This is a genomic window from Aequorivita capsosiphonis DSM 23843 (genome assembly GCF_000429125.1).
In the GTDB taxonomy this organism is placed as follows: Bacteria; Bacteroidota; Bacteroidia; order Flavobacteriales; family Flavobacteriaceae; genus Aequorivita; species Aequorivita capsosiphonis.
On the sequence record NZ_AUBG01000020.1, the window covers coordinates 1 to 57,671 of the forward strand.

Here is a 57,671-nt window from a genome sequence, read left to right on the forward strand (position 1 = left end):
TTTGAAGTTGGAAGTTATGCACATGCCATCCGGTTGGAACGAAAAATAAAGAGCCTGAAGAGCAGAAAATATATTATGAACCTTTCGAAATATCCGGAACTAAGGGAAAAGATCCTCAATGAGACCAAGAGCATCTGACTCTCCCGAAAGCTTTCGGGACAGGGGGTCCATGGTTCGAGCCCATCTGAAAATCAAATATTTAAGACATAATACTTATAATTAGCCTTAAGAAGCATTTTAAAACCGTAAGTTTTTTGGCGAGAAGTTTATACTGAGCGAAGTCGAAGTGAGCCCATAGCTTGGCCCGAATTTCCTCGGGATGGGACCATTTTTTCTTAAAAAACTTCGGAAAAAACCATTGTAGTTTATGCTAAAAGAACATTTTTTGTAGAATTAATAAGATATTAGCAGGCAATGAGTTATTTTTTATTGAAGAATAAAAAATTTTATTACTTTAGACGCATAAATACGATTTCAAATCGTTAAACCATATAAATGGCACCATTATTTTTTAACCTTATCCTTTTGGTTTTGCAAGATTCCAAAAATCTACCGGCTCCAAATAATAATCCGCCGCCGCCAAATCCGCAGTTGCCCATAGATGATCATATTTGGATACTTTTAGTTGCAGGTCTTGTATTCGGTATCTATATGGTCTATAAAAGAAACAAAGCTACAAATAAGGCTTCATAAGATTTTTTACGTATTTACCTATAATATCAAACTCTAGGTTTACTTCATTCCCAACTTCAATTCCTTTAAAATTTGTATTTTCAAAAGTGTAGGGAATAATGGCCACGCTAAAAGCTCCCTTTTTAGAGTTGACAACGGTTAAACTAACACCATTTACTGTTATGGAACCTTTTTCAACAGTACTGAATTCTTCATATTTGTATTCAAAAGTAAAGCTCCAACTGCCGTCTGCCTCTTCAATATTGCTACATGTTGCAACGCCATCAACATGGCCTTGAACAATATGACCGTCTAGGCGATCGCCCATTTTCATTGCTCTTTCTAGATTAATTAAAGCTCCTTCTTTTAAAGAATTTAAACTTGTTTTATCCAAAGTTTCCTTGATTGCCGTAACAACATAGGCATTTTCTTTTAGTTCCACCACAGTCAAGCAGACGCCGTTGTGAGATACACTTTGGTCTATTTTAAGTTCTGGAGCCAAAGTGCTTTTTATTTCTATATGGAGGTTTTCACCTTCTTTTGTAAGATGGGATATTTTGCCAAGGCTTTCAATAATTCCTGTAAACATTGCTCTATTTAATTAATACCCTTTTTTAGTATATTTTGAAAAGGTTTCTTCAATTATGCCTTTATAATAGCTAGTCGGACTACTGGAATAGTTTAGAAAATCTGCATTCTATCCTTTAAGAAAGGAGGAAAAGAAGAAAGACTTCGGCTTAATAATGGAAAATTTTAATCAAAATGCACCTTGGGTTCGTTACATTTGTAGTGCAAAAATAACAATTTAAAAATGAGCAGAGCGGATAAAATAGTGGTCGGTATTTCAATAGGTGATATTAACGGAATTGGCAGTGAAATAATTCTGAAAACTTTCGAGGACACCCGTATGTTGGAATTTTGTACGCCAGTTATTTTTGCTTCGGTAAAGTTGATGTCATTCTTCAAAAAACATTTTGAAACAGATATTAATTTCCACGGAATAGATAAAATTGAAGATCTTGTTCCGAAAAAAATAAATGTATTGAATGTTTGGAAGGAACATGTTGATGTTGCTTTTGGCGAAGAAACTAAAACTGGCGGTGAATATGCCATAAAATCATTAAAGGCTGCAGTTACAGCTTTAAAGGAAAATAAAATTCAGGTCTTGGTTACCGCGCCAATCAACAAGTCTAATATTCAATCAGAAACTTTTAATTTCCCAGGTCATACAGATTATTTGGCGCAGGAACTGGAAGGAGATAGTTTGATGCTTTTAATTTCTGAGAATCTCCGCGTTGGGCTGTTAACAGATCACGTACCCGTAAAAGATGTGGTAAAAAATATAACCCGCGAACGCATAGACAAAAAAATAATTACTATTCATCATACACTCATTGAGGATTTTGGAATAGAGAAACCAAAAATTGCCGTTTTGGGAATTAATCCACACAATGGAGATAATGGCGTAATTGGCGATGAAGATGATACACTTCTGCGTCCTGCGCTCGATAATATTCGCAAAAACGGGAAATTAGTGTTTGGTCCGTACGCGGCAGACAGTTTTTTTGGGTCTGGTAATTATAAAAACTTTGATGCTGTTATTGCATCCTATCACGACCAAGGTTTAGTCCCTTTTAAAACCTTGGCTTTTGGAAAAGGTGTGAATTTTACTGCTGGGCTTAACCGCATAAGAACCTCACCAGACCACGGAACAGCCTTCGATTTGGCTGGAAAAAATGAAGCTAATTTTGAATCTTTTCGCGAAGCGGTTTTTAGTGCCGTTTCCATTTATGAAACCCGAGAAGAATACAAGGAAATCTCCAAGAATCCACTAGAAATAAGTAAGAAAAGAGCCTACTCAAAAAAGAAATAGAAAAACTAATTTGCTATTAGATTATTTTTTTATCTTTGCACCCGCCTTATCCGTAAGGTTAAGGTCTTAAATAGGTGTGGAAATGAAGGATTTGAAAGAGTTTACAATCCCTTTCGTAGGGTTGAAATTAGGAAAACACCAGTTTAACTTTGAATTAAAAAAAGCGTTCTTTGAGCATTTTGAGTATGACGAATTTAATGACGCTGCCATTAATATCGATGTATTGCTGGAAAAAATGAGCACATTATTAGAGTTCACATTAACATTTAATGGAACTGTAAATGTTGCTTGCGACACAACAAATGAACCCTATGATCAAGAGATCTCGGGTGAATATACTTTTGTGGTGAAGTTTGGTGATGACTACAATGACGAAAATGAAGATTTACTCATTTTGCCTCACGGAAGTTACGAAGTGAACATTCAGCAATTCATTTATGAATCTATTGTATTGGCTATGCCTTCACGAAAAGTTCATCCCGGTATTGAAGACGGTACATTAGAAAGTGATATACTCGATAAACTTGAAGAATTAAGTCTGAAAGCGATAGATGAAGAAGAAACGCCTGAAGACGACGATATTGATCCCCGATGGGATTCATTAAAAAAACTATTAACGGATAAATAATAAATAGCAATGGCACATCCAAAGAGAAAAATCTCGAAAACAAGAAGAGATAAGAGAAGAACGCATTACAAAGCTACTGCCCCAACACTTGCAATAGATCCAACAACAGGAGAGTCACATCTTTTCCATAGAGCCCATTGGCACGAAGGAAAAATGTACTACCGTGGTCAAGTTGTGATTGATGCAACTGAGCAAGCCGAAGCATAACCTTACATATTATAAAAGCAACTCTCACAGAGATGTGAGGGTTTTTTTGTTTTTTAACTTTGCAAAAAGTCAGAAACAACCTAATTAGTGCCGAATTTCAAGTAAAATTTAGTAATTTTCACTCTTTTTAGAAGAATTTTTGTCTTTTAAGTGAAATCTAATACAGCTTTATGAATACTATAACGGCAGCTATTACCGCTGTAGGAGGCTACGTTCCAGATTACGTTCTCTCCAACAAAGTCTTGGAAACCATGGTTGATACCAATGATGATTGGATCACCAGCAGAACGGGAATTAAGGAGCGGAGAATTTTAAAGGATAAAGATAAAGGCACTTCCTATCTTGCCATTCAAGCGGCAAAAGACCTTCTTCAAAAAAGCAACACAGATCCTGCTGAAATTGATTTGGTGATCATGGCAACTGCTACACCAGACATGCCTGTTGCTGCAACAGGAGTATATGTTGCCACGCAAATTGGTGCCATAAACGCATTCTCTTATGATCTAGTCGCAGCCTGTTCCAGTTTTCTTTTTGGAATGTCAACGGCAGCTAGATATATAGAATCTGGAAAATATAAAAAAGTACTTCTTATTGGCGCAGATAAAATGTCGTCGATCATTGATTATACGGACAGAACCACTTGCATCATTTTTGGTGATGGAGCTGGTGCGGCGTTATTTGAACCCAATACAGAAGGATACGGAGTTAAAGATGAGTATCTTCGTTCTGATGGAATAGGAAGACCATTCTTAAAAATAGATGCAGGAGGCTCTTTGCTTCCCCCTACGTCAGAAACAGTAAACAATAGGCAACATTATGTTTTCCAAGAAGGAAAAACGGTCTTTAAATTTGCCGTTTCTAATATGGCAGATGTTTGCGAAAAAGTAATGCAGAAAAATAACCTAACTAGTGAAGAAGTGGACTGGCTCGTGCCACATCAAGCAAACAAACGCATTATTGATGCTGCTTCCTCACGAATGAATCTTCCAGATGAAAAGGTAATGATGAACATTCACAAGTACGGGAATACAACTTCTGCGACCTTGCCGCTCTGTTTATATGATTACGAAAAACAACTCAAAAAAGGAGATAACTTGATTTTTGCTTCCTTCGGTGGAGGCTTTACTTGGGGTGCCGTTTATGTGAAATGGGCCTACGACTCAAAATAATTTATACCAACACAAAAGACTAAACTTTATACTATGGATTTTAAGGACATTCAAAACTTGATCAAATTTGTGGCAAAAAGCGGTGCCAGCGAAGTAAAATTGGAAACTGACGATATAAAAATTACCATCAAGACAGGTTCTGATGATAGTAAAGGTGAAACTACTTATATCCAGCAGATTCCAAATATGCAAGCACAACCACAAATGCAGACACAGCCACAACAACCTGTTGCCACTGGAACGCCAGAAGCAAAACAGGAAGAAGCAGATTCAAAATTAATTACAATCAAATCGCCAATTATTGGTACGTTTTATAGAAAACCTTCTCCAGACAAGCCGGTTTTCGTTGAAGTAGGAACCACTATAAATACAGGTGATGTACTTTGCGTAATTGAAGCGATGAAACTTTTCAACGAAATTGAAAGTGAAGTTTCAGGAAAAATAGTGAAGGTATTGGTTGACGATTCTTCTCCAGTAGAATTTGACCAACCTTTATTTTTAGTAGATCCATCGTAATTACAAACTTCAAATTCCAAAATGCAAATTCCAAAATTTTGGAGTCTGGAGTTTGGAATTTGTTATTTAAGGAAAAGTTATGTTTAAAAAGATATTGATTGCAAATAGGGGCGAAATAGCACTGCGCATTATCCGCACCTGCCGCGAGATGGGTATTAAATCTGTTGCGGTATATTCTACTGCCGATGAAGAAAGTCTTCACGTTCGCTTTGCAGATGAAGCAGTTTGTATTGGCCCGCCAGCCAGTAATTTGAGTTACCTTAAAATGTCTAACATTATTGCAGCGGCCGAAATAACCAATGCAGACGCAATTCACCCAGGCTATGGGTTCCTTTCGGAAAACGCGAAGTTTTCAAAAATCTGTCAGGAACACAACATAAAATTTATTGGCGCCTCACCAGAAATGATTGAGCGCATGGGCGATAAAGCCTCGGCAAAAGCTACCATGAAGGCTGCTGGCGTACCAACCGTTCCCGGAAGTGAAGGAATTATAGAATCTTTCGAAAAATGTGAAAAGATTGCTGAAGAGACGGGTTATCCGGTCATGCTAAAAGCCACCGCTGGTGGTGGTGGTAAGGGAATGCGCGCGGTTTACAAAAAGGAAGAGCTTAAAAAAGCTTGGGACAGTGCCCGTCAAGAGGCTTCTGCTTCTTTTGGAAACGATGCCATGTATATGGAGAAACTCATAGAAGAGCCACGCCATATTGAAATACAGATTGTGGGTGATAGTACTGGAAAGGCTTGCCATTTAAGTGAACGCGATTGCTCAATACAGCGTCGTCACCAAAAACTTACCGAGGAAACGCCAAGTCCATTTATGACGAAGAAACTTCGTACCGATATGGGTAACGCTGCCGTAAAAGCGGCCGAATACATTAAATATGAGGGAGCTGGAACCATAGAATTTTTGGTGGATAAACACCGTAATTTCTATTTTATGGAGATGAACACACGTATTCAGGTGGAGCACCCAATTACCGAACAGGTAATGAATTACGATTTGATCCGTGAGCAAATATTGGTTGCCGCAGGTATCCCAATTTCTGGTAAAAACTATACGCCACAACTACACGCTATAGAATGTAGAATCAACGCGGAAGATCCATATAATGACTTCCGTCCTTCACCAGGTAAGATCACGGTGCTACACGCTCCAGGAGGTCATGGCGTGCGTTTAGATACACATGTTTATGCTGGTTATACTATTGTGCCGAATTACGATTCCATGATAGCCAAGCTTATAACAACTGCACAAACACGTGAAGAGGCAATTAGCAAAATGAAACGCGCTTTGGACGAGTTCGTGATTGAGGGTATAAAAACCACTATTCCATTTCACCGTCAATTGATGGATGAACCGGATTATGTAGCTGGAAATTATACGACTGCATTTATGGATACGTTTAAAATGAACGAACCAGAGGAAGAGTAAACTTCAAATCCCAAAAAATTAAAGCACCAAATTCCAAAAAAGCTATCTTTGGAATTTGGTGCTTTTTTAATTTGGATTTTTTTTTACTATGAATCTCTCCTATTGGGAACATAAAACGTGGTTATCAAACATCGATTTCGCTATAATTGGTAGTGGAATAGTGGGGCTGAATTGTGCTTTATCACTTCGGAAAAAACATCCAAGAAGTAAAATTGTTATTTTTGAACGTGGCCTGCTTCCCAGTGGTGCCAGTACTAAAAATGCAGGATTTGCTTGCTTCGGAAGTATTTCAGAAATATTGGACGATCTAAAAAATCATACCGAAGCCGAAGTTGTTCAACTTGTTAAAAAGAGAGTTGAAGGTTTACAATTATTGCGAAATACGCTCGGTGATAAACAATTGGACTACCAAGAACACGGTGGATACGAACTATTTACAAAGTCCGATAACGAACTTTTTGAATCGTGCAGTGATAGTATCGGAAATGTAAACAATCTGCTATATCCAATATTTAATTCTGAAGTGTTTTCAGTAAAAGAGAATCATTTCGGTTTTAAAAATATTCAACCTAAACTGATTTACAGCAAGTTTGAGGGTCAAATCGATACCGGAAAAATGATGTTGGGACTTATTAAAAGGGCTTCCGACGAGAATATTTTGATATTGAATTCTTCTGAAATAAGTAATATATCAGACAATGGTGAAACGGTTTCGCTTCAGATTAATTCTTTCCAACCCGGCGGACAGGCACAAGAGGTTTCGGTTAAAAAAGTTTTTATCGCGACCAATGGGTTCGCGAAGCAATTTTTAAAGGAAGATGTAAAGCCAGCCAGAGCGCAAGTTTTGATAACTAAACCGATTAATAATCTAAAAATTAAAGGGACTTTTCATTTAGATAAAGGTTATTATTACTTCAGAAACATCAACAATAGAATCCTTCTTGGCGGCGGAAGAAACCTTGATTTTAAAACCGAAGAAACCACAAAGATGCAACTGACGGAACTTATTCAAAATAAGTTGGAGCAATTACTTAAAACCGTAATTTTACCTGGTCAATCTTTTGAAATTGACCAACGTTGGAGTGGAATTATGGGAATTGGAACGCAGAAAAAACCAATTATTAAAGCGGTTTCGAAAAACGTGTTTTGTGGAGTTAGATTGGGTGGAATGGGCGTAGCAATTGGTAGTTCTATAGGGCAGCAACTTTCTGAATTTGACTAAAACTCTGTGCACTTTGAGTCTCTGTGGTTTTTTCACCACGAAGACACGGAGAACACAGAGGAAATAAAAATCTATGATCAAAAAACTATTCAAATTTATTTTTAAGCTTTTCCTCTGGTTCATCGGGCTTTCTGTGCTTTGGGTGTTATTATATAAATTTGTTCCCGTTCCTTACACGCCATTAATGGCAATTCGCTCCTTGGAAGGAGACAAGAATTATGAAACCCGCCACGATTGGGTGCCAATTGAGGATATTTCACCTTATCTTCAACTAGCTGTAATCTCTGCCGAAGACCAAACTTTTCTTAGCCACAGCGGTTTTGATAGAAAAGCGATTGAAAAGGCGATAAAATATAATGAAAAGGGAAAAAAGGTTCGTGGAGGCAGTACCATTTCGCAACAGACGGCCAAGAATGTCTTTCTCTGGCCACAAAGAAGTTGGTTTCGGAAAGGTATGGAAGTCTATTTTACATTTCTTATAGAAACCTTATGGAGTAAAGAACGTATTTTGGAGGTGTATTTAAACAGCATAGAAATGGGCGATGGGGTATTTGGTGCTGAAGCAGCTTCGCAGTATTGGTTTCACAAATCTGCAAAGAATTTGCGTATTGAAAATGCTGCTGCAATTGCAGCTATTTTGCCAAGCCCGATACGCTACAGTGCAAATCCACCCGGGTCTTACGTTGCAAGACGTACGCAATGGATTATGAAACAAATGCTTTATTACGGACCGTTTACATTAGAAAAACAAGAGAATAAAGGAGATAAAAAGAAAGTGAAATGACTGTAGTAGGACTTAAAGCTCAATTGGTAGAACACTGCGATAGCCAGGTGGATGACCGTTATAAAAAAATAAGACGGACTATTGCCGGTATTGAGGAATCTTTGTTCGAAGAATCTAAAAGTAGCGTTGGGGACAAACATGAAACGGCACGCGCCATGCTTCAGATTGACCGGGAAAATGCGGGGAGACAATTGCATGAAATTGAAAAAGTAGCACAGCTTCTCAACAAGATTGATATAAAAGCTAAATCAGATTATGTACGCTTGGGCAGTTTGGTTTATACCGATAAATTTATATACTTCATTAGTATTTCTATAGGTACAGTTTCCGTAGAAAATACCGATTATCTCTGTGTAGCTCTAAACTCTCCTGTTGGATTACTTATTTCAGGAAAGAAGGAAGGGGATGAATTTGTACTAAATGGGATTCTGTATAAAATCAAGATCGTGAAGTAACATTGATCCACTCTTTTTCAGGTGTTGTTGCGTTCAGTATATCCAGTTCCATAAAAATGGCGATATGATTAGCAACCTTAAAAGCATCATCCACATCATCACTCACATATGCTTCAATATGTTGATTTCGGTTATAAAATAAATTAATTTTAAAAACTTCAAACCCCAGATTCGCTTCTGCTGCTATCACACGGGCGCGACTATTTTTAATTGTCTTGAAAACAGAGAGGTATTCTATTTCAGGCAAATTTTTCCATAAGCCAAAATTTACTTCAAAAATGGAATATACGTTGCGGTATCTCTTTTTTTCCAAATCCAATTCGAAACCCTCTCGCAATGAGAGTTTGAGCGCGGCACCCAACAAAATAAGTCCAAACAGCGTTCCTTCGAAAAATAGATATACAGAAAGTAAAGATAGAAGTATAGCAAAAATTATTTTCACCTTTGCTACTGGCTGAAGATGGCGGATATTATGAGACATAGACCTAGTTTTAAGTCTCAAATATAAAATTATAAATTCAGACTTGGTTTAGAATTGCGTTTCTCTTAAAACCTTTGGCATCTTTTCACTCATTGCCAGTAACCATTTCAATTGTTCGCGAACTAGATGTGCTTCTTCTAATTTTGAAACATATTCGTCGGTTTTTTGCGCTTTTTCATCTTCCGAGAACCTGATATTCTTCCCAAAAACAGCATCAAATATATCTTCAGAATTACCAACTTCTTCCTTTATTTCTGAATTGATTTCGTTATTCAAAATTGATTCTGCCATAGAAAGATTTTGAACTATTCTTGAGGCAATTAAGTTGAAGTTTTCAGAAGCGGGCGTAGTCGGATTGTTTATAATGTATGTACTCAATGAGGCCAAAGACGATAAAAAAGTATGGTTTAACATCGCAATTTCATAAAACTTATCTAGATTTTTTTGTCTTGATTTTGGTTCCTGCGTCATTCGTTGGAATGCTGCACTGAGGTCTGACATTTCTAAAAAAGCCTTTTTTCTTGCTACTTTATATTCGTCGGATACTTCGCCTTTTTTATTATAAAAATCGATAATGACCTCTAAATAAACCCGGTTAGCTTTTACTGTTTCTACAAGGGTATTTTGCATGCTTTGTACCTCCCAAGCGGGCCAAAGCAGCAAATTAGCGAATGTAGCCAATCCGGCACCAATAAGGGTATCGGTAACACGAAATTGAATTACACTAAAAATATCTGGTCGTATAAGTGCATAAATAAAAACCACACTCAGGGTGATAAAAGTGGCCGAGGCCTTATAATTTCGCTGCACCATCGAAAATGCAATCACTAAAGATGTAATTGCTAAAATACCATAAACCGTGGTGTTTTGGGTGAGTAAAACAATTCCCACAGCTATCACCCCGCCAATAAGAGTGCCAATAGTTCTTTCTTTTGAACGCGTTTTGGTCAGGCCAAAAGTGGGTCGCATAATCACTATTAATGTAAGTAAAATCCAATATGGATTTTGAACTTCGAAAAGCATTCCCACGCCGTAGCCAATCATCGTCATGGTTGCCAAGCGCAGCGAATGCCTAAAAATATTGGAGTGTAGGTTGAAATTTTCTACTAAGACTTCTAAATCATAATTCTGTTTGGTCAAATATCTTTTGGCAACTTCACTTTTAATAAAAGAAATTTTTTGACGATCCGGATTGCTGAGTAACCATTCAATTTTTTCAATCTTTTTTACCTGCTGCTTTTGATATTTATAGAGATTCCGAAGCATCAATAAGTCTTCGTCATATATTTCTTCTGAAGTAAATATATCTTCCCTCACTTTTTCCAGGTATATTTCAATTGTTGTGCTTTCCGGAAGTCTTTTGAGATTTGAGAGATGAACCGAAATAGTATTTAACCTATCGCTCATTGCGAAAAGTAAATCTTGAAAATCTTTTAATTCTTCCGGTTTCTTTTCAAAAAGTATATCTGTTTTAGAATAATTTACTGGATGCGCCATGGCCAATTCAAGCATATCTACCAACTGCGCAAAAATCAGCATTCGCTTTCCTTCATACTCAGATTTTCCAGAACCTGTTCTACTAGAAATTAAAATATCTCGTAAGGTTTCATGGGTTGCGGTAAGAGATGTCTGCGTATTTAAAAGACTTTTTAGAAGTTCTGTTCTATCTTTATTTTCTACCAGTTCGCCACGCGTTCGCAAATAATCTGCGGTAAGTCTAAGTGTTTTTGAAAGATAGTATTCCGTAGGTGCCTTCGGAAAAATAAAATGCCGAAGTAATGACAACGCTGCATACCAAAGTCCACCAAGCCCAATGAGCAGCATGCGTTCATAGGGTTGCAATCCACCAGAAACCTTTGAAAAACTAAGTACCAAGGCTAAAAGTCCCGAAAAACTGATTAGGGAAGCCCGAAACCCATAGATGGAGATATAGGAAATGAAAAACATTAAACCCCCTAGAATTGGAAACAGAAGCCACAAAGAAAGATGTAAATAACTGCCAATAAAGCTAACCAGCATGGCCAGTAAAGTGGCGAAGAGAATCCCTGTTATTTTATTTCGAATGCTGCCGCTAACATCGCTAGGTGAAGCAAGCATGGCGCCAATGGTAATCGTGATTCCAATTTGAAGTTCGTCTAATTTAATGCCGACCAATATGGGTATGGTGAGCGCAATTCCTAATAGAATAGCCTTAGAGAAATCGGTACTATTAAAGTATTCCGAAAGATCTTTAAGGGTTTCTTTGACTATGTTTTGAGAAGTTTTCAATCAGTTTTTTTCACTTGCGGCAAAGGTATTGACTACGCTCCGTAAGTTCGTTAATCTTTTCAGAAAAGAAAATTTGTTATTGTTTTATTAAATATATTATAGGCTGGCGTTATTAAATTTTAAACTTTTAAATTTATATGAATGGTAATTATGGTCCACTGAATTCTGAATTGAGAAAATCATTGTGTTGATTTTTTATTGACATATATCCTAATTCATCCATAAATTAAATCAATTTCTAATGAATAAAATAATTTTACTGAAAAATCGTCCCACGGGAAAACCAACATTAAGTGATTTTGAATTTTCTGAAGAAGAAAGGCCGAAAGCAAAAGAAGGGGAGCTATTGTTGAAAGCAAAATACGTGTCTGTAGATCCGTATTTACGTGGTAGAATGCGTGATGAAAAATCGTATATAGAGCCTTTTAAAGTTGGTGAGCCTTTGGAGTCTGGTATTATCGCTGAAGTTGTTGAATCTAATAACAGGAACTTTAAAAGAGGTGAATTTGTAAATGGAACGTTGAAATGGAAACAATTTCAAACTTCAAATGGGAATGGTTTAAATAAAGTAGATCGCGAAAAAGCGCCTTTAAAAGCCTATTTGGGTGTTTTGGGACTGACCGGAATTACTGCTTATTTAGGTCTTGACAAGATAGGAAAACTGAAAAAAGGAGAAACACTTTTGGTTTCTGGAGCTGCAGGTGCTGTGGGAAGTGTTGCGGGACAAATAGGGAAAATAAAAGGGTGTACCGTAATTGGAATTGCCGGGACTGATGAAAAGACCGATCGTATTCAAGAGAAATTTGGCTTTGATGGCACAATCAATTATAAAACCTCCAAAGATATGAAGACGGCCATAAAAGAAGCTTGCCCCAATGGTGTAGATGTTTATTATGATAATGTTGGTGGAGAGACCTTGGATGCTGCTTTGGCGAATATGAACAAATTTGGAAGAGTAATAAACTGTGGTGCTATTTCACTTTATAACGAAACCAAAACACCAACCGGGCCTCGTGTTGAAAGCACACTTATTAAAAATAGTATTTTAATGCAAGGTTTTACGGTGCGAGATTATATTAAGGATTTTGGTCCTGCCCAAAACCAATTGGCCAAGTGGATGGAAGCAGATAAAATTAGCTATTTGGAAACCGTTGTCGAAGGTTTTGATAACATTCCGCAGGCATTTATTGACTTATTCGAAGGCAAAAACAAAGGAAAAATGATTGTGATAGTTTAGCCTCGTAAAATGATACAACTACATTAAAGGCGAAAACAAGCCAGCTAATTTTTCCAGAAGCTGAGTGAATTTGGAACGTGCTCTCCAGTTTTCAACATCTATTATAGTGGCATCTTTTAGATCTTCATAAAATGCTTGACTCAGTTCCTGTGCTATTGCTTCGTCATATACCAGGGCGTTTACTTCAAAATTAAGATCAAAACTGCGAATGTCCATATTTGCGGTTCCCACCATTGCAAGTTGTTGATCTGCCACCATTGTTTTAGCGTGTACAAATCCTTTTTGATAACGGTATATTTCTACTCCAGCATCCAAAAGTCGGCTGTAATAAGAGCGTACGGCATAATTTACTAATAATGAATCTGAAATACCGGGCACCAATAACTTGACTTTTGTCCCGCTGGATGCCGCTATTACCAAGTTTTCTAAAATGCCTTCTCCAGGAATAAAATAGGGGGTAGTAATAAGTAATTCCTTCTTGGCTAGACTTATGGCCTGTACTAAAGTTTGTTGAATTAAAGGCGTATCAGAATCAGGCCCACTGGCAGCAATTTGAACAATTTTATCTGAATTTGATTGATACGCTTCCTTTACTTCAGGGAAATATCTGGTTTCTGGCGCCAATTGCTCCCCAGCGCAATAGTTCCAATCTCCCATAAAAATATATTGTAAGGTAGAAACCGAGGGCCCCTGAATCCTTAAATGCGTATCGCGCCAAAACAATGCATTTTTTTCTTCAGAGTTGTTTATATACTTATCACTGACGTTGATGCCTCCTACAAACCCCAAAATGCCATCTATAACGATAATCTTTCTGTGGTTGCGATAATTCAATCTATTGGCCAAGGCGATGAGCTTTATCTTATAAAATGGAAATACAGCCACGCCGGCAGCTTTTAGTCTGGGCACTTGTTTTTTTCGTATTTCTCTACTTCCAAAGTCATCATACATAAAACGAACCGTTACACCTTCTTTTGCTTTTTCAATCAGCAAGTCTATTATTTGACACCCAATAGCATCGGCTTCATAAATATAATATTCAATATGAATGTGATTCTTGGCATTTTTAAGCGCTTCTAGAACTTTTGGAAATTTGTTTTCTCCATTTAGCAATAAGGTCACATCGTTACCTTGTGTAATCGGACTTGAAGTTTGGGAAAGGATTAAATTAGCGAGTTTTTTAAAGGTATTGACTGATTCGGATCTAGTAGTGAAAATGGTTTGAGACATCTCTAGAATCCTTTTTCGCATAGCCAACTCCATTTCGAGATTGTTGAATACCTTTTTACTGTACATTTTCCGCTTGCGGTAATTGATGCCAACGGAGAAATAGATAATCATGCCTACAAAAGGCAAAAAGATAACGGCAAGTAGATAGGCAAGGGTTTTGGTTGTGCTTTGGGTGTCATAGACAACCCTTGCGCAAACTAGGATAATGAGAATTATATATAAAATTTCAGCGAGGAGGATCCAGTTCATTTGTTGTATTGTTGAAGGAAGTGTCGTCTAAATTTAAGACTTTTAAACTTAGAAGGAATCCGAAATTAGGTTTTCTATTTTTTAAGAAGTCAATTTAGTAGAATATGCAAGACTCAAAACCTTGTTGGTTTCGAGTGGTTCACCATGCTGAAAATAAATCTCCTGATTGTTCCAAATACCCTGAATCAAGTAATGACTCCCTTTAAAGTAACATTTCTGAACCTTTATTTCCAATTTGCTTTTTGCTTCAGAAATTTTAAGTTGATGTGGAAAAAAAATACCATTTTCTGAAGTTTTTTTTTCTGAAAATAGATTCTTCGGAAGTAAATTCGCTTCACCGAAAAAACCAGCCTGATATTCGGTTGAAACATTTTTGTAGATAAATTCAGGAGTTCCTCTCATTGCTACCGAACCATCTTTCAGCATTATAATTTGATCAGAAAAAGCCAAAGCCTCTTCGCTGTCGTGGGTTGCGGTAATACAACTGATTTTTTTCTCCTTTAGATAACTGAAAATTTTTCGCTGTAGTTTATTTTTTCTGAAAGTATCAATATTGCTGAAAGGCTCGTCTAAAAGAAGGATTTTAGGTTCGTTTGCTAAAGCTTTTGCCAAAGCTACGCGTTGCTTTTGTCCGCCGCTGAGGTGTTTGACTAATGTATTTTTAAAATCTTCTATTTCAACTACTTTCAGCAGTTCTTCTATTTTTTGGGCATCCTTTTCTTCTTCAAGTCCAGAAAGATGCGATCCCAAGTTTTCTGCAACGGTAGTAAAGGGCATAATATTGAACTCCTGGGCGACAAGCTTCATAAAAGGTTCTCCAGGAATAAGTGCTTTTGTAGGACCGAGGAGTTTATTTTCGTTGTAAAAGATGCTTCCATTTTCTAAATGAAGCAAGCCGTAAACAAGATGTAGAAGAGTAGATTTTCCGCAGCCGCTTTCACCGAGAATACTAAGATGCTCACCAGGTTTTAAATTGAAGGCAACATCTTTTAAAATGGTTTTTTCGGAGTAGGAAAAGGAATCGATTTCAACTTTTAGCATCACAAAAAATTACTTCGCTAATATTCCTTCATTTTCTAAAACAGGGATTTCTGTTACTTTCTCTTCAGAAATGCTGTTGGGCTCAAAAATAAATTTTCTTTCGAAGAGTTTATTTGCTGCAAAAAAAGTGACTAAATATTCGTTGGTAAATTCTATAACGTCAGCGGTGATAAATTCAATTTTTTTTGAAGTTTTTGGCGCTAAATCGCCCATATCGTGTCTTAAGGTTGATGTTTTTCTGTCCTCACTATTTCCTCGTGACATTACTAGAACCATGGAAATTTCATCTTCGCGATTGTTCACTACATAAATATTCCATTGTTGGCCTGTAAATTCTTTATCCCATTCCATTACGGCAACAATATGCACGTTTTCTACTTTGGGTATTTCAATATCTTTTCGCATAGTTAATCTTCAATTTTCCACATAATCCAAACTGCCAAAAGCGCAATGGCTGCGACACCAAGCAAAATGGAGCCAATAATTATTTTGATTGCTGCAATAATAAAAGTTAGATAAGCAACAGCTAAACCTACAATAACGAGAAGGGCAATAACAAGATATTTTTTCATAATACATTTTTATTCATGAATATTAGGCTTTTGTTTAAGACCTACAAGGCCTCCATCGTCGGTAATACACTTCGACAAGCTCAGAACGCTGCCTTGCAGGAATTCCCCTTTGGGGGCTAGGGGGTTTATAGTACACTCTTAAACTGTTCCAAAAAGCGAACATCATTTTCGCTGAACATCCTGATATCTGGAATTTGGTGTAACAACATCGCAATACGATCAATACCCACACCAAAAGCAAAACCAGAATATTCTTCCGGATCGATGCCACAATTTGTAAGTACGTTTGGATCTACCATCCCGCAACCACCAATTTCTAGCCACCCTGTTCCTTTTGTGATTCTATGATCTGCTTCGGTTTCTAATCCCCAATAAACATCAACTTCGGCACTTGGTTCTGTAAATGGAAAATAGGAGGGACGTAGGCGGATTTCAGATTTTCCGAACATCTCTGTGGTAAAATACTGCAAAGTTTGTTTCAAATCTGCAAAGCTTACGCCTTTATCTACATACAATCCTTCTACTTGATGAAAAAAGCAATGAGAACGGGACGAAATAGCTTCATTTCTATAAACACGACCTGGGGAAATGGTACGGATAGGCGGTTTGTTATTTTCCATATAACGAACCTGCACAGATGATGTATGCGTACGAAGCAAAACATCTGGGTTTGTTTGAATAAAAAACGTATCCTGCATATCGCGAGCCGGATGGTATTCTGGAAGGTTTAATGCGGTAAAATTATGCCAATCGTCCTCCATTTCTGGTCCTTCGGAAACGTTGAAGCCAATACGTAAAAAGATGTCGATAATTTTATTTTTTACGATGGAAATAGGATGACGCGATCCCAACGGAATCACTTCTCCCGGACGGGAAAGATCACCATAAACACCTTTGGTTTCGGCACTGTTTTCAATAGCTTCCTTAAGAGAATCTACTTTTTCCTGCGCAGTGTTTTTAAGGGTGTTTATTACCTGCCCAAATTCCTTTTTTTGGTCGTTCGGAACGTTTTTAAAGTCGGCGAAAAAGCCATTTAAAATTCCTTTTTTACCTAAATATTTTATGCGGAAGCTTTCTATTTCTTCTTTATTGGTTGAAGAAAAAGCTTCAACTTCGGCAATGTGTTTTTTTACTGTTTCTATCATTTCAGATATCTATTTTATGATAATACTAGTCTTTCTGATGGTTTATTATCAATTTCAATTCAGCCTTACTTGGTAGTACGGTTTTATATTTACTTGCAAAAATATGTTCATTTTTCTCAGGAAGCGTATATTTTACCACAGATTCACTCTTATCCTTGCAAAGTACGATTCCGATTGTTTTATTTTCTTCCTCCAATTTAATTTCTCGGTCATAGTAGTTCACGTACATTTGCATCTGGCCGAGATCTTGATGCTTTAATTCCCCGATTTTTAAATCTATTAGCACGAAGCATTTTAGAATACGGTTATAAAATACCAAATCAATTCTGAAATGTGATTCATCAAAAGAAATTCTTTTTTGTCTAGCCACAAATGTAAATCCATTACCCAGTTCTAGCAAAAAATGTTCAAGTTTATCGATAATTTCTTGTTCTAACTGACTTTCTGAATATTGAGAATATTCTGGAAGACCGAGAAATTCCAAGATGTAAGGATCTTTAATAGCGTCTCTGGGTTGTTCGAGAATCAGTCCTTTTTCTGAAAGTTCCTTAACCTTGTCTTTATTTCTACTTAGTACAAGACGAGTATAAAGTGCTGAATCGAATTGACGTTGCAATTCTCTTACACTCCAATTGTTTTTTTGGGATTCAATTTCGTAGAATTTTCGCTCATTTTCATCATCAATTCGCATTAGTTTTAAGTAGTGAGACCAGCTTAGAATAAATTTGCTTTTTGTGAATTCCCGAGACGTTGTTTCGGAATTTGCTTTTGAAGAAATCCGAGACAGTGTTTCGGATTTTTCAGATATGTCAGACAGTGTCTGCCGTTTTTCTTTTGGTTCAGATTTCGACAACAGTGTTGACGATTTTCCATAAGCCAAATAAAAGCGTCTCATGTTTTCAAGGTTGTCGACCGAAAATCCTTTACCAAACTCCCTTGTAAGGACTTTAGATAATCCTTTTAAGAGTTCTTTACCATATTCAGCACGTTCTTCTCCACCCTGTTCTTCTTCGACTAACATCTTACCTATCTCAAAGTAAGTGCGCACCATCGTTTGGTTAACAGTACGAACTACCTGACTTCTTGCTGATTGTAATAAATCAACAATTTGTGAATAGAATTTGATATTTGCAGGTTTGTTGGTCATTGTTTAGCAAATGAGCTAAATGTTTAAAATAGAATCTAATTAATCACCTTCTTCTCCACAAAATACTGCACAATAGCTTCCTTCATCAAAACGCTCTGTTCCCCAGCCTTTAAGGGAGGCAATTGTTCTAAAATAGTGTAGTGTGGCCATCCTTGTTCGTCAACATAATCAAACTCGTAATATCCATAGGGCTCTAAAACCCTGCAAATGGCGATGTGCATCAAGTTTAATTTTTCGTCTTTCTTGAATTTTCTGTGTAATTGACCTAGTTCCTGTAAACCGATTAAATAGATAATTGCATCCAAATCTAATGTGTCACCATCAGCAAAACGGTTGCTCAGTAGTTTTACCACTGCTTCCCACTGTATTTTTAATTGTTCGTCGCGTGCCATTTTTCATAAATATATTAGTCTGCAAAGATACTGGTTTAAAATTCCAAATAACAACAGGTGAAATTCCAAATAATAAAACCGAATTCCAGAAAAACGTTAGATATCCAAATCAGAAGCTTGGAATTTAGTGCTTGAAATTTTGAATTTCATATATTTATCAAAATTTTACAAATATGAACACTATTGATATTGTTATAGGGATCATTCTCATAATCGCATTTTTCTTGGGTTTGAGGAAAGGACTTTTACAATCGCTCGCTTCGTTAATTGGTTTGGTTGTTGGCGTTTATTGCGCGATGTATTTTTCGGGTTATGTAAGAGTTTACATTGAAAATTGGTTTACTTGGAGTGAAGATCTGACCAGTATTGCTTCGTTTTTAATAACTTTTTTCTTGATAATGTTGCTATTCAGTATATTGGGTAGAATCTTGACCAAAGTAGCCGACTTTGCGATGATGGGTATTATCAATAAACTTTTTGGTGGTGTTTTTAACGCGTTGAAATTTGCCTTTTTGATTAGCGTGGTTTTTATGTTTGTAAATGCATCAGAAGATTACAGAATCCTTTCACCCGAACAAAGGGCGGATTCAATTTTATATGCCCCAGTTGCCTCCTTAGCGCCTGCTATTCTTCCTGCAATAATGCAAGAGGTTGATGATTTAAACATTGACCTTCCAGAAATAAATACGCCTACAGAAAGGGCTAAAGACAGTATAGAGTAACAAAATTTAAAGCTGTTTTAGATCGGTAGCTGGAATCCAACCATCTTTTCCGTCCGCTAACGTGATGCGATACCAATTACCATCTTGCGCTGAGATTTGAACCTTGGTGCCTTCGTGAAGTGTAAATGCAACACTACTTCCCATAGATGGCTCGGTTTTTACTTCAATTTCGCTGGCAAAAATAATAGCGGGTTGTTTTTTTGTGAAATCGCCATAAGTTATAAATGCCATAGTTAAGGAAGCAACCAAGAATATCCCAACAAACATAGAACCTGCGAAAAGTAATCGTTTTCTTCTTTCAATAATGGAGAAGTAGTATAACAGAAATAAAATCACGAAAAATATTGAGAAAGCGACTGCCATAATAGCCCAACCATTAAAGGTGAAAACACTAGCAATGCTTTTATACCATTTTGAAAAAACAGTTTTTGGCAGCGGTTCTATAGCATCTATTCGCGCGTTTTCGGCAAAGGCGAGATTGTTTTTTATGTCTTCATCATTGGGTGAAAGTTGTAGCGCTTTTTCGTAATAATAAACACTGGGACCAATATGGTTCAATTTGTATTGCGCATTTCCTAAGTTGAAATAAAGCGCGGCAGAATGCTCGTCTCTATCCAAAATCTGCATCCAAGCATTGATTGCTTGCTGGTATTTTCCGTTTTTATAAAGTTCCTTTCCTTGGTCGAAAAGCTCTGTGTTTTGAGCAAAACCTGAGAAAGAGATTAGTAAAATTAATATGTACAGCAACTTTTTCATAGTCATCTCCTTTTACTGTATTTGTTTATCAATATTCGAAATCACTTCTACTGCCTTTGTGTAATCGTGTTGTACACTAGCTTCGGAAGAAGAGGCATAACGGGCGAATTCACAGTTTTTAAGCAAATTGATGAAGTTTTCTACCACAGATTCTTCTACATTTCGCTCCAGCAACATTTTTGAGATAAGGCTCTTTTCCATTTCCGAAGTTTCAATATTCAATTGCGCTTTTAGATAATTGTGAAGTGCGCGTTCCAAAGATTCGTAAAAGACAACTGGGTTTGAAATATTCCGTTTTGCTTCAGAAAGGAATTTTTTAGCAAGTTTGTTGGCTCTACGCAGTTTATTTCCTTCCACATCATTCAATCGTGTTTTGCGTTTTTTCCCAGCGAGAATAAACAGCGGAATCAATAAAAACGGTCCACCCAAAAGTGACCAGAAAAGAGCCGATTGGAAGAAGGCTTCCTGAGCGATTGGCTTCAGATTGGGATCCAGTTTTATATATTTGAAATTATCTTTTGAAAGTACTACCTGCTTCTTCCCGTCATTTCCAGAGGTGGTAGCTGTAGCAGCGGTAGAAACTGGTCCATTTTCAACATCAATAGTAAACTCTTTGGAAGTGATAGTTTTATACTTTTCAGTTTTTGGGTCGAAATATGAAAATGTAATGGGATTTATTGGGTAGGTTCCTTTAAATTGAGGCACCACAGTATATGAATCACTTATGGAACCTTGCATTCCGCCAATTGTTGTGGTCACATTCTCGCTGTGTTCGGGTTCATAAACTTCCAAGGTATTCGGAAGTTTTACTGAAGGTGCTGTAAATAACTTTAAATTTCCTTTTCCAGATACCTTTACGTCTAATTGAAGTGCTTCGTCTGCGTTTAGTTTAGTTTTATCAGTTGTAACATCAAAAGTAAAATCGCCAACAGCGCCGTTAAATCCGTCAGGTTTTCCTTCAAGCGGAAGTGGTTTTACATTAATGGTACGGTTTCCAGCTGAAATCGTTCTGTTTACACGCTCCATCAATCTACGTCCAAAAATATCACGTCTGCTGCCTTGAACATCCACTGGAACATCGAGTGTTAGAGGTTCAATGTCGAGTTCACCTGTTTTTTGTGGATAAAGGACTGTGGTTCTTAAAATCACAAAGCGATAATCTTCTCCGTTATATTTTCCTTCGGAAACTTTAAAGTTGCTTTGGTTATCGATATTCTGACTCCAGAAATCGGCATATTTTGGAGTGTCAATTTCACGCCATTGGCTGGTAATGCTCACATCGTGCGAAACATATAATTTATAGGTTACGGTTATAGCTTCGTTTAAATACGGATTTGCATTTGAAACTTCTGCTACTAAATGTACGTTTTCACTTGCCACATATTCGGCATTATTTCCGTCTTTTGGAACATCTACTGCGCCGGTTACTTGCACTTCTACTGGGAGCGTTTTGTAGGTTTCGCCTTTTATTTCAATAGTGGCTTGGCCAATAGTAACGTTTCCACGTGTTTGCGGTGATAAAAAATAGGAATAGGTTTTTGAAAAACTTCGTTTTCCATTTATCCAAGAGTTGCTGATGGATTGATTTGGACCGCCAACGACTCTAAAGTTTTCAAAATTTGGCGGTCTAAAATTGTCACCGTCTTGGTTCATTTCAAAATCTACTCGTAAACGTTCGTTTATTCCAAGTCTTTTTTTGCTCACTTTGGCATCAAACTGAACTTGCGCTGTGGCGGCAAGACCGCACAACACAAAACTCAAAAGAAATAAAAAATTCTTCGTTTTCATAATCTACCAATCTTTATCCGATTGCACTTTTGCGCCTTTTTGCTTCTCGGCATTCATCTTCTCTTGCGTTTTTTTCTCTTCGTTGTTCATCGCTTCCAAAAGACTTTTTACTTGTTGAGGCGAAAGTTGACCGGGAACAGGCTGCTGTTGTTGCGGCTTATCGCCTTCTTCGTCTTTGGGTTTATCAGGCTCGCCTTGATCTTTATCTTGATCACCTTCCTTGTTCTCGTCTTTCTGGTCACCTTTGTCTTTATCTTCTTTTTTGTCGCCCTGATCGCCCTCTTTGTTTTTATCGTCCTGTTCTTGCTGATCTTTTTTGTCTTGATCCTTCTTGTCTTCGTTCTGATCCTTGTTTTTGTCGTTTTGATCTTCTGGTGGTGGCGGATTTTTATCTAATAAATCCTTTGCCAAAGCTAGATTATATCGAGTTTGATCGTCGTTTGGGTTATTCCGAAGCGCATTTTTATAGGATTCTACCGCTTCCGTATATTTCTTTTCATTCATATAGGTATTTCCCAAATTGTGAAAAGCTTTATGTTTCTCTGCTTTAGTGCTTGCTGTTTGGGCAGCTTGTTTAAAACGAAGCATTGCCTCAGCATTTTTCTCTTTTCCGTAGTAGGCTGTTCCTAAATTGTATTTTGCTGTTTCACTTTTCGGGTTTAAAGAAATGGCTTGTCTATAATCTGCTTCAGCATCAGTAAATTTTTCCTCTTGAAGCGATTGTTGGGCTTCACTCAGGAAGTTTTTTGCAGCTCTCAATTCCTTCCTTTGCTCTTTAGTCTGTTGCGGTTGGGCAAAAGTCAATATAGGAAGCATCACCAAAACCAATACTATGGCTTTGCTGATTAGAGCTTTTATATTTTTTACTTCTGAAATTATCATCTCTTCATTTATCATAGACCTACAAGGTTTTAATTTATCCGCCATAGGAGGAAAACCTTGAAGGAGGTTATTGCAACCACTTATTTTTTCACTTCATTAAACAAATTCAACTTTTTAAGCCAAGCTGTTTTTCTTTCCAATAGGAATACATCCAATACCAGCAAAAATAATGCCCCAGCCAAAAACCATTGGAACTGATCTTTAAAATCGGTGAATTGCTTCGCTTCAAATTCTTTTTTATCCATTCCACCCAAAATGGCTTTTACGCGGTCAACAACGGCTTTGGTATTTGCTCCATTAAGATACTCACCATTCGTGGTTTTTGCAATCTCTTTAAGAGTTTCTTCACCTAAACGGCTTATAACTTGTTCGTTGTTTTTATCGCGGAGGTAATATTGCAACACACCATTCTTCTTAATAGGAATGGGCCCTCCTTCCACAGTTCCAACGCCAATAGGAAATATTCGAATTCCTTTTTCTGCGGCTTCTTCGGAAATTTTAGCAATGTTTCCCCCGTGATCTTCTCCATCAGAAACCAGAAACATGACACGATTGGTCTGACTTTCATCATCATAAAAAGTCTGCGCCATTTCTATCGCCTGGGTTATTGCTGTTCCCTGTGATGAAACCATATCCGTATTCATCCCGTTTAGGAATAGTTTGGCAGCGGCAAAATCGGTTGTAATTGGCACCTGAGGAAATGCGCTACCGGCATAACCAATAATCCCGACTCTATCGCCTGAAAGATTGTTGATTATTTGAGTTATAAGCTGTTTGGCTTTGTCCAAGCGGTTAGGTGCAATGTCTTCAACGAGCATACTTTTTGAAACGTCTAAGGCGAAAACAATATCAACACCTTCGCGTTTTACAGTTTCCAACTTGGTCCCAACTTTTGGATTTACCAATGCAAAACTCAAACAAGCAATGGCCAAACAAAGCACGAATACCTTTAAAATAGGTTTGAAAAGCGAACGATTAGGGCTCAACTTTTTCAACAGCTCCTTATCTACAAAGCGTTTTTGAACTGTCTTTTTCCAGACCAAAACCAATAGAAATAGCACCACAATCACCGGAATGGCAAAGAGGATGTAAAAGTATATGGGTTGTTCTAATTGGTACATTTTTATTCTTTATTGCTATTTTGTATTCTTTATTAGCTGGCTTTTCATATTCATTCTTTCAACAGAAAAGGATTTACTTTTATCATTTGCAAAATCTATCATCAGCAAAAGCTTGTTCGATAATTCCTTTATTTCAAAATCAAATTCAGTTTTAAATTCTTCTGATTTTTGAATTATTTGATATACAACTTCGATCAATTTTTCAAGATGTTCTTCGTGAAAATTTTTCACTTTCTCCATCAATTCTGAATTTTCGATCCTTGCTAATTCATCAAGGGATAAACCGAAAGATTCTTCTAATTTTTCATTAGTTTCAAAAACTACCGTTTTAAAAGTATTGGTATTTGATGAAGCTGTTTTATCAATCAACTTACTCAAAACCATTGCCAACTTTTCGATTTCACGTTTTATATAATCTTTTTCCTGTTGCAAAACTTTTCATTTTCTTTAGACTTTCCCATTACGTCTGAGTTCTCCGCCGCGGCGGATTAGGGGGCCTTTACAGAAATCCACGGAAAACCGTAGTTCGTAATATAAATTCAAGTCCAAGTAAAATCAATCCGAAAATCACCCAAGGACGGAACATTTCATCATAATTTGTGTATTTGAATTCTTCAATATCGGTTTTTTCCAATTTGTTGATTTCATCATAAATCTCTTCCAGTTTTGTATTGTTCGTGGCTCGGAAATATCTTCCACCAGTTTTCTTGGCGATTTCTTTTAATAGTGCTTCGTCTATTTCCACGGGTACATTTCCGTATTGAAACCCACCATCTGGACGAATTCCTATTGGTGACATTGCCATTCCATTGCTTCCAATACCAATAGTATAAACCTTAATGCCAAATTCAACGGCCAATTCACTAGCAATTTTTGGATCGATAAAACCACTGTTGTTTACTCCATCTGTCAATAAAATGATCACCTTACTTTTGGCACGACTGTCTTTTAATCGGTTTACCGCCGTTGCCAATCCAGAGCCAATAGCAGTTCCACCTTCAATGGTTGTGTTGTAAGACATGCTTTTCAAGGAGGAAAGCACAACAGCTTTGTCGCTGGTTAATGGGGTTCTAGTATAACTTTCTCCGGCGTATTCCACCAGGCCAATTCGGTCATTTGGTCTGCTGTTTATAAAATGTGCTGCGACGGTTTTTAGAGCCTCTAAACGGTTTGGCTTTAAATCGCGCGCCAGCATACTTGCCGAAAGGTCCATAGACATTACGATGTCAATACCTCGGGTTGTTTTGGTTTTTGTGGTTTCATCAACGGTTCTGGGTCGTGCCATGGCAATAATGATTGCAGAAAGTGCTAAAAGACGAAGTACAAAAAGCAGTGGTTTTATTTGTGCCAACCAGTTTCTTCCCGTCTTAAATCCTTGTACACTTGATATTTTTAAGGAAGCTGTTTGCTGATTTCGCTTCCATAAATACCATAGCACAAGCACTGGAAGTATAAGAAACAACCAGAAATACTGCGGATTTACAAATTCGAAATTACTTCCCATCTTTCTCTGAAATTTCAAGCTCTATGGAAGCTTCAATTCGTTTTTTGATTTCTTCGGCGTATTTGCCGTCGTCTTGATACACTATCAAAACTTCCTGCAAACCATTTTCCTGCGCGAAAAGCAATAATTCATAAGTGCTTTTCTTTTTCAAAACCTTCTTGTCTGAAACCTGTACGTTGAATTCGCCGTAAGCTTTTAAGCCTTTTATTCCTTTTTCAGTTTCGAAATCATCGCGTTTTACGATCATATTTTTAGCGCCATTTTGCCCGAGATCATCTAAAACGGCATCCAGCGCGTTTTCTAAAGCGATGTCTTGTTTTTGGCTAAACCGCGTGGTTGAAACCATAATATAAAGCGGAGACTTCATTTCGCCATAGGTGAAATAGTCTTTTCCACTAACCTTGCTTTTATCTGCATTTTTAACTGGTGGTTCTACTCTTACAAGTACTTTTGGAGTTTCTAAAATAACTGCGGGACTTCCATATTCGCTTTTTATCCAGCGGCCTTCTACAAGTTCACGAAGGTCGTTTCCTAGTACTTTATCTTTTAAATTATCGAAACCAGCAATACTTCCGTAGATCACTCCCGCTAAAATAACGGCTACAATGACGCCCGAAATACCCAAAATCCATTTTCTGCGTTTACGTCTTTTCTCCAGTTTTTCTAAATACTCTTGGTTTTCCAAAAGCTCTTCTTCAGTAGGTTCTGGAATAACTTCGTGAGTTTCGTTAATGATTTCCTCAATGGTTTTTCTATCAACTTCCGCTTGACCAGAAAGTTGGTTCATTTTAGCGAACTTCACTAAATCGGCCCGTTTGAAAATCAAGTCTAACCTTCGGATGGTTTCTAAATCGAAGTCAAAACTTCCTGCGTCTTTGTGCATCATCAAGCGTGTGATAAGCTCTTCACTGGTGCTCTCTAGCGCAGATTCATCAACTTCACGGTCTAGGTATCGTTTTACAATTTCTGTTAGACTACTATAGTATTCTTTGCTCTTATTTTCTTTTATTAGTTGGCTATTGTCTAATGTTTTCAGCGCCACGATTGCTTCTTCATAAGGTGGCAATTGCTTTTCGGCAGCGTCTCTTCGTTTTTTTCTTCGGAATAGAAAAATGGCAATTCCGATAATGAGAAGAATAGGAATGAGCCAAGTGAGGAGTAACTTCCAATCAAAAGGTGGGCCTTTAACTTCCACCGCAGGTTTTATGTCGAACATTTTCTGCTTGGTAGTGTCAATAACAACGTCATTCACTTCCACCATTATGGAATCGGTCAAAAATGCTTTTTTGTTGATAAAAATACGCTGTGGAGGAATGGTGAAGTGGCCGCTGTCAAATTGCGTTAATCCGTATTTTTTGATAAGTCGATACTTTGCACCTTCATAAGTTGTATCAGTTTCATAAGCTTCAATCATTTCCAAAGGCGCAAAAGTCTGCTCTTCTGGAAAAATAACCACATCAGTAGAATCTGCCTGAACGTTTATGGTGTAAAGAATTTCCTCACCAATTTTGATTTTTGTGGAATCGATGGAGGAATTTACTTGTGCGTTTGCGAAGAAAGAGGAAAGAAGAAAGAGAAAAGAGAAAAGTGCATGGATAGTATACCTACAAGGTCTTGAAGACTTTGCAGGAAAACCAATATTAATTTGTTTTAAATCTATTATCAAAATTATAAATTTTAATACCTACAAAATCTTATAGACCTTGCAGGAAACTCACGTTTTCCCCTTTCGGGGGTTAGGGGGCTTTACCTTCTCTTAAAATACCCTAATAATTTTTTCACATAACTCTCGTCAACTCTAGAACTCAAAGCTCCTGCGCCACTTTTGGTAAAGGATTCTACGAAATAATCTACGCGTTCACGATGATAACCATAATATTGGTTCCGCACGCTTTTTGAGCCTGTATTAACCAATAAAAGTTCTCCAGTTTCTTGGTCTTCCATCTGTATCATCCCCAAATTTGGTATGTTTTCTTCGGCTTTATCATAAACCCGTATTCCTGTTAAATCGTGCTTTCTTGCGGCGATCTTCAAGGTGTTTCGGTAATCATCTGCAATAAAATCTGAAAGCACAAAAACAATGGCTTTCTTTTTCATAACACCGCTTAAAAACTTGAGTGCATTGGCAATATCGGTTTTGTTACTTTTTGGTTTGTGCTCCAGCAATTCTCGAATGATACGAAGGACATGCGATTTCCCTTTTTTCGGTGGAATATAAAGTTCGATTTCATCTGAAAAAAGAATCAATCCGGTTTTATCATTGTTTTGCATCGCCGAAAAAGCAAGGGTTGCGGCTATTTCAGTAATTATTTCATTTTTGAACTGTTCTTGTGTTCCAAAATATTCGGAACCGCTAATATCAACCATCAGCATTAATGTTAGTTCACGTTCTTCTTCAAAAACTTTTACAAAAGGTTCATTGTAGCGGGCAGTAACGTTCCAATCGATATTACGAACGTCATCGCCAAATTGGTACTGGCGTACTTCGCTAAACGTCATCCCACGACCTTTAAAAGTACTGTGATACTCGCCACCAAACACGTGATCGCTCAAGCGTCGCGTTTTGATCTCGATCTTACGTACTTTTTTAAGAAGTTCTTTAGTATCCATTTCTTTGTAGTAGCCAGTTGGCAGTTGCAGTTGGCAGTATAACAGATCGCTTTTAGTTAATTAGCTTACTGCCTCCTGCTACTGAACACTGCATACTTATTTTACGGTACTTCAATTACATTAACTATCTTATTGATAATTTCTTCGGAAGTGATGTTTTCAGCTTCGGCTTCGTAAGTAATACCGATTCTATGACGAAGCACATCGTGCACAACGGCGCGAACATCTTCAGGAATTACATACCCACGACGGCGGATAAATGCGTAGCATTTAGCGGCAATGGCGAGGTTGATACTTCCACGCGGAGAAGCACCAAAGTTGATAAGTGGTTTTAAATCTGCAAGACCGTAATTCTCAGGAGTTCTTGTAGCGAAAATGATATCGAGAATATATTTCTCAATCTTTTCATCCATATAAACTTCGCGAACAGCAGCTTGCGCTCTTAGAATTTGTTCAACTGAAGCAACAGGATTCACCTGCTCAAATCCTCCTTTTAAATTTTGGCGGATGATCAATTGCTCTTCGGCGATTTGCGGATATTTTATGACTGTTTTCAGCATAAAACGGTCAACTTGCGCTTCGGGCAATGGGTAAGTTCCTTCTTGCTCAATTGGATTTTGGGTTGCCATTACTAAAAATGGTTGATCCAGTTTAAAAGTAGTTTCGCCAATGGTAACTTGCTTTTCCTGCATCGCTTCTAAAAGTGCTGATTGAACTTTGGCCGGGGCACGGTTAATTTCATCGGCAAGGACGAAATTGGCAAAAATTGGACCTTTCTTGATGGTGAATTCATTCACCTTCATATTATAAATCATCGTCCCAACAACATCTGCGGGAAGCAAATCTGGGGTAAACTGTATTCTGCTAAAAGATCCGTGTACCGCTTTTGAAAGCGTGTTGATTGCCAGTGTTTTTGCGAGTCCAGGAACACCTTCCAAGAGAATGTGTCCTTGACCCAAAAGACCGATCATAAGTCGTTCCACCATATGTTTTTGGCCAACGATTACTTTATTCATTTCCATTGTTAGGATGTCCACAAAGGCACTTTCCTTTTCAATTTTTTCGTTTAACGCCCCAATGTCAAAGGTCGAATTTGTATTTTCCATATTGTATTTAGATTCAATGTAGAATGCTTCTTTTAAAAGACGTTGCAAATTGTGCATTAATTGCCAAAAACCTTGTTAACAATTGGTTAAATTAAGAACGCTTGAAACTTAAACTTTTCTTAGCGTTTGCAGGCATTTGTTAAGTTTTTTAATATTGGTGAAAAATGGGTCTTTCAAATATTTCAGAAATAGTACTTTTAATGAGTTTTTATAAATTAATAGATTATTAAAAATGTGTAATAAAAAATAAAAATAAAAAATAGAAAATGAAAAAGACAGCATTTATCACCGGAGCAACATCTGGAATAGGAATGGCAACGGCGAAACTTTTCGCTAAAAATGGAGTGAAATTAATTCTCTGTGGAAGAAGGGGGGAGCGATTAAAAAATCTTTCGAAAGAACTTTCAGCTTCAACCGAAGTTTTTACGTTGAATTTTGACATTCGGAATAAAGAGGAAGTTTTCTCGGCGATAAACTCACTTCCGAAGAACTTTTCAGAAATTGATATTTTAATAAACAATGCTGGGAACGCGCACGGCTTAGACACCATTGACCAGGGAAATACCGATGATTGGGATGCCATGTTGGACATCAATGTGAAAGGTTTACTATATGTCTCAAAAGCAATCCTGCCAAAAATGCTTGAACGGAAACGCGGTCAAATTATAAATATCGGAAGCACGGCAGGAAAAGAAGTATATCCAAAAGGAAATGTCTATTGTGCCAGTAAGCACGCTGTTGACGCTATAAATCAAGGAATGCGATTGGATCTCAATGGCAAAGGAATTAAAGTGGGCGCAATAAATCCAGGTTTAGTTGAAACAGAATTCAGCGAAGTGCGTTTTAAAGGCGACGAGGACCGAGCCGAAAAAGTCTATCAAGGTTTTACACCCCTAAAACCTGAAGATATTGCAGATGTAATTTGGTTTGCCGTAACGCGTCCGCCACACGTCAATATTGCAGATTTGACGGTTATGTGTTTGGATCAAGCGTCCTCGACGATTGTTAATAAAGTTACAAGTTAAATGTTGCAAGTTGCAGGTTGCAAGTAAATTAAACATTATGAGTAAAATTGAAAGATTTGAGGATATGGAAATTTGGCAATTAGCAAGAGAAATCTCTAAAGATGTTTGGGGTATAATTCAAAATACTTCGCTTCAAAAAGACTATAAACTTCGGGAGCAAATAAATGGGGCTTCATGTTCTATAATGGACAATATAGCTGAAGGTTTTGAAAGAGATGGCAATCGTGAGTTTATAAACTTTTTAAGTATTGCAAAGGCGTCTTGTGGAGAAACACGATCTCAACTATATCGTTGCTTAGATAGAAATCATATAGATGAAGAGGCTTTTAAAATAATCTCGGAGAAAGCTATATTAAACAGCAGAAAGATTAAGTCGTTAATGGTGTATCTGAAAAATTCAGATAGGAAAGGCTCTAAATATGATTAGAAAGCCCAGCCTTTAACTTTTAACTAGCAACCTGCAACTTCTAATTATGATCAACAAACGACTTCTTATCAAAAACCTTCTCGCCCATAATGACGAGAGCAGTTTCTATGATAAAAAGCGAAAAATTGATCTTGGGAGTAAGGAAGGAAAGGCGAAATTTTTAAAACATATTTGTGCGCTCAGTAATAGTAATCCGGCAAATAATTCATTTATAGTGATTGGGGTTGAAGATGAAACCAATGAAATTAGAGGCGTGGATTTTTTTGATGATAGCAAGATTCAAAATCTCGTAAATGCCTACTTGTCAAATGCACCTTTAATAATCTATGAAAATGTGGCCTTTCCAAATTTACCTTCAGATAAAGTTGTTGGCTTAGTAACTATTCGTCCAAATGGAAAAATAACTTCCTTGCGGAAAAATATTTGGAAGTATTGGGGCGGCTCTATTTTTCTTCGGGATGGAAGTATTTCGATGCCCAAGGATTTCGACATTGAAATTAAGGATGTCAATTCCGAAATTGTAAAATCTATTGAAAATGCTGCCAAAAGTAATATTGAATTAACCCTTGATGGTGTAATGGACTTTATAAACAATCGGCATAAGGATCTGGAAAGCCATTATAAAGTTTATAAGGAACAGTTTGTGGTTTGCTGGGCTGGGAATCCAAAAAAAATAAGGGATAAGAAGTATTATTCCCGTGTTGATATCGAGCTTATCAACGAACAGGTACGGCTTTTTTATTCGGCGCAGGATGAAGTGAGCATTGAGTTTACTGATGATTATTTTAAAACGGTGGAATATGTGCATTTGGGATTGAATGAACAGTTCAAATATTATCCTTTGGAAGAGGTTATCATTCAGTTCAACGAAAACGGTTCCTATCAAATGGATTCCAAATTGTTATTTGAACCGCCACGTTTCAACAGAAAAACACTTTACCATATATACAATGCAAACAATGCAGTAATGGAAAAGCTAAAAAAAAGGATTCCGCTTAATGCTTCCGAAGAAAAAGATCTTCGCAACCTGCCATCAACATATTTGATTTGTTACTTAAACGATTTTGAGGAAGCAAAGGAAAAACTGCAAGAAGCCAAGGAGTTTTTAAGAGATTATCAGACTGAGGTGTATCAGCTTTCTAAGGAGGCATTGCGGATTTTGAGAAAAGTTAGTTATAATTAAAGTATGAAAACAGTTGTAATAGGAGATATTCACGGAGGTTACAAGGCCTTAAAACAATTGATGGAAAGGGCAAATCTTCCGTCAGGCACTAAGTATATATTTGTAGGAGATTATGTGGACGGGTGGAGTGAATCTGCTGAAGTAATTTCATATTTGATTAATTTTTCTCAAGAAAACGATTGTGTTTTTCTCCGAGGAAATCACGATGAATTACTTTACAATTATTTGAAATCGGGTGAAAGTAACCCAATGTGGTTAAGGCAGGGAGGAGCGAGTAGCGTGGAGAGTTATTCAAAACTTTCTAAAACAGAAAAAGGAATACATCTTCGTTTTCTAGAGAATTTAATCAACTTTCATAAAGACTCTGAAAACCGAATCTTTTTGCACGCCGGTTTTACCAATCAGCACGGTCCGGAGCATGAGTATTATCCAAATCTTGTTTATTGGGATAGAACCTTATGGGAAATGGTTTGTGCGATAGACAGCACTATTTCTAAAGACGATGATAGATATCCTAAACGTTTAAAACTTTTCAACGAAATCTACATAGGTCACACGCCTGTTACGAGAATAGGATTTAACAAACCAGTCAGTTTTGCCAACGTCTGGAACGTTGATACTGGTGCGGCTTTTCGCGGAAAAATTTCAATGATGGATGTAGATTCTAAGGAAATTTGGCAAAGCGATGAGGTGCATACATTATATCCTAATGAAAAAGGAAGGAATTAAGACGACTTTATAATATATTCGGGCTTACAGTTCTTATATTTGTGGTTACTCCGAAAACTAAAAACACCATGGCACTTAAAAACATACGACTAGAAGTAATGCAAACCTTGGAAAAGGAAGTTGATAGCTATATTGATCAATACCTTATACCTCCTGAAAAAATTTGGCAACCGACTGATCTTCTGCCGGACTTTCAGAAAGAGAATTATATGGATGAAGTGACGCAACTTCGTGAAGAGGCCAAAGAATTGGGCTATGATTTTTGGATAGTCCTAGTAGGCGATATGGTTACAGAAGAAGCATTGCCAACTTATGAAAGTTGGTTGATGGATATGGAAGGGATAGACCAACATGGTCGTAATAGCTGGAGCACATGGATTCGACAGTGGACAGGCGAAGAAAATCGACATGGCGACACATTGAATAAATATTTATATTTATCTGGAAGGGTGAATATGAGAGAAGTAGAAATAACCACACATCATTTAATCAACGACGGTTTTGAAGTAGGAACAGGTCGCGATCCTTATAGAAACTTCATCTATACAAGTTTTCAAGAACTTGCGACGAATGTTTCGCACAGTCGGGTGGGGAAAATAGCCAAAAAACAAGGAAATAAATCGCTTGCTAAAATGTGTAATCTTATTGCTGGAGATGAAATGCGTCATCATTTGGCATATCGTCACTTCGTAAAAACCATTTTTGAATATGACGCTAGTGAAATGATGATTGCTTTTCAAGATATGATGCAGAAAAAAATTATCATGCCAGCTCAAAATCTACGTCAGAGTGGGGGGAAAATGGCTTCAGCTTTTGATGATTTTAGTAATGCAGCACAGCGTTTAGGGGTTTATACTACATACGATTATATTGATATTCTTGAAAAATTGAACGCTCATTGGGAAATTTCAAAAATTACTAATCTTACAGATGAAGCTGAAAAAGCGCGTGATTATTTAGTTAGATTACCATCAAGAATGCTTCGAATTGCAGACCGTATTAAGATTCCAGAAGATGCGAATCGTTTTAAATGGGTTGAACCGAACGGGGTAGTGTAAGCCCCCTAACCCCCGAAGGGGGAACTTATAATGGAAACTATTATAATATAAAAAACCTCAAAGATCTTAGAGACCTTTGAGGTTTTTTATATTACCGTCGCCTCCCCTTCGGGGAGGTCGGGAGGGGACTACAAATCAAACTTAATACCCTGCGCTAAAGGAAGCTCAGTAGTATAATTGATTGTATTTGTTTGTCTACGCATATAAACTTTCCAAGCGTCGCTTCCGCTTTCGCGGCCGCCACCGGTTTCTTTTTCACCGCCAAAAGCTCCGCCAATCTCGGCTCCAGAAGTTCCGATGTTTACGTTTGCAATACCGCAATCAGATCCTTCTACAGATAAGAAACGTTCTGCTTCGCGCAAGTTATTCGTCATAATTGCAGAAGATAAACCTTGCTTTACACCGTTTTGTAAATCCAACGCATTTTGCAAATCGCCTTTGTATTTCATGATGTATAAAACAGGGCCAAAGGTTTCGTGTTGTACAATATCATAATGGTTTTCTGCTTCGGCAATTGCTGGTTTTACGTAGCATCCGCTTTCGTAACCTTCGCCTTCCAGCACGCCACCTTCAACCAAAATCTTTCCGCCTTCTTTTACCACTTGCTCCAAGGCTGTTTGGTAATTTTTGACTGCATCTTTATCAATTAATGGCCCAACGTGGTTGTTTTCGTCTAAAGGATTACCGATCTTAATTTGCTTATAAGCAGCTACAATGGCATCCGTTACTTTATCATAAATGTCTTCGTGAATAATCAATCGGCGCGTAGAAGTACAACGCTGACCACAAGTTCCGACCGCTCCAAAAACGGCACCAATTACAGTGTTTTTAACATTAGCATCTGGAGTAACGATAATTGCGTTATTTCCACCAAGTTCCAATAAAGATTTTCCTAAACGTGCCGCAACCGCTTGTGCTACAATTTTTCCCATTCTAATAGATCCAGTTGCGGAAATTAATGGTACACGAACGTCGTTGGTCATCATTTCGCCAACTTTATAATCACCAGTTATCAAGCAAGATAATCCTTCTGGCAAACCATTTTCGGCAAATACTCTTGCTGCAATATTCTGACAGGCAACGCTCGTTATCGGTGTTTTTTCAGATCCTTTCCAGATACAAGCATCTCCACAAACCCATGCTAAAGCTGTGTTCCAAGCCCAAACCGCTACTGGGAAGTTAAATGCTGAGATTATTCCAACAACTCCAAGTGGATGGTATTGCTCGTACATTCTATGACCTGGACGTTCAGAATGCATAGTCAACCCGTGTAACTGTCTTGAAAGACCAACAGCAAAATCACAGATATCTATCATTTCTTGAACTTCGCCCAACCCTTCTTGGTAAGATTTTCCCATTTCATAAGAAACCAATTTTCCAAGTGGTTCTTTTAAGCGGCGTAATTCGTCATTAAACTGTCTAACTATTTCTCCACGCTGTGGTGCTGGCATGGTGCGCCATTCTTTAAAAGCACTGGTTGCCGTGGTAATTACTTTTTCGTAATCTTCCTTTGAAGTAGATTTTACTTTTCCTATTAAAGCATTATCAACTGGAGAATAAGATTCAATGATATCTCCGTTCCCAAAAAAATCTTTTCCGGTAGAAGTACCATGGTTTACATCCTTATTTAGGCCTAACTCTTCTAGGGCTTTATCAATTCCAAATTTTTTTGCAATTTCACTCATCAATTTTTATTTTTTTCTAATTAATAATCAACCGATTGCGAAATTAATAAAAATCAATGGTTATTCCTCGTCAGAAACGAAACGTTTGTCGGCTTCCATTACCGTACCGCATTTGTTGCAAGTGCGTAAATCTTCGCTTGCGTAGAAGTGTTTAAAATGTTTTAGAAAGTCTGTTTCAATATTACTGAGGGGAAAGTAAACTTCATATAATTTATTATTGCAATTGTCGCAAAACCACAGTAAACCATCTTCTCCTTTTAGGTCGGTTCGCTTTCTTTCAATTACAAGGCCAATAGAACCTTCACTTCTTGCAGGGGAATGGGGTACCTTTCCAGGATGTAGATACATATCACCAGGACCCAGTTTCATTACTTTTTTCTCACCATCTTCTTGGATGGCCACTTGAATGTTTCCTTCCAATTGATAGAAAAGTTCTTCGGTTTCATTGTAGTGATAATCCTTTCGCGCATTGGGCCCAGCAACAATCATCACGATATAATCGCCAGAATCCACATATAAGTTTTTATTGCCAACAGGTGGTTTTAATTTATCGCGATTTTCCTCTATCCACTTGTTTAAATTGAAAGGTTTTTTAATAGCCATGGCCGTATTTTTTTGTGTTTCCACGTAAAAATACGGCAATTTAGGCTAATAGAAAAAGGGATGTGGGGTTACTTTCTATAAAAGAGTTGGGTGAAATAGCTACGATCCTTATCACTCTTCATCACACCAAAACCTGTGTGAGTGTAATTACCTTCAATAATAGCTTTATGTCCTGGACTTTGGAGCCAAGCTTCAACAACTTTTTCGGCGGTTTCATATCCATATGCAACGTTTTCACCTACCACTTGGGCATTATCGTGAAATTTTATTTCTTCAGATCGATATCCAAAATTGTCGTGATTTATGTATTCTTTTTCAATCATATACTGGGTATGCTTCACCGCAAAAGCTGAGGTGTATTTATTGTCAGCTTTAAGAACAGGAAGTCCTAACAACACGCGATGGTCATTTATTAGACTCAAAATTTCAGATGACATTTGACTGTCATTTTTTTGAGCAAGCGCTAAATCAATATCATATTTAGCAGCTTCAACTTCAACAGAATCCTCTTTTGAGCAAGAGGTGATTAATAAGCAAATAAGTAGCCCAGCAAGTAGGTTACTTTTTAGTAGGTTCATATTTAGGGCACATCAAATTTGGGGCATGATGTTAAGCTAAAGATATAAAAAAAATTGAATGAAAATGTATTTGGTCGAAAAAATATTACACTTAATCGGAAAAACAAGAAATAAATCGTGATTTAGATGCTAAGGTAAAAACAGTTTAACCACTGTAAACATTATAAATTTCACGTATATTGGTCGTAACTTAAAATCCACTGCCATGGTTAAAACTTTAACATATTTATTTGCGATATTTCTTCTTTTTGGATGTAAAAACGAAGAAAAACGCTCTTCTAAGGAGCCAATTTCTTCTGAAAATTCAAAAAATACTGCTGAAAACTTCGGAATAGTCATTCATGGAGGTGCGGGAACCATCCTTAAAAAAAACATGAGCGATTCGCTGGAAGATGCCTATAAAGCAAAATTAAAAGAAGCCATTTCCGTAGGACATGAAATATTAAAAAATGGCGGATCTTCGCTAGAAGCGGTTACAAATACAATTAATGTGATGGAAGATTCTCCACTTTTTAATGCGGGAAAAGGAGCGGTATTCACGCATGATGGTTCCAATGAGCTCGATGCTTCCATTATGGATGGAGCTACACTCAACGCCGGCGCAGTGGCTGGAGTAAAACACGTTAAAAACCCGATAGATCTTGCCCGCGATGTAATGCAAAAAAGTGAACACGTCATGTTGTACGGCTCGGGAGCAGAAGAATTTGCGCAAACTTTGGGCTATAAAATGATGGATACTTCCTATTTCTATACTCAAAATAGATATGAGTCTTTACAAAGAGTTTTGGAGAAGGAAACGGCCCTTCAATACGTCCGCCGCGACGGACACTCAGGGACCTTAGCCAAGTCAGAAATAAATGACTTTGAAGACCCATATATCAAAAACTCAAAATTTGGAACTGTGGGTTGTGCAGCCCTCGATAAACATGGAAATCTTGCCGCAGGAACTTCAACTGGAGGAATGACTAACAAACGCTGGAACAGAATAGGCGATGCCCCAATAATTGGTGCGGGAACGTATGCCAATAACGCTACTTGCGCGGTTTCGTCAACTGGTTGGGGAGAGTTTTTTATCCGTTCCGTGGTGGCTTATGATATTTCTGCCTTAATGGAATATAAGGGAATGAGTTTACAAGAGGCCGCAAGGGAAGTAATTCAGAAAAAAGTTCCTGCGCTTGGTGGCGATGGTGGCATTGTCGCAATTGATAAAGATGGAAATGTGGCGATGGAATTCAATACGGCTGGAATGTATCGAGCAACGATGAACTCCGACGGGGAGTTGGTGATTGGGATTTATAAGGAGAACGAATAAATACAAATTGCAAACCTCTCCTATTTCCTTTACTTTTAAAACTTCCAAAATTTCCTATATGAAAATTCTTCAGCGCCTAATACTTATATGTTTAGTGATTTTTATCGCTTCTTGTAATGATAAAGACAAGCATTCCGCAACCGATAACCTCTTTAAATTTAAAGATTACATTTCTTATAATACTTATGGAAACAAATCTATAACCACAGACATTCGTATTGAACTAGCAAAACCATTGGATCAATTTGAGATGACTCAGGAACTCTCTGCTGAGGATTATTTTAGTATTTCTCCGAAAACGACGGGTAAATTGGTGGTTGAAAACGGGAAAACTTTAATTTTTCAGCCTTCAGAAAATCTAAAACCAGATACCGAATATTCGGTCACCGTTAAGTTAAACAAGTTATACGATGATATTTCAAAGGAATTTAAAACCTATACTTTCAGTTTTCATACAGTAGCGCCAAATTTTAAAGTGACCCTTGGCAAACTGCAATCTTACAGCAAGCAAAAGCAATATATAGATGCAGACTTAGAAGCATCGGATGTTATTTCTTATGAAAAAGCGACGCAATTAGTTTCTGCGACTCAAGATGGAAAAAACCTGAAATTGAAATGGGCTTCTAAAGACAATGATGCGCGATATTATAATTTCACAATAGACAGTATTGATCGAAAACTGGAAGATTCCGAAATTTTAATCAAATGGGACGGCAAACCCATTGGCGCCGAAAATAAAGGCGAAAACACTTTTAAGATTCCAGGACAAAGTAATTTTACAATCGTTGACATTAGTAGCACTTTAACGCCTGCGGCACTTTTAAGCATTAATTTTTCTGATCCACTAAAAGAAAATCAAGATTTTGCGGGCTTGGTAACTATTGAAAAAACAAATAATCTGCGATATGAGGTTGACGGAAACGTGTTGAATGTTTATCCGCCAAATAGAATTGTAGGCAACGTAAAAGTCACTGTTTTTACGGGAATTAAGAACACAGAAGGAATCGGTTTGAAAAAGGAATTTTCAGAATTGGTTTCTTTTGAACAATTAAAGCCTGCCGTTAGAATGATTTCTAAAGGCGTAATTCTTCCAAATTCTGCTTTATCCCCGGTTTATTTTGAAGCAGTAAATCTTTCAAAAGTTGATGTTCGGGTGATTAAAATTTATGAGAATAATGTGCTCCAATTTCTTCAAAACTATGATCTAAACGATCCCAACACCTATGATATTCGTCGTGTTGGAAGGCGAATTGCCAAAAAAACCATCGAACTCAAAAACGTCGATTTAAGTGATAATGGAAGCTGGAAAGCTTATGCCATTAATCTTTCGGAATATTTTAAGGCAGATCCTGGCGCCATTTATCAGTTGGAGCTTAGTTTTAAACAAGATTATATTACCTATGATTGTGCTGAGACCGCTTCCACAGAAAATAGCAATGAAGAAGAGGATGACTATTATGATTATCAACAGGACTCTTACTATACCGATGACTCTTCAGAAGAAGAAATCCGTGAACAGCGCTATTGGGATAATGAAATTTACCGATGGCGAAACTACTCTTATAATTGGGAACAACAGGACAACCCGTGCAATCTTGCTTATTACAACAGTGATCGTATAGTTACCGCAAATATTTTAGGATCGGATTTAGGACTAATCGTAAAAAAAGGGAATAATAAATCGTATCAGTTTTTTGCTACCAATCTTATTTCGGCAAAACCAGAAGGCGGTGTAAAAATCAAGCTTTTCAATTTTCAGCAGCAATTGATTGAAACCGTAACTACTGAAGGCGATGGATCAATTTTATATGATAGTGATATAAATGCTGCTTTTGCAGTGGCGCAGAAAGGAAACAACTTTGCGTATGTAAAATTGGAAGACGGAAATGCGCTTTCAATGAGCAATTTCGATATTTCTGGAAAAGAACTTCAAAAGGGATTAAAAGGATACACTTATACTGAACGTGGCGTTTATCGTCCTGGCGATAGTATTCACTTAACTTTTGTGCTAAACGACATTGCAAACCCACTACCCAAAAATCATCCCGTTACACTTTCAGTTACAGATGCCCGCGGAAAATTAGTGCAGCGCAGTGTATTAAACACAACTAATTCCGCAACAGTGGTTCCCCCTTCGGGGGTTAGGGGGCTGGAGGGATTTTACTATTTCCCAATCTCCACAGATCCATCCGCTCCAACTGGAAATTGGAATGCCACAATCACAGTTGGAGGTGCGCAGTTTAGCCACACCTTAAAAGTGGCAACAATAAAACCAAATCGTTTAAAAATTAAACTTGATTTTAATGACGAAATTCTCGACGCTACAAAACCGGTAAAAGGAATGGTAAGTGCGATGTGGCTTCACGGTTCTCCTGCTCGTAATCTTAAGGTTGATATGACGGCGACACTTCGTGCAAGCAATTCGGCTTTTCCAAAATTTCCAAAATACAATTTCATTGATCCAATTAGAAGTTTTAATGAGGTGGAAATCCCTGTTCTGGATACGCAACTTTCTACGGAAGGCAGCACTTCTTTTAGTAAGAATCTAGAAGTTGGGAAAAACGCGCCGGGAATGTTGAAAGCTACTTTTCTGACGAAAGTATACGAAGGTGGCGGTGACTTTTCAATGGATATATTTTCGAAGGATCTAGCGCCGTTTTCACATTTTGTGGGGTTGAGGTCGCCTGAAGCTGGGCGTTACGGTTCTTATTTTACAGATGAAAACACAACTTTTGATGTTATTTCTGTAGATGCACAAGGAAATCCCACCGCTAATCGAGATCTTGAGGTAAAAGTTTTTCAGATTGAATGGCGTTGGTGGTGGAATCGCGGTTCAGACAATCTTTCCTCTTATGAAAATTCAACCGTTCACAAGCCAGTGAAAGAATTCAACATAAAAACCGATGCCAGCGGCAAGGGAAAATTCACTGTTAATATTCCAGAAGAGGAAGGAGGAAGATATTTAATTAGAGTGATCGATAAACAATCTGGTCACGCTACAGGGCGAACCACTTATTTCTATAGAAACTGGTCGCAGCGACCAAGTGATGGAGATTCAGAAAGTGCGAAAATGCTCGTCTTTTCTGCAGATAAAGAAAAATATAAAGTTGGTGACGAAACCGTTATAACTTTTCCTTCGGGAAGCGATGGGCACGCTTTAATTAGCGTGGAAAATGGAACTGAAGTTTTGGAAACACATTGGATTGAAACTCAAAAAGGCGAAACCAAAGCTACTATTAAACTTACTAAGGAAATGTCACCGAATGTTTATGTGAATATTTCGCTACTTCAGCCACACAATCAAACAAAAAACGATTTGCCTATGCGTCTTTATGGCGTTATTCCAATTACTGTCGAAGATCCTTCAACCATTCTTCACCCAAAAATCTCGATGCCTGATGTGTTGAAACCTGAGGAGAAATTCACCGTAAAAGTTTCCGAAGAAAACAAGAAAGCTATGACCTATACTTTGGCAGTTGTAGATGAAGGTTTGTTGGATTTAACCCGTTTTATGACTCCTGGAATTCACGAGGCTTTCTACATTCGGGAAGCCCTAGGCGTAAAAACTTTTGATATGTTCGATTATGTAATTGGTGCGTATTCTGGCAGCGTGGATAATATTTATGCAATTGGCGGTGGCGATGCGGCTTTGGGCGCAAAGAATAGAAAAGCCGACCGATTTAAACCAGTTGTAAGATATCTAGGTCCCTTCCATCTTGCCGCTGGAAAAAGCGCAACTCACGATATTTTGATGCCGAATTATATTGGTTCAGTTAGAACGATGGTAATTGCCGGCGATAATTCAAAAAGCGCTTATGGAAATGCTGAAAAAACTACACCTGTACGTACACCTTTAATGGTACTTGCTTCACTTCCACGGAAATTATCTCCGGGGGAAACAGTTACATTACCCGTTACCGTTTTTGCGATGGAGAACAAAGTTAAAAATGCTACCATTACTGTGAAAACAGGCGAAGCCTTGAAGCCGATCAATGGTTCTTCAAAAACTGTTACTTTCAGTTCTCCAGGGGAACAAATTGTAAATTTTGAATTCGAAGTGCTTCCAACTGATAACTTTCAAACTATTGAAGTTACAGCTTCTGGAAACGGAGAAAAAGCGAGCTATAAAGTGGAAATTGATGTGGAAAATCCAAATCCTATTTCACGAAAGTCAACTAATTATACGCTGGACTCAAATGCTTCGGAAACCATAAATTTTGAAACTTTTGGCGTTCCGGGAAGTAATACTGCAATGCTTGAGTTTTCGACTTTACCGCCGATGGATTTTGGGAAACGAATGGAGTTTTTAATCCATTATCCGTATGGATGTTTGGAACAGACTACGTCTACCGCATTTCCGCAATTGTATTTAGCTGATATTTTTGATATTCCATTTGATAAAAAGCAGAATATTGAGAAAAATGTAAAGGCCACTATTGAACGTTTGGGAAGATTTCAACTGTCCAACGGCGGACTTTCCTACTGGCCAGGAGAACGTGAGGCTGATGAATGGAGCACTACCTACGCAGGTCATTTTATGTTGGAAGCCAAACAAAAAGGTTATGCGTTGCCTATAAGTTTTGAAAACAATTGGCTTATGTATCAGCAGAATACTGCGCGGCAATGGCGAAATAGTTATGCGGTTTACAACTCCAGTTTAACTCAGGCATATAGACTTTACACCTTGGCCTTGGCTGGAAAACCGGAGCTGGCTGCAATGAACCGCCTTCGTGAAAGCAAGGAATTGAGCAACGATGCCAAATGGCGTTTGGCCGCAGCTTATGCTTTGGCAGGAAAGAAAAATGTTGCTGAACAGATTGCACAAACGGCGAATATAAATTTTGTTCCACAGAAATCTGATTATTACAACTATGGTTCCCCATTTAGAAATCGTGCTATGGCTTTGGAAACCTTGGTCTTATTGGATAATGCGAAACAACGTGATTTAGCATTGTCGGTCGCAAAAGATTTATCATCTAGCCGCTGGTATAGTACGCAGGAAACATCGTATGGGTTAATTGCCTTGGCCAAAATGGTTGAGAAAAATGGAGGAAAAGCAATGGACCTTACCTTTACAAATGGTGGAAAATCGGTTACCGTTAAAACCGACCGTGCCATTGCACAGCGCGATATTTCGTTTGTGATGGGAGGCAATTCTGTTTCGGTGAAAAATAATAAGGCCAATGTAGTTTACCTAACACTATCGCAACAAGGAAAATTACCATTAGGCGAAGAACTTGCCGAACAACGGAATCTTTCTATAAAATCGCAATATCTGGATGGCGCTCGAAAGCCAATTGATGTTACAAATTTGCGACAAGGAACGGAGATAATTGCAGAAGTGAGTATTACCAATACTTCTAACGATAGGATAAACAATGTAGCCTTGACGAAAATATTCCCAAGTGGTTGGGAAATCGTAAACACCAGTTTTAGTGAATTGGGCGGTGGTGCAAAAAGTGACGCGCGTTATACGGATATTCGCGACGACCGTGTGAATTTCTTTTTCGATTTAAATAGAAATGAAACGAAAATTTTCACAATAAAATTGAATGCTTCCTATTTAGGAACCTATTATTTACCGGGAACTCAGGTTGAGGGAATGTATGACAACTCGTATTATACGCGAAACAAAGGAATGTGGGTAAGGGTTGAATTATGAATTCAGAATTATGAATTCTGGAAAAAGCTCCTTCCCCTTTTTCAGATGAAGGTGGATTTTCAAAACTGCCATAAAGCAGTTTTGAAAAGACGGAAGGGGTTTTTGCTCTAACCGTAAAATTCATATAAAATTTGCTATTCAACCGGCAAATTTCATATAAAGTAATGAATTGAGTTCGAAAAATTGAATGCTCTTTTTACTAACGAGTCACATAGGAACAAAAGAAATGTTGATTTTAAAACTACTCAAGCAGTTTTAAAAAGAGAGAAGGGATAAATCCTTATATTTACTTTAATAAAATCAGTGGATAATGAACATTGCTGAAAGAAAAATAAAATTGGTCGAGAAAATTCTTCGCTTAGTAAACGCTGAAAATGTTGCACGTTTTGAAGAGATATTGGAAAATGAATCTTTAGAAAGTTCCACCGTAGTTGCACACACCGTTAATGAGCGAGAAATTACACTAAAAGAATATCGTGAAAAAAATGAACGAGCGGAGACTAGTTATGCAGAAGGAAAATTCAAAACATCGGAAGAGATAAAAGATAAATTTAAGTCCAAATAAGAGGAAGCAATGAATGACAGGGTAAAAAGCATTCATTGGTCTTTTGAAGCAGATGCAGATCTAAGTGAAATTTTTGAATATTATTTAAAACATGCTCCGGATAACGCATCAAAGAATATATTGGATTTGATTTCCGAAACTGAAAAAATAGTTTTCACTAAACAATGGCAAGTTGATGAATTTGATTCTACGTGTAGAAGAATAATTATTAAAAGAAAATTTCGTGTGGTTTATAAAATTATTGATGACGTAATTTTGATTACCGCCGTTTATCCCACCAAGAAAAATCCTGAATATTTTAGAAAATCCAAGCAATGAAATTGGCTTTACTTCCTCTTCTTCTTTTTGTTCTTTTCAGTTGTTCGGTAAACAAAAAATCAGAATGTAATTATATTACAGATTACTATCAAACAATTTATAAAGCAGATTACGAGTTTGAAACTGGTAATTATCAAAAAGCATTTGATCTATATCAATCTGCTTTTAATTCCTGCGAACCCATAACAACGTTGGGTTATAACGAAATTGCAAATTTCGCAGAAACAACTTCCGTTCTAAAAAAGTACGATTTGACTTTTGAGTATTTGAAAAAATCAATTCTGGAAGGTTCAAAATTAAGTAGGTTTCAAAATAATACAAATTTTGAGGAATTTATGGTTTCAAAATATGGAAAGCAATTAGAAGAGGAATACGACACTTTACACAGTCAGTTTATGGATAACATTGACTTAAAGCTGAGGAACGAGTTAATTTTAATGCGGTATGCCGATCAAGGAGTTAGGAGCAAAGGTTCTGAGGCGGATTGGACAAAAGTTGACAGTATTGACAAATTACACGAAAAAAGATTAATCGAGCTTTTTGAAAACCAGGGTTTTCCTAATGATGACATGGTTGGTCCGCCTTCATTAGACGGTAGACAAATCGATATTGGCCCTTTGTTGCTCCATACAGCTGACAGCATTCGTTTGAATTATTTCGTGCCCAAAGTCAGGGAATTTGTGCGAAAAGGAAAGGCATCACCACATTATATTGGTATTATGATTGACCAATATTATTTATATAATAAGGAACCCCAAATCTATGGTACTTACACAACACAAAGTGGTGGATATGCAACCATGATAAAGGATTTAAAAAAAGTGGATAGCAATAGAATTTCTATTGGTTTAGCACCTTTGGAATTAAAACAAAAAAAGGATAGTTTAATTAAAATTAAGTACGGATTTTAGAAAGGAGACCAATGTGAGAATAGTATGAATAATAAAACCGTCTCTTTTTTAAAAACCCATAAAATAAGACTGAGCATCCTACTGATTTTATTTCTGGCTTGGCTATTCTGTTTGCCCTCTCCATTATTCAACGTTCCCACTGCAACCGTTGCAGAAAGCAGCAGCGGAGAAATGCTCGGCGCGCGAATTGCCGACGATGGCCAATGGCGATTTCCAGAAATGGATTCCGTGCCGGAACGTTTTGAAAAATGTATTCTATATTTTGAGGATGAGCATTTTTATTGGCATCCCGGCTTTAATCCAGTTTCCATTTCCAAGGCACTTTGGAATAATCTTACCACTAAATCACGTCGCGGTGGAAGTACAATAACGCAACAGGTAATCAGACTTTCCCGAGAAAATAAAGGTCGGACGTATTTTGAAAAGCTAATTGAAATCTTTCAGGCCACGAGATTGGAAGTGGGTTATAAAAAGAAATCCATTCTTAATTTATACGCTTCGTATGCACCCTTTGGTGGAAATGTGGTGGGATTGGAAACCGCTTCGTGGCGCTATTTCGGACTTCCAGCCAGTGAATTGAGCTGGGGGCAATCTGCAGCTTTGGCGGTGCTTCCAAATGCGCCATCGCTAATTTTTCCCGGTAAAAATGAAGCTATTCTTAAGAAGAAAAGAGATGTGTTATTGCTAAAACTTTTTCAGAATAAAGTAATTGACAAAACAACTTATCAATTGGCATTGGACGAAAAGCTACCTGGAAAACCACTGCCACTTCCTGAATTCGCGCCACATTTAACTGAAAAAATTAGAAAAGAACATCGCGGGAAACGTATTGAAACCACCATTGATTTTTCGCTTCAACAAAAGCTCAATAATATTGTTAAAGAACATCATTATTTATTGCGTCAAAATCAAATTCATAATATTGCAGTATTGGTGATGGACGTTGATACGCGTGAAGTTTTGGGTTATGTGGGTAATTCCCCAACTAATAGTGAGCATAATAATTATGTCAATATTATCGAGAGATCACGAAGTACGGGAAGTATTCTAAAACCATTTCTTTTTGCATCGGTATTGGATGCTGGAGAGATTCTTCCCAATACATTGGTTGCGGATATTCCCACAACGGTAAATGGTTACAGTCCAGAAAATTTCGACAAGAAGTTTAATGGTGCGGTGCCTGCAAGTTCAGCCTTATCACGTTCCTTGAATATTCCGGCAGTTAGAATGTTACGAGACTTCGGACTTCAACGATTTTATAATATTTTGAAGAAAACCAATCAAAAAGCTATCGATAAGCCTGCAGATTATTACGGCCTGTCGATGATTCTTGGGGGTGCGGAAAGCAGCTTGTGGAATCTAACTAAAGCCTATGCCGGAATGGCTTCAACATTAAATTTCTTCAATACTTCGTCTAGTGAATATCGACAGAATGAATATATGGAACCTATTTATGTGAAAGATTCTGAAGAACTCTCATTTGGAAAAACTAGTCAAAAACCCTCAGTTTGGAATGCTGGAGCCATTTATGAAACTTTCGATGCGATGCAAAACGTAAACCGACCAATGGGTGAAGAAAGCTGGGAATTTTTCAATAGTAGTCAACCTATTGCTTGGAAAACCGGAACAAGTTACGGATTTAAGGATGCCTGGGCCATTGGAGTTACCCCAAAATACGCCATCGGAATTTGGGTAGGAAATGCCAGTGGCGAAGGCCGACCGGGATTAACGGGTTTACAAGCTGCGGCACCTATTTTGTTTGATGTTTTAAATGTGCTACCAAAAAGTGGGTGGTTCCAAATTCCTTATGACGAATTGGTAGAAGCCGAAATTTGTGCCAAAAGCGGACATCTCGCCGGACTTTTTTGCGAAGAAACAAAGATGGAATGGATTCCAAAAAACGGTATTCGAACTGAAGCCTGTCCGTATCATCAAACCGTATTCTTAAACGCTTCAGAAAATCATCGAGTAAATTCTTCCTGTTATCCGCTTTCAGAAATGAAGCAGAAAAATTGGTTTACACTGCCGCCGGTTATGGAATATTATTACGCCTCACTTCATCCAGAATACAAACCTTTACCTCCTTTTGCGCCAGATTGTTTAAAAGCTGGGGAAAGCTTGATGGCGTTTATTTATCCGAAGAAGAATGAAACCGTTTTACTTCCGAAAAACTTTGATGAAAATGTGAATGAAGTGATATTTAAACTTGCACATCGTTCCCCTGAAAATACGGTGTATTGGTATCTGGATTCCGAATATATAGGAAAGACAGAAACCTTCCACGAATTGGCTGTTTCACCTAAACCTGGCAACTATATCTTAACGGTTGTGGACAGCGAAGGAAATGAAATAAAGGAGAAGATTGAGGTTGAAAGGTTATGAAGGTTGGGCTAAAGCCCAATTTAAAATGCTGTCTTTTTAACCCCGGGCTAAAGCCGCGGGGTAATTTTTGAGAGAATATCCCCCAGCTTTAGCTGGGGGATAATTATGATATAAATGAATCGGGCTTTAGCCCAATAGTTAGATTCACTAATCAGTCTTTGACAATTTAGGACAAAAAAAAGAGGCTACCAATTAAGGCAGCCTCTTTATTATGATGAATTCTGAAGGAATTATTTTTTTACAAAACGCACAACGTTTGTTTTGTTTTCAGAATTTAGTTTTAATAGATATGTTCCTTGAGCCAAAGCTGAAACATCAATGTTACCTGATTTTTGAATTTCTGAGGTGTAAACTTTTTTACCTAGAACATCAAAAATTTCAAGTTGATAAGTTGGTGAAGCATCACTTAATTCAACAGTAATTTGTTCGTTTGCAGGATTTGGGTAAAGACGGAATTCTACATTTTGAAAATCTTCAGTTCCTACCATTCCATCATTTAGGAAACGGGTAACCACAAATTCTGATTCGGTTCCGGAAAAAGTATAAAAATCACCAGCCAAGATTATTTTTTCATCTGCCTGAAGTGCAATAGCTCGTCCATAATCTTCAAGACCCACATTGTCTATACTTACCATTCCCTCATCTCCAAAGCTAAAATCTGGGAAACCATCTGTGGTAAATCTAACCATGGCCATTTTATATTCCCCATTAAATGTAGTAGATCCAACTAAAATTGGTTTCTCATCGGCCTGCAAAACCATACCAGAAGTATAATTAGCACCATCTACCAATCGTGCAGTACCCGCACCATCATTTCCATAAGAAGTATCAATACTACCATCCGTATTCAATCTTGCTACAAAAAAATCGTGTCGCTGTTGGGCGTTTGCGATCCATTTATGGCCCGCAATCAAGATTTTTCCATCACTCTGAATGGCAAGACTTTCACCAAAATCGTTCCAGGCACCTACATTAAATATCACCTTCCCATTTATTCCGAAGGAATTATCTGCAGAGCCATCCATATTAAGTCTTGCAGCAGTTACTTGAAAACGATTGTTGCCATTAAGTCCAAAGCCAGAGATTACAATTTTTCCATCATTTTGAACGGCCATATCTGTAGCATAACCCGATGCATTATCAAATGTAAGAACAGACCATCCATCAACACCAAAAGTAGTATCTACGCTACCATCTGCATTAAATTTGGCTACCGTAAAATTTTCATTTCTATAACCAGTCATCAATATTTTACCATCGTCTAATAATGACATTGCTTCTGCCACATCATTTTCTGCCGTGGTGATATAAGAAACTCCGTTTATGCCGAAGGTATCATCAAAACTACCATCTTCATTAAGCCTAACGAGAGCAAAGTTTCCTGAAACATCGTCCCAAGTACGTCCGCCTATAATGATTTTTCCATCGGGTTGTTGTACAAGATCCATAATAAAGGATTTAAGTGGGCCCACATTGAAGCGTAAAGTTCCGGCATCACCGAAAGTCGAATCTAAAGAGCCATCTGTATTGTATCTGGCAATCGTCATCTGATAAGTTGATGGGGTTCCGGCATCACCGGCAACTAAAATTTTTCCATCGGCTTGAACTATGGTAGTTGATACATTATTATACTTTGGGGAGATTGCCGTTGTAACAATTCCATCAGTTCCAAAAGTTGGATCCAAAACGCCAGATTGCGCGTTGGTAATTGTAACTGACATTAAAAATAGAATCAGTAGGGATAAAGTTTGTTCATGTTAAGTTTTTTTAAAATTATTTGTGCGAAGTTATTCCTTTTCTAATCCTATCCTACTAATTTATAGGGTTAAACATATTAAGAATAAAAACCGCCACAAGTTGAATAATTTGGTATTTATAAGAATTTATTAATTAGTAAATACGGAATCTGAGAAAATATCATAAAATTTTAAACAATTCTACCTTTTTAATGTAGATGCTTCCATCTGATAAAAAATAAATTTATTTAACAAACATTTAATATCTGTTTGGTTCGGTATTTTGCGAACCGATAGTATCTTTGCGGCCTGATTAAAATAAATACTTTGGACAGAAAGAACAAATTAATAGAAAAAATGGGAGTGCATCTGGAGCACAAAGAACAATTAGCTCCTTTGGCGGCCCGCATTCTTGCGGATCTCGTTCTTAAAGGAAAAAAGGGAGAGACTTTTGAAAATCTCGTTTGTGACCTCCAGGCAAGTAAAAGTACGATTTTCACACACCTTACCACATTACAAGCTTCCAATAGAATTACCTACTATACAAAACCGGGTGACCGTAAAAAATATTTTATTTTAAGTCCGAATGCCTTAATCCACTCTATGGATGAGATGATACAGAATTGGAATGAGGAGTGCGATATTCACCGAGAGATTGTTAAGTATAAAAAAGAAATAAACGAGAGTTTTCCAGATGATTCTGATGAGAAGTTTGACTTAGACTTTCATCACGAATATTTAAATTACTTGGAACAGGCTACTGGTCTTATGCAAAACCTTCGCACAAAATTAATTGAAAACCATAAAAACGACTAATTACATATAAAATGAAAAAAATACAACTCACTTATTTGCTTCCCAGCTTGATGGGCGTCTGCTTATTATTTGCAAGCTGTGGCAATGATAAAGGTCAAGCACAAGGTCAAGGTGCTCCACAAGCAATGCCATTTCCCGTAGTTACTATACCTTCAGAAACGGTTACTGCTTATGCTACCTATCCAACCAGTTTGGAGGGTATTATAAATAGTGAAGTGCGAGCAAAAGCTTCCGGTTATATTACGAACGTTTTAGTGGACGCAGGTCAAAAGGTAAGAAAGGGACAAACGCTTTTTAAATTAGAGACCCAATCGTTAAGTCAAGACGCCAGTGCCGCACAAGCAAATGTGAATGCTGCACAAGTTGAGGTGGATAAACTAAAACCTTTAGTTGAAAAAAATATTATTAGTAGTGTTCAATTGGAAACGGCCAAGGCAAAATTGGCTCAAGCTCAAAGTGGTTATAATTCAATTGCAGCAAATATTGGATACGCGACTATAAAAAGTCCAGTTGATGGTTATGTAGGTGCAATTCCATTTAGAGAAGGAGCTTTGATTAGCCCTACTTCGCAAGTGCCTTTGACTACTGTGGCAGATATAGATAAAATATATGCTTTCTTTTCTTTAAATGAAAAGGATTACTTGGATTTCATAGAAACTAATGAGGGCGAGACCTTAGAAGATAAAATAAAGAATTTACCAAAAGTTCGTTTGATTCTTGCCAATGGAAGTCTTTATGGTCAAGAAGGAACCATTGAAACTATTAATTCTCAAGTAGATCCTTCTACTGGAACTGTTTCTTTTAGAGCTGTTTTTGATAATCCTAATCATATTCTTTCCAGTGGATACAGTGGAAAAATCCAACTTCCAAAAGTATATACAGATGCAACGGTAGTACCGGCTTCTTCCACTTATGAAAGACAAGGAGTAACTTATGTATATAAGGTTCAGGGTGATACTTTGGCCGTTTCAAATTCCATAAATATTTTGGATCAAGTGGATAATATCATAGTTGTAAAAGACGGTGTGAAACCAGGCGATAAAATTGTTGCCAAAGGCGTTGGAAAATTAAGAGATAAAACACCGATTGTTCCGCAACCAATGGAATTTGACAGTATTGCAAAAGGATTAGAAAAAGTATTCAAATAAGAAGAAACTATGATCAGAAAGTTTATTGAACGACCCGTTCTATCGAGCGTTGTTTCCATTATCATATTAATTTTGGGAGTGTTAGGGATAACTGCCCTACCTACTACTCAATATCCAGAAATTGCCCCGCCTACCGTTCAGGTTTCTGCCACTTATCCTGGTGCAAACGCAGCGACGGTTCTTGAGAGTGTAATTATACCTATTGAAGAACAAATCAATGGTGTTGAAGGGATGACCTATATTACCTCAACTGCCAGTAACAATGGTAGTGCCAGCATCAATGTGTTTTTTGATCAAGATGTAGATCCAGATATTGCAGCGGTGAATGTACAGAACCGTGTGGCACGTGCAAGTGCATTGTTGCCATCAGAGGTAACCCAATCTGGGGTAATTACCCAAAAACAACAGACGAGTGCTTTGATGTTCCTTACGGTGTATTCCGAAAACGAAGATTATGACGGTACGTACATCCAAAACTATTTGAATATCAACGTGCTTCCTGAATTAAAAAGGATTAATGGTGTTGGGGGTGTAAACGTATTTGGAAGTAAGGATTACGCGATGCGTATTTGGCTAAAACCAGAGAAATTGGCCGCCTATAAATTGGAGCCATCAGATATTACTGCCGCGATTAAAGAGCAAAGTAGAGAAGCTGCAGCTGGTTCTTTGGGACAAAATGACGCCCAATCTTTTGAGTATGTACTAACTTATAGTGGTAGATATAAAGAAGCTTCACAATATGAAGATATCGTAATTAAATCTTTAGGAAATGGAAAATTCCTTACTCTTAAAGATGTGGCTGATGTAGAATTGGATGCCCAAAACTATGGTTCTATTTCATATACCAACGGAAATCCAGGTGTAAGTTTGGCTATTTATCAAACTGCCGGTTCGAATGCACAGGAAATTATCCGCACCGTTCACGAGAAGTTTGAAGAGTTAAACAAGGACTTCCCTACAGGAATGAAGTACATTGTAAACTTCGATACCAATGAGTTTTTGGAAGCCTCCATTAGCAAAGTAATTACAACACTTATTGAAGCCTTTATTTTGGTTTTTATAGTGGTATTTATTTTCTTACAGGACTTTAGATCTACCCTAATTCCGGCAATTGCAGTTCCGGTTTCAATTATTGGAACGTTCTTTTTCCTAAACCTTTTTGGATATTCCATTAACTTACTTACACTTTTTGCTCTTGTATTGGCAATTGGTATTGTGGTGGATGACGCCATTGTGGTCGTGGAAGCAGTCCACGCCAAACTCGAGGAAGGGGAGAAAAATGCTTTAAAAGCTACACATTCTGCGATGGATGAGATTACTGGGGCTATTATTTCTATTACTCTAGTGATGGCAGCTGTATTTATTCCGGTAACCTTTATTACAGGGCCCACTGGTGTTTTCTATGAACAGTTTGGGGTCACACTTATTGTCGCAATTGTAATTTCAGCGGTAAACGCACTTACCTTGAGTCCGGCATTATGTGCCATTTTCCTTAAATCGCACGATGAAGAGGTCAAGAAGAAGAATTTGATGGGTAGATTTTTCAGTAAATTTAATACCGCATTTACTGTCACTACCAATAAATACGTAAAATCCTTAGGTTTTTTATATAAGCACAAATGGATTAGCGTGGTTTTCCTTGTAGTATGTGTGGTTGGAATTGTCTGGGCATCCAATACAACTCCAACAGGTTTCGTACCGGATGAGGATAGAGGGCTAATCTTTGCAAATATTGAATTGCCACCAGGAGCTTCTTTAGATAGAACAGTAGCAGCAACGAATGAATTAGGTGAGAAGATAAAAGACATCCCTGGAATTAGTGACTTTTCCCTTGTAAATGGTTTTAGTATTATTAGCGGTTCTGGTAGTAACTACGGGATTAGTTTTATAAAACTTGATAATTGGGCCGATAGAAAGGATGATGACAAATCTGTGGAAGCGATTACGGGAAAACTTTTCCAAGCTGCCGCAACAATTCCTGATGCTAAGATTCTCTTCTTTCAACCGCCGAGTGTTCCAGGTTTTGGAATTTCATCCGGATTTGAAATGAAGGTCTTGGATAGAACAGGAGGTAGTTTTAATGATCTTAGTGCCGCAACACAAACCTATCTGCAGGAACTTATGCAGCGGCCAGAAATTATGTATGCGCAATCTTCCTTCAACACAGATTATCCACAATATGAAATAGATGTTGATATTGATAAAGCGAAAGAGGCAGGAATTAGCGTGAGTTCTATTCTTACGACCTTACAAGGATATATCGGAAGTATTTATGCAGCTGATTTCTCCAGATATGGAAAGCAATACCGCGTCTTTGTTCAAGCATTACCTGAAGATAGAGCTACCGTAGGAAGTTTGAATCAAATGTTTGTGAGAAACGCACAAAACGAAATGGCGCCGATAACAGAATTTATTAGCTTAAAACGAGTTTACGGACCACAATCGGTAACGCGATTCAACCTTTTCAACTCTGCGAGTGTAAACGGGGCAGCGGCTCCTGGGTATTCTTCTGGAGATGCTATTGCCGCGGTGCAGGAGGTAAGTAAAAATTTACCTCAAGAGTATTCTATTGCATTCTCAGGGCTTACACGTGAGGAAATTTCAGCAGGTAATCAAACCACGTTTATTTTTATTCTGGTTATTATATTTGTGTACTTTATTCTAGCTGCACAATATGAAAGTTATCTGATTCCATTTTCAGTAATCCTTTCGGTACCAATTGGGGTTTTTGGTGCCTATGTTGTCACAAAATTCGCTGGGTTGGAAAACAACGTTTTCTTCCAAATTGCCCTCATAATGCTTATAGGACTCCTTGCGAAGAACGCGATTCTTATTGTGGAGTTTGCACTGCAAAGGCGAAGACACGGGTTTACACGTATGGAGGCCGCTTTTGAAGGTGCCAAAGCGAGACTTCGACCTATCTTAATGACATCCCTAGCATTTATTGTAGGATTGTTACCACTAGTATTTGCCTCTGGAATTGGGGCACGAGGTAACAGAGCTATTGGTACGGGTGCCGTTGGTGGTTTGTTGATTGGTACTATATTCGGAGTATTTGTTATTCCTATTCTGTATATCTTTTTTCAATATCTACAGGATAAAATGAACAAAACGCCAGATAAATTGGAAAAAGTAGCTGAAGATGAAAACTAAAAGAAATCATACTATGAAATTTATAAAAGGAGTTGCATTAACTCTAGTCTTCTTGTCGCTTCAATCTTGTTTTGTTGCAAAAGAATACACAAGACCCGAAACGGTTGTTGAATCACAGAATTTCCGAACAGACCAGTTGCCACAAGACAGTTTGTCTATGGCAACAATGTCTTGGAAGGAGATATTTACAGATCCTATTCTTCAAAATTATATAGAAGAAGGCCTTAATAATAATATGGATATTCGCATTGCATTGCAACAAATAGCAATTGCCGAAGCATACGTGAAGCAAGGCAAAGCAGGATATTTTCCTACCTTAAATGGAACCGCAACAGCAGCCCATCAAGAGTTTTCAGCTAGCAGTCAATATGCTGGACAGACTTCTTCAGCAAATCAATTTGAAGTTGCCGGTGGACTTTCTTGGGAAGCAGATATTTGGGGAAAAATACGAAGTACAAAACGCGCTTCAGATGCTACTTATTTGCAATCTGTTGCAGCCCATCAAGCCGTAAAGAGTAGATTGGTAGCAAATATTGCGTCAACCTATTATCAGCTTTTGGCTATAGACGAACAGATTCGCGTTACTGAAGAAACGATAGAAACTCGCTCAAAAGGGTTGGAAACAACAATAGCATTAAAAGACGCTGGTAATGTTACTGAAGTAGGGGTAAAACAAACCGAGGCGCAACTTTATACAGCTCAAGCTATTTTAATAGATTTAAAAACCCAAAGTCGCCTAGTTGAAAATACGTTGTCTATTCTTTTAGGAAGTGCTCCGCATAATATTACCAGAAGTAGTTTAGAAGAGCAAAGTATCGATATTCCGTTGAAAACTGGTTTTCCATCACAATTGTTGAGTAACAGACCTGATGTTATTGCTGCAGAATACAGTTTGGTAAATGCTTTTGAACTTACAAATGTAGCGCGAAGTAGTTTTTATCCTTCGCTTACGCTTAATGCAAATGGCGGATTTCAAAGTTTGGAGTTAGATAAACTTTTTAATGTGAATTCATTATTCGCATCTGTTGTTGGTGGGTTAACACAACCTATTTTCAACAGTAGAAAGATAAGGACGCAGTATGAAGTTTCTCAAGCACAACAGGAACAGGCTTTGTTGCAATTTAAATACGCCTTGTTGGTTGCAGGCAAAGAAGTCTCAGATGCTATGTATTCCATAGAAGCGGCTTCAGAAAAGATAACAGTTAAGGAAAGCGAGAACGACGCCTATAATTTGGCTACAGATTATTCCCAAGAATTATTGGATAATGGTTTGGTAAATTATTTGGAAGTTTTGACCGCTCAAGAACGCGCATTAAGTTCTAACCTAGATTTGGTTGCAGCAAAAAATAATCGCCTACAGGCCATCGTAGATTTATACGAAGCCCTTGGTGGCGGTTGGAGATAGTAACTTTTTTCATTTTGGTTAATTAGTTGGTTGATTGACTGCCTTGGCGTTTTTGCTGAGGCAGTTTTTTTATGTCTATATGTTTTATAGCTACTGAAGACTTATTTCCTATTTTCGTGAAATGAAAAACCTGTCATTTCTACTTATTGTTTTATTAGTTATTTTTATTTCTTGTGAAGAATCTGCCAATGAAACCATTTTACTAAATGATGGCTGGCAATTTTCAGAAATTGAAACCAACGAATGGCAAGCTGCCGAAGTGCCAGGAACAGTTCAAGCAGACCTATTGCGATTGGGTAAAATTCCAAATCCATTTTTGAAAAATAACGAAGACTCCATCCAATGGATTTCAACCAAAAACTGGCAATTCAAAAAGAGCTTTTCTATTTCAGATGAAATTTTAAAAAAGCAAAAACATCTTCTGAATTTTGAAGGATTGGATACCTATGCCAAAGTTTTTTTAAACGACAGCCTTATTCTTTCCGCCAACAACGCTTTCAGAACTTGGGAAGTTGAAGTAAGCAAACTACTAAAACCTGAAAACCAACTTTTGGTGGTTTTCACAAATATCGATTCCGTAGAAAAAGAGAAAGCTTCCGACCTCGATTATAAACTACCGGATGATGCCCGCGTTTTCAGTAGAAAACCACAATATCAATCCGGTTGGGATTGGGGACCGATTATAAAAACAATGGGAATTTGGCGTGAAATTTATCTCACAAGTTACAATGAAGCAAGAATTAATGATGTCTTTCTTCAAACAAAATCCATTTCTGATTCAATTGCTGAGGTTGTTGCCAAGTTTGAAGTAGATGTTTTAGGCGAAGAAGAATTCACTATTAAAATCACCAATAAAAGGACTGGAGAAAGTTTTTCTGAAACCTTTGAAACAACGCCAAATCAAAAGCAATACAAGATTCCCTTCAGCATAAAAAACCCTAAACTTTGGTGGACGCATAATCTAGGCGAAGCATTTCTTTATGACATTCAAGTTGAGTTGATCCATAATGGAACTGTTTTAGAAACCCATTCAAAAAAACTGGGAATTCGATCTATTGAATTGATCACCGAAAAAGATTCCATAGGCGAAAGTTTCTATTTTAAATTAAATGGAAAACCTGTTTATATGAAAGGCGCCAACTACATTCCGCAGGAAATGATGGAAACTAAGCTTAATCGTCAAAAATATGCTGATCTTATCGATGATGCGGTTTTAGCTAATATGAATATGCTTCGCGTTTGGGGCGGTGGGATTTACGAAGATGATTATTTCTATGACTTATGTGATGAAAACGGAATTTTAATCTGGCAGGATTTTATGTTCGCCGGTGGAATGTATCCAGGTGATAAAGCGTTTCTAAGCAACGTAAAGCCTGAAGCGATAGATAATGTAAAACGTCTGCGAAATCACGCGAGTATCGCGCTATGGTGTGGTAACAACGAAATCAGCGAAGGTTGGGCGCGTTGGGGTTGGCAAGATGGAAAAGAGGAAGCTCATAAGGAGGAAATCGCACAAACCTATAAAACCATTTTCAACGAAATATTACCGCAAGTAGTGGATAGTTTAAACCCAAGCATCAATTATTGGGAAAGTTCTCCAAAATACGGTCGTGGCGACAAACGCTACCAATTTGAAGGCGATGCCCACGACTGGTGGGTTTGGCACGATGGCTATCCATTTGAACATTTTGAAGAGGAAGTGCCACGATTTATGAGCGAATTCGGATTTCAATCTTTTCCGGATATTGAAACTATTGAATATGCCA

Annotated in this window: 51 protein-coding genes (1 of these 51 running past the window's edge); 28 read left to right on the plus strand and 23 right to left on the minus strand. The window is 37.6% G+C overall.

Annotation, left to right across the window (positions count from 1 at the left end):
- Window positions 1–495: 495 nt before the first annotated feature.
- Window positions 496–693, plus strand: a complete 198-nt coding sequence (locus tag G440_RS0115040) for a hypothetical protein (RefSeq protein WP_026452071.1) — start codon at window positions 496–498, stop codon at window positions 691–693.
- Here G440_RS0115040 and G440_RS0115045 read toward each other — a convergent pair.
- On the minus strand, window positions 674–1,261 hold the full coding sequence (locus G440_RS0115045) for a riboflavin synthase (RefSeq protein WP_026452072.1): 588 nt from the start codon (window positions 1,259–1,261) through the stop codon (window positions 674–676). The genes G440_RS0115040 and G440_RS0115045 overlap by 20 nt on opposite strands.
- Before the next feature lie 222 nt (window positions 1,262–1,483).
- Between G440_RS0115045 and pdxA the strand changes: the two genes are divergently transcribed.
- The 9 genes from pdxA to G440_RS20070 all read left to right on the plus strand — a co-directional run bounded on the left by pdxA (window position 1,484) and on the right by G440_RS20070 (window position 8,958).
- Complete coding sequence (gene pdxA, locus G440_RS0115050) at window positions 1,484–2,545, plus strand: 4-hydroxythreonine-4-phosphate dehydrogenase PdxA (protein WP_026452073.1); 1,062 nt, start codon at window positions 1,484–1,486, stop codon at window positions 2,543–2,545.
- An 82-nt stretch (window positions 2,546–2,627) separates the two neighbouring features.
- Window positions 2,628–3,173, plus strand: a complete 546-nt coding sequence (locus tag G440_RS0115055) for a YceD family protein (protein WP_026452074.1) — start codon at window positions 2,628–2,630, stop codon at window positions 3,171–3,173.
- A gap of 9 nt (window positions 3,174–3,182) precedes the next feature.
- Window positions 3,183–3,380 (plus strand): 50S ribosomal protein L32, encoded by a 198-nt coding sequence (gene rpmF, locus G440_RS0115060; protein ID WP_026452075.1) that lies wholly within the window; start codon window positions 3,183–3,185, stop codon window positions 3,378–3,380.
- Between the two features lie 170 nt (window positions 3,381–3,550).
- Complete coding sequence (locus tag G440_RS0115065; RefSeq protein WP_026452076.1) at window positions 3,551–4,549, plus strand: beta-ketoacyl-ACP synthase III; 999 nt, start codon at window positions 3,551–3,553, stop codon at window positions 4,547–4,549.
- Between the two features lie 33 nt (window positions 4,550–4,582).
- On the plus strand, window positions 4,583–5,065 hold the full coding sequence (gene accB, locus G440_RS0115070) for an acetyl-CoA carboxylase biotin carboxyl carrier protein (protein WP_026452077.1): 483 nt from the start codon (window positions 4,583–4,585) through the stop codon (window positions 5,063–5,065).
- A gap of 79 nt (window positions 5,066–5,144) precedes the next feature.
- Window positions 5,145–6,497 carry an acetyl-CoA carboxylase biotin carboxylase subunit gene (gene accC, locus G440_RS0115075; protein ID WP_026452078.1) on the plus strand — a complete coding sequence of 451 codons (1,353 nt, stop codon included), beginning with the start codon at window positions 5,145–5,147 and terminating at the stop codon, window positions 6,495–6,497.
- 88 nt (window positions 6,498–6,585) lie between these two features.
- Window positions 6,586–7,719, plus strand: coding sequence for an NAD(P)/FAD-dependent oxidoreductase (locus G440_RS0115080; RefSeq protein ID WP_026452079.1), 1,134 nt, complete (start codon window positions 6,586–6,588; stop codon window positions 7,717–7,719).
- A 73-nt stretch (window positions 7,720–7,792) separates the two neighbouring features.
- The gene (mtgA, locus tag G440_RS0115085) at window positions 7,793–8,503 is read left to right on the plus strand and encodes a monofunctional biosynthetic peptidoglycan transglycosylase (protein WP_026452080.1); all 711 of its coding nucleotides are present in this window, start codon (window positions 7,793–7,795) and stop codon (window positions 8,501–8,503) included.
- Window positions 8,500–8,958 carry a hypothetical protein gene (locus G440_RS20070; RefSeq protein WP_034259677.1) on the plus strand — a complete coding sequence of 153 codons (459 nt, stop codon included), beginning with the start codon at window positions 8,500–8,502 and terminating at the stop codon, window positions 8,956–8,958. The genes mtgA and G440_RS20070 overlap by 4 nt, the downstream gene beginning before the upstream one ends.
- On the opposite strand, the gene G440_RS0115095 is transcribed toward G440_RS20070, so the two are convergent.
- Together G440_RS0115095 and G440_RS0115100 are read right to left on the minus strand one after the other, a co-directional pair.
- The gene (locus G440_RS0115095) at window positions 8,942–9,439 is read right to left on the minus strand and encodes a hypothetical protein (RefSeq protein ID WP_026452081.1); all 498 of its coding nucleotides are present in this window, start codon (window positions 9,437–9,439) and stop codon (window positions 8,942–8,944) included. The genes G440_RS20070 and G440_RS0115095 overlap by 17 nt on opposite strands.
- A gap of 48 nt (window positions 9,440–9,487) precedes the next feature.
- Window positions 9,488–11,707, minus strand: a complete 2,220-nt coding sequence (locus tag G440_RS0115100; RefSeq protein WP_026452082.1) for an FUSC family protein — start codon at window positions 11,705–11,707, stop codon at window positions 9,488–9,490.
- A gap of 241 nt (window positions 11,708–11,948) precedes the next feature.
- Here G440_RS0115100 and G440_RS0115105 point away from each other — a divergent pair, with 241 nt between their 5' ends.
- On the plus strand, window positions 11,949–12,944 hold the full coding sequence (locus tag G440_RS0115105) for an NADP-dependent oxidoreductase (RefSeq protein WP_026452083.1): 996 nt from the start codon (window positions 11,949–11,951) through the stop codon (window positions 12,942–12,944).
- An 18-nt stretch (window positions 12,945–12,962) separates the two neighbouring features.
- On the opposite strand, the gene cls is transcribed toward G440_RS0115105, so the two are convergent.
- From cls to G440_RS0115140, 7 genes are all read right to left on the minus strand, one after another.
- Window positions 12,963–14,423: a cardiolipin synthase gene (cls, locus tag G440_RS0115110; RefSeq protein ID WP_026452084.1), complete on the minus strand. Its 1,461-nt coding sequence runs from the start codon at window positions 14,421–14,423 to the stop codon at window positions 12,963–12,965.
- Between the two features lie 81 nt (window positions 14,424–14,504).
- Window positions 14,505–15,464 (minus strand): ABC transporter ATP-binding protein, encoded by a 960-nt coding sequence (locus G440_RS0115115; protein ID WP_026452085.1) that lies wholly within the window; start codon window positions 15,462–15,464, stop codon window positions 14,505–14,507.
- Window positions 15,465–15,473: 9 nt separating this feature from the next.
- Window positions 15,474–15,869 carry a hypothetical protein gene (locus G440_RS0115120; RefSeq protein ID WP_026452086.1) on the minus strand — a complete coding sequence of 132 codons (396 nt, stop codon included), beginning with the start codon at window positions 15,867–15,869 and terminating at the stop codon, window positions 15,474–15,476.
- 2 nt (window positions 15,870–15,871) lie between these two features.
- The gene (locus G440_RS21365; RefSeq protein ID WP_169718967.1) at window positions 15,872–16,036 is read right to left on the minus strand and encodes a hypothetical protein; all 165 of its coding nucleotides are present in this window, start codon (window positions 16,034–16,036) and stop codon (window positions 15,872–15,874) included.
- A 125-nt stretch (window positions 16,037–16,161) separates the two neighbouring features.
- Entirely contained in the window at window positions 16,162–17,181 is a 1,020-nt protein-coding gene (pheS, locus tag G440_RS0115130) for a phenylalanine--tRNA ligase subunit alpha (protein ID WP_026452087.1), read from the minus strand.
- A gap of 25 nt (window positions 17,182–17,206) precedes the next feature.
- On the minus strand, window positions 17,207–18,328 hold the full coding sequence (locus tag G440_RS0115135) for a PDDEXK nuclease domain-containing protein (protein WP_026452088.1): 1,122 nt from the start codon (window positions 18,326–18,328) through the stop codon (window positions 17,207–17,209).
- 35 nt (window positions 18,329–18,363) lie between these two features.
- Entirely contained in the window at window positions 18,364–18,720 is a 357-nt protein-coding gene (locus G440_RS0115140; protein WP_026452089.1) for a hypothetical protein, read from the minus strand.
- Between the two features lie 173 nt (window positions 18,721–18,893).
- Between G440_RS0115140 and G440_RS0115145 the strand changes: the two genes are divergently transcribed.
- Entirely contained in the window at window positions 18,894–19,442 is a 549-nt protein-coding gene (locus G440_RS0115145; protein WP_026452090.1) for a CvpA family protein, read from the plus strand.
- Between the two features lie 6 nt (window positions 19,443–19,448).
- On the opposite strand, the gene G440_RS0115150 is transcribed toward G440_RS0115145, so the two are convergent.
- The 9 genes from G440_RS0115150 to G440_RS0115190 all read right to left on the minus strand — a co-directional run bounded on the left by G440_RS0115150 (window position 19,449) and on the right by G440_RS0115190 (window position 29,209).
- Entirely contained in the window at window positions 19,449–20,198 is a 750-nt protein-coding gene (locus tag G440_RS0115150) for a tetratricopeptide repeat protein (protein ID WP_026452091.1), read from the minus strand.
- A 12-nt stretch (window positions 20,199–20,210) separates the two neighbouring features.
- Window positions 20,211–21,986: a BatD family protein gene (locus tag G440_RS0115155; protein ID WP_026452092.1), complete on the minus strand. Its 1,776-nt coding sequence runs from the start codon at window positions 21,984–21,986 to the stop codon at window positions 20,211–20,213.
- 3 nt (window positions 21,987–21,989) lie between these two features.
- Window positions 21,990–22,883, minus strand: a complete 894-nt coding sequence (locus G440_RS0115160) for a tetratricopeptide repeat protein (RefSeq protein WP_245574870.1) — start codon at window positions 22,881–22,883, stop codon at window positions 21,990–21,992.
- 65 nt (window positions 22,884–22,948) lie between these two features.
- Window positions 22,949–23,989, minus strand: coding sequence for a VWA domain-containing protein (locus tag G440_RS0115165; protein ID WP_026452094.1), 1,041 nt, complete (start codon window positions 23,987–23,989; stop codon window positions 22,949–22,951).
- Window positions 23,990–24,004: 15 nt separating this feature from the next.
- The gene (locus G440_RS0115170; RefSeq protein ID WP_026452095.1) at window positions 24,005–24,421 is read right to left on the minus strand and encodes a hypothetical protein; all 417 of its coding nucleotides are present in this window, start codon (window positions 24,419–24,421) and stop codon (window positions 24,005–24,007) included.
- A 67-nt stretch (window positions 24,422–24,488) separates the two neighbouring features.
- Window positions 24,489–25,493, minus strand: a complete 1,005-nt coding sequence (locus tag G440_RS0115175; RefSeq protein ID WP_026452096.1) for a vWA domain-containing protein — start codon at window positions 25,491–25,493, stop codon at window positions 24,489–24,491.
- Window positions 25,483–27,159 carry a hypothetical protein gene (locus G440_RS20075; protein WP_051285418.1) on the minus strand — a complete coding sequence of 559 codons (1,677 nt, stop codon included), beginning with the start codon at window positions 27,157–27,159 and terminating at the stop codon, window positions 25,483–25,485. Before G440_RS20075 ends, G440_RS0115175 begins: the two co-directional genes overlap by 11 nt.
- A gap of 80 nt (window positions 27,160–27,239) precedes the next feature.
- Window positions 27,240–28,103, minus strand: a complete 864-nt coding sequence (locus G440_RS0115185) for a DUF58 domain-containing protein (protein WP_026452097.1) — start codon at window positions 28,101–28,103, stop codon at window positions 27,240–27,242.
- Window positions 28,104–28,204: 101 nt separating this feature from the next.
- Window positions 28,205–29,209, minus strand: a complete 1,005-nt coding sequence (locus G440_RS0115190) for an AAA family ATPase (protein ID WP_026452098.1) — start codon at window positions 29,207–29,209, stop codon at window positions 28,205–28,207.
- A gap of 266 nt (window positions 29,210–29,475) precedes the next feature.
- On the opposite strand from G440_RS0115190, the gene G440_RS0115195 reads away from it, so the two are divergent.
- The 5 genes from G440_RS0115195 to G440_RS0115215 all read left to right on the plus strand — a co-directional run bounded on the left by G440_RS0115195 (window position 29,476) and on the right by G440_RS0115215 (window position 33,631).
- Window positions 29,476–30,234 (plus strand): SDR family NAD(P)-dependent oxidoreductase, encoded by a 759-nt coding sequence (locus tag G440_RS0115195; protein WP_026452099.1) that lies wholly within the window; start codon window positions 29,476–29,478, stop codon window positions 30,232–30,234.
- 37 nt (window positions 30,235–30,271) lie between these two features.
- Window positions 30,272–30,661 (plus strand): four helix bundle protein, encoded by a 390-nt coding sequence (locus G440_RS0115200; RefSeq protein ID WP_026452100.1) that lies wholly within the window; start codon window positions 30,272–30,274, stop codon window positions 30,659–30,661.
- Window positions 30,662–30,707: 46 nt separating this feature from the next.
- A complete protein-coding gene (locus G440_RS0115205; protein WP_026452101.1) occupies window positions 30,708–31,844 on the plus strand; it encodes an ATP-binding protein in 1,137 nt (378 codons plus the stop codon).
- 3 nt (window positions 31,845–31,847) lie between these two features.
- The gene (locus tag G440_RS0115210) at window positions 31,848–32,573 is read left to right on the plus strand and encodes a metallophosphoesterase family protein (RefSeq protein WP_026452102.1); all 726 of its coding nucleotides are present in this window, start codon (window positions 31,848–31,850) and stop codon (window positions 32,571–32,573) included.
- 68 nt (window positions 32,574–32,641) lie between these two features.
- Window positions 32,642–33,631 (plus strand): acyl-ACP desaturase, encoded by a 990-nt coding sequence (locus G440_RS0115215; RefSeq protein WP_026452103.1) that lies wholly within the window; start codon window positions 32,642–32,644, stop codon window positions 33,629–33,631.
- Window positions 33,632–33,759: 128 nt separating this feature from the next.
- On the opposite strand, the gene amaB is transcribed toward G440_RS0115215, so the two are convergent.
- The 3 genes from amaB to G440_RS0115230 form a co-directional block, all read right to left on the minus strand.
- Entirely contained in the window at window positions 33,760–35,316 is a 1,557-nt protein-coding gene (amaB, locus tag G440_RS0115220) for an L-piperidine-6-carboxylate dehydrogenase (protein ID WP_026452104.1), read from the minus strand.
- A 60-nt stretch (window positions 35,317–35,376) separates the two neighbouring features.
- A complete protein-coding gene (locus G440_RS0115225; protein WP_026452105.1) occupies window positions 35,377–35,919 on the minus strand; it encodes a 3-hydroxyanthranilate 3,4-dioxygenase in 543 nt (180 codons plus the stop codon).
- 68 nt (window positions 35,920–35,987) lie between these two features.
- Window positions 35,988–36,497 (minus strand): CAP domain-containing protein, encoded by a 510-nt coding sequence (locus G440_RS0115230; RefSeq protein ID WP_026452106.1) that lies wholly within the window; start codon window positions 36,495–36,497, stop codon window positions 35,988–35,990.
- A 205-nt stretch (window positions 36,498–36,702) separates the two neighbouring features.
- Here G440_RS0115230 and G440_RS0115235 point away from each other — a divergent pair, with 205 nt between their 5' ends.
- From G440_RS0115235 to pbpC, 6 genes are all read left to right on the plus strand, one after another.
- Window positions 36,703–37,809: an isoaspartyl peptidase/L-asparaginase family protein gene (locus tag G440_RS0115235; RefSeq protein ID WP_026452107.1), complete on the plus strand. Its 1,107-nt coding sequence runs from the start codon at window positions 36,703–36,705 to the stop codon at window positions 37,807–37,809.
- Between the two features lie 58 nt (window positions 37,810–37,867).
- The gene (locus tag G440_RS0115240; RefSeq protein ID WP_026452108.1) at window positions 37,868–43,471 is read left to right on the plus strand and encodes an alpha-2-macroglobulin family protein; all 5,604 of its coding nucleotides are present in this window, start codon (window positions 37,868–37,870) and stop codon (window positions 43,469–43,471) included.
- Window positions 43,472–43,781: 310 nt separating this feature from the next.
- Window positions 43,782–44,036: a hypothetical protein gene (locus tag G440_RS0115245; RefSeq protein WP_026452109.1), complete on the plus strand. Its 255-nt coding sequence runs from the start codon at window positions 43,782–43,784 to the stop codon at window positions 44,034–44,036.
- 9 nt (window positions 44,037–44,045) lie between these two features.
- A complete protein-coding gene (locus G440_RS0115250; protein WP_026452110.1) occupies window positions 44,046–44,354 on the plus strand; it encodes a type II toxin-antitoxin system RelE/ParE family toxin in 309 nt (102 codons plus the stop codon).
- Entirely contained in the window at window positions 44,351–45,265 is a 915-nt protein-coding gene (locus G440_RS0115255; RefSeq protein ID WP_034259680.1) for a hypothetical protein, read from the plus strand. The genes G440_RS0115250 and G440_RS0115255 overlap by 4 nt, the downstream gene beginning before the upstream one ends.
- Before the next feature lie 24 nt (window positions 45,266–45,289).
- Window positions 45,290–47,647: a penicillin-binding protein 1C gene (gene pbpC / locus G440_RS0115260; RefSeq protein WP_026452112.1), complete on the plus strand. Its 2,358-nt coding sequence runs from the start codon at window positions 45,290–45,292 to the stop codon at window positions 47,645–47,647.
- A gap of 230 nt (window positions 47,648–47,877) precedes the next feature.
- Here pbpC and G440_RS0115265 read toward each other — a convergent pair whose 3' ends face one another.
- On the minus strand, window positions 47,878–49,368 hold the full coding sequence (locus G440_RS0115265; protein WP_026452113.1) for a T9SS type A sorting domain-containing protein: 1,491 nt from the start codon (window positions 49,366–49,368) through the stop codon (window positions 47,878–47,880).
- A gap of 342 nt (window positions 49,369–49,710) precedes the next feature.
- On the opposite strand from G440_RS0115265, the gene G440_RS0115270 reads away from it, so the two are divergent.
- The 5 genes from G440_RS0115270 to G440_RS20080 all read left to right on the plus strand — a co-directional run.
- Window positions 49,711–50,199, plus strand: coding sequence for a GbsR/MarR family transcriptional regulator (locus G440_RS0115270; protein WP_245574871.1), 489 nt, complete (start codon window positions 49,711–49,713; stop codon window positions 50,197–50,199).
- An 11-nt stretch (window positions 50,200–50,210) separates the two neighbouring features.
- The gene (locus G440_RS0115275) at window positions 50,211–51,347 is read left to right on the plus strand and encodes an efflux RND transporter periplasmic adaptor subunit (RefSeq protein WP_026452115.1); all 1,137 of its coding nucleotides are present in this window, start codon (window positions 50,211–50,213) and stop codon (window positions 51,345–51,347) included.
- A gap of 9 nt (window positions 51,348–51,356) precedes the next feature.
- Window positions 51,357–54,500, plus strand: coding sequence for an efflux RND transporter permease subunit (locus G440_RS0115280; RefSeq protein WP_026452116.1), 3,144 nt, complete (start codon window positions 51,357–51,359; stop codon window positions 54,498–54,500).
- A 13-nt stretch (window positions 54,501–54,513) separates the two neighbouring features.
- Window positions 54,514–55,905 (plus strand): efflux transporter outer membrane subunit, encoded by a 1,392-nt coding sequence (locus G440_RS0115285; protein ID WP_051285421.1) that lies wholly within the window; start codon window positions 54,514–54,516, stop codon window positions 55,903–55,905.
- Window positions 55,906–56,026: 121 nt separating this feature from the next.
- A protein-coding gene (locus G440_RS20080) for a beta-mannosidase (protein ID WP_034259684.1) crosses the window boundary here: on the plus strand, window positions 56,027–57,671 show its 5' portion. Its footprint extends 857 nt past the window's final position; 1,645 of the gene's 2,502 nt are visible here — the first part of the coding sequence; the start codon lies at window positions 56,027–56,029; its stop codon lies beyond the right edge, outside the window.

Bases quoted from the DNA above. Each gene is read 5' to 3' on its own strand.
- G440_RS0115040 (WP_026452071.1), top strand. From the start codon at position 496: ATGGCACCATTATTTTTTAACCTTATCCTTTTGGTTTTGCAAGATTCC.
- G440_RS0115045 (WP_026452072.1), bottom strand. From the start codon at position 1,261: ATGTTTACAGGAATTATTGAAAGCCTTGGCAAAATATCCCATCTTACA.
- pdxA (WP_026452073.1), top strand. From the start codon at position 1,484: ATGAGCAGAGCGGATAAAATAGTGGTCGGTATTTCAATAGGTGATATT.
- G440_RS0115055 (WP_026452074.1), top strand. From the start codon at position 2,628: ATGAAGGATTTGAAAGAGTTTACAATCCCTTTCGTAGGGTTGAAATTA.
- rpmF (WP_026452075.1), top strand. From the start codon at position 3,183: ATGGCACATCCAAAGAGAAAAATCTCGAAAACAAGAAGAGATAAGAGA.
- G440_RS0115065 (WP_026452076.1), top strand. From the start codon at position 3,551: ATGAATACTATAACGGCAGCTATTACCGCTGTAGGAGGCTACGTTCCA.
- accB (WP_026452077.1), top strand. From the start codon at position 4,583: ATGGATTTTAAGGACATTCAAAACTTGATCAAATTTGTGGCAAAAAGC.
- accC (WP_026452078.1), top strand. From the start codon at position 5,145: ATGTTTAAAAAGATATTGATTGCAAATAGGGGCGAAATAGCACTGCGC.
- G440_RS0115080 (WP_026452079.1), top strand. From the start codon at position 6,586: ATGAATCTCTCCTATTGGGAACATAAAACGTGGTTATCAAACATCGAT.
- mtgA (WP_026452080.1), top strand. From the start codon at position 7,793: ATGATCAAAAAACTATTCAAATTTATTTTTAAGCTTTTCCTCTGGTTC.
- G440_RS20070 (WP_034259677.1), top strand. From the start codon at position 8,500: ATGACTGTAGTAGGACTTAAAGCTCAATTGGTAGAACACTGCGATAGC.
- G440_RS0115095 (WP_026452081.1), bottom strand. From the start codon at position 9,439: ATGTCTCATAATATCCGCCATCTTCAGCCAGTAGCAAAGGTGAAAATA.
- G440_RS0115105 (WP_026452083.1), top strand. From the start codon at position 11,949: ATGAATAAAATAATTTTACTGAAAAATCGTCCCACGGGAAAACCAACA.
- cls (WP_026452084.1), bottom strand. From the start codon at position 14,423: ATGAACTGGATCCTCCTCGCTGAAATTTTATATATAATTCTCATTATC.
- G440_RS0115115 (WP_026452085.1), bottom strand. From the start codon at position 15,464: ATGCTAAAAGTTGAAATCGATTCCTTTTCCTACTCCGAAAAAACCATT.
- G440_RS0115120 (WP_026452086.1), bottom strand. From the start codon at position 15,869: ATGCGAAAAGATATTGAAATACCCAAAGTAGAAAACGTGCATATTGTT.
- G440_RS21365 (WP_169718967.1), bottom strand. From the start codon at position 16,036: ATGAAAAAATATCTTGTTATTGCCCTTCTCGTTATTGTAGGTTTAGCT.
- pheS (WP_026452087.1), bottom strand. From the start codon at position 17,181: ATGATAGAAACAGTAAAAAAACACATTGCCGAAGTTGAAGCTTTTTCT.
- G440_RS0115135 (WP_026452088.1), bottom strand. From the start codon at position 18,328: ATGACCAACAAACCTGCAAATATCAAATTCTATTCACAAATTGTTGAT.
- G440_RS0115140 (WP_026452089.1), bottom strand. From the start codon at position 18,720: ATGGCACGCGACGAACAATTAAAAATACAGTGGGAAGCAGTGGTAAAA.
- G440_RS0115145 (WP_026452090.1), top strand. From the start codon at position 18,894: ATGAACACTATTGATATTGTTATAGGGATCATTCTCATAATCGCATTT.
- G440_RS0115150 (WP_026452091.1), bottom strand. From the start codon at position 20,198: ATGAAAAAGTTGCTGTACATATTAATTTTACTAATCTCTTTCTCAGGT.
- G440_RS0115155 (WP_026452092.1), bottom strand. From the start codon at position 21,986: ATGAAAACGAAGAATTTTTTATTTCTTTTGAGTTTTGTGTTGTGCGGT.
- G440_RS0115160 (WP_245574870.1), bottom strand. From the start codon at position 22,883: ATGATAAATGAAGAGATGATAATTTCAGAAGTAAAAAATATAAAAGCT.
- G440_RS0115165 (WP_026452094.1), bottom strand. From the start codon at position 23,989: ATGTACCAATTAGAACAACCCATATACTTTTACATCCTCTTTGCCATT.
- G440_RS0115175 (WP_026452096.1), bottom strand. From the start codon at position 25,493: ATGGGAAGTAATTTCGAATTTGTAAATCCGCAGTATTTCTGGTTGTTT.
- G440_RS0115185 (WP_026452097.1), bottom strand. From the start codon at position 28,103: ATGGATACTAAAGAACTTCTTAAAAAAGTACGTAAGATCGAGATCAAA.
- G440_RS0115190 (WP_026452098.1), bottom strand. From the start codon at position 29,209: ATGGAAAATACAAATTCGACCTTTGACATTGGGGCGTTAAACGAAAAA.
- G440_RS0115195 (WP_026452099.1), top strand. From the start codon at position 29,476: ATGAAAAAGACAGCATTTATCACCGGAGCAACATCTGGAATAGGAATG.
- G440_RS0115200 (WP_026452100.1), top strand. From the start codon at position 30,272: ATGAGTAAAATTGAAAGATTTGAGGATATGGAAATTTGGCAATTAGCA.
- G440_RS0115205 (WP_026452101.1), top strand. From the start codon at position 30,708: ATGATCAACAAACGACTTCTTATCAAAAACCTTCTCGCCCATAATGAC.
- G440_RS0115210 (WP_026452102.1), top strand. From the start codon at position 31,848: ATGAAAACAGTTGTAATAGGAGATATTCACGGAGGTTACAAGGCCTTA.
- G440_RS0115215 (WP_026452103.1), top strand. From the start codon at position 32,642: ATGGCACTTAAAAACATACGACTAGAAGTAATGCAAACCTTGGAAAAG.
- amaB (WP_026452104.1), bottom strand. From the start codon at position 35,316: ATGAGTGAAATTGCAAAAAAATTTGGAATTGATAAAGCCCTAGAAGAG.
- G440_RS0115225 (WP_026452105.1), bottom strand. From the start codon at position 35,919: ATGGCTATTAAAAAACCTTTCAATTTAAACAAGTGGATAGAGGAAAAT.
- G440_RS0115230 (WP_026452106.1), bottom strand. From the start codon at position 36,497: ATGAACCTACTAAAAAGTAACCTACTTGCTGGGCTACTTATTTGCTTA.
- G440_RS0115235 (WP_026452107.1), top strand. From the start codon at position 36,703: ATGGTTAAAACTTTAACATATTTATTTGCGATATTTCTTCTTTTTGGA.
- G440_RS0115240 (WP_026452108.1), top strand. From the start codon at position 37,868: ATGAAAATTCTTCAGCGCCTAATACTTATATGTTTAGTGATTTTTATC.
- G440_RS0115245 (WP_026452109.1), top strand. From the start codon at position 43,782: ATGAACATTGCTGAAAGAAAAATAAAATTGGTCGAGAAAATTCTTCGC.
- G440_RS0115250 (WP_026452110.1), top strand. From the start codon at position 44,046: ATGAATGACAGGGTAAAAAGCATTCATTGGTCTTTTGAAGCAGATGCA.
- G440_RS0115255 (WP_034259680.1), top strand. From the start codon at position 44,351: ATGAAATTGGCTTTACTTCCTCTTCTTCTTTTTGTTCTTTTCAGTTGT.
- pbpC (WP_026452112.1), top strand. From the start codon at position 45,290: ATGAATAATAAAACCGTCTCTTTTTTAAAAACCCATAAAATAAGACTG.
- G440_RS0115265 (WP_026452113.1), bottom strand. From the start codon at position 49,368: ATGTCAGTTACAATTACCAACGCGCAATCTGGCGTTTTGGATCCAACT.
- G440_RS0115275 (WP_026452115.1), top strand. From the start codon at position 50,211: ATGAAAAAAATACAACTCACTTATTTGCTTCCCAGCTTGATGGGCGTC.
- G440_RS0115280 (WP_026452116.1), top strand. From the start codon at position 51,357: ATGATCAGAAAGTTTATTGAACGACCCGTTCTATCGAGCGTTGTTTCC.
- G440_RS0115285 (WP_051285421.1), top strand. From the start codon at position 54,514: ATGAAATTTATAAAAGGAGTTGCATTAACTCTAGTCTTCTTGTCGCTT.